Below are 57,671 nucleotides of genomic sequence, written 5' to 3' on the forward strand. Positions count from 1 at the left end.
TGGAGCTCTTAAATTTTTAGATCAAAATCATGGTGAATTTAAATCAATTAGAGTGCATGATAAATTTAGAGGTCAAAATAATGGCGTTAAAGTGATTAACCATTTAATTGAAGAAGCTAAAAAACTGGAAATTAAAAGACTTAGTATTGAAACAGGTGCTGGAAAATTTTTCTTACCAGCAAGGAAATTATTTGATAGATGTGGATTTGAAATTTGTGAACCTTTTGCTCATTACAAAAAAGACATAAATTCAATGTATTATACAAAACTTATTAATAGTTAGGCAAAAAATGATTGGTATTCTTGGTGGAATGGGAACTCAAGCAGGTCTTGATTTCTGCAACAAGTTGGCAATGCAATACAGAGGTAAAATTGACCAAGATTACCCTTTATTCTTTTTATATAACAAATCAAATATTCCAGGAAGACCAGAGTCCATTGGTAAAACTACAGGAATTTTAACAAATAGATTTGAAAATTTATCCTCTAAAAAAAAATACGAAAAAGTTTTAAAAAGTTTAGTTGAAGGATGTAAGAAACTTGAGAAGGCAAAATGTAAATTTATAGTCATACCATGTAATACTGCTCACTATTGGTATCATGATCTTCAAAGAAAAATTAAAATACCAATCATAAATATGCCTGAAGAAGTTTTTAAACATGCCAAAAAAAATTGTAAAAAAAATTCGAAAATAGGTCTTTTAGCGACTGAAGGAACTTTAATAACTAAAGTTTATGATAAAATTTTTAATAAACAATTTAAGTTATTTTTTCCTAATAATAGACTTCAAAAAGATAACGTTAACGTTGCAATAAAAGATGTAAAAATGGGAAATGTAAAAAAAGCAGCTAAAGTAATTCAGCCTGCTATTAAATATCTACTGAAAAATAAATGTAAAAAAATTATACTAGGTTGTACAGAACTTCCTATTGCAATATTTGCATTTAAATCAATAAAGACCGCAAAATCTTCGAAAGTTTATCTTGATCCAAATTTAATTTTAGCAAATTCAGCTGTTAAAAAATATAAAAGATAATTGTGAAAATTTCCAAAGAAAAACCTTATGTTTTACATGTTGCTGAACTAATTTATTTAAAAGTAGTTCAGATAAAAAAAGAAAATCCTGGCATAACTAACATCGATGCTGTTGATAGATTTATTGGCTCTGACTTATATAAAGAAATAAGCAGTGGAGAATTTCATGACAAATGGTTCGAAGAATTAAAAGAAAATAATTTTGTTGATAAAAAAACAAAGAAAAAAATTCCTGAAGAAACAATAAGATTATTAAATGTGCAAAAAGATATGATGGTAAAACAACTCATTCGATTTTCAGGGCTATATTATGCTAAAAGCCATTATCCACTTGAGATATCTCAAAGAGCTTTTGAACATTTGTGGAGAACTTGTGAAAGTTATGAGTTGTGGTGTAAAGAAACAAAGCAAAAAAATTTAATTAAATTAAATATGATTGACTAGTAGTGATAAGGGTTTTTCCATTTATATTTATTTTACTTTGGTCATCTGCTTTTATTACAACAAAACCGCTAACAGATAATAGTGATCCTTTTTCAGCTCTAGCATTTAGATTTTTTTTAGTTTCTATTGGTTTTGCTATTTATTCAATTTTTAGAAATCAAAAGCTCTTAGTAGGTAAAAAAAATTTTTTAGAGTCATTTCTAAGCGGTATTTTATTCCATGGGCTTTATCTTGGTGGAGTTTTTTATTCTGTCTCAAAAGGAATGCCAACGGGAATAGCTGCTTTGATAGTAACACTTCAGCCTATACTCACAAATGCATTGAGCGGTCCCATCTTAAAAGAAACAGTAACTTTAAAACAATGGTTGGGAGTGATTTTAGGATTTGTAGGATCGGCTATGGTGCTTGGATTTGATATTGGTGCTGAAATCCCATTTATTGGTTTGATTGCAACAATTATAGCTCTGATCGCGATTACATCTTCAACAATCTGGCAGAAAAAAATAAGTAATAATTTATCATTAGGAGTTAGTAATTTTTATCAAGCAGTAGGAGGATTTTCTTTTCATTTGGTAATTGTTCTCTTATTTGCGGAGCCCTATATAAACTTTTCTCAAACTTTCATAATAGCAATGTCACATCAAGTCTTCCTAGTATCTTTCGGAGCATTCACTATTTTAATGTATTTAATTAAAAAGAATTCAGCGAGTAAAACGGTATCAATATTTTTTTTAATACCTCCAACATCCGCTTTAATGGCTTGGTTTTTTTTAGGAGAGAAGCTTAGTAATTTAGACTTAATTGGATTTTTAATTGCTACTATAGGAGTTTATGTGGCTACAAGAAAATAATTTTAGACTGATTTATATCCAAACTCCAAACAAGCATCAGTAATAGAGTGATGCAGAGACTCTCCAAAACTTCTTAGGCCTGATACTCTCACTTTTTTTGGACTATCAGAAATAAAATCAATAATCACAGTAATCCCATTATAAACTGAGTTTGCACAATCGCCTTGTTTGTAAGAGTTTATATCTAAAGGACAGCCTTTTTTAAGAACTTCATCTACTAAATCACCTTCAATTTCAATAATTGTTCTTGAATGAGAGATATCAGTAATTGCAAAATTTAGCTCATCAAATTGGTTCATCTCTTTTTTTAATAAATCTAAATTTGATGAAAAAACCAACCAACTGTCTGGACCTGTCCATAAAATTCTTGTTTGTGAATTTGAAGAAGATTTAAGCGCTGAAGGTAAGCTTAAGTTATCTACTTTTATTTTTTTAATATTAAAATCAGAATTTTTATATTTTGCTATTTGAAAAATTAAAAGTTTTGTAACCTCAGATACCTTTAATAATTTTTCCTCATTTTTGCCCTCATAATCTCCAAACTTTCCAGGCTTATGAACAAAATTTAATGGTGAAACAGATGTCATGATCTAACTCTCTTTCCTTCGTGATCTACGTAATGTGAAGAGACAACTTCTACTTCAATTGCAGTATTTTTTAGTGGAGATACTGCAAATAATTTTTTTCCAATCATATTTTTTCCATCTTTAACTATTGCTAGAGAAAATGGATTGTTATTTTCTACACTCCAACAAGATGAAGATACATGACCTAATTTCGGATTTGGTAGTTTAGCGTTTTTATCCACTACTAGATGAGAACCTTCTGGAATACTTGATTTTTTATCTGTAGGTATTAAACCAACAATTTTTTGTCTATCATTTGTGTTGAAAGCTTCTTTCTGTAAAGATCTTTTTCCAATAAAGTCTTTTTTCTTAGACACTAAACCTTCTAAAGAAACATCGTAAGGAATTGTTCTTCCATCTAATTCAGGTCCAGCTACGTGACCCATTTCAATTCTTAAAGTTGACAATGCTTCAGTTCCATATGGTTGAATATTAAATTCTTTTCCAACTTCCATCATCTTTTCCCACATGAAAAGACCGTGATCAGAGGCAACATTTATTTCATAAGCTAATTCACCTGAGAAAGAAATTCTAAATATCTTTGCATTAACACCAAATAAATTTCCTTCCACATATCCCATAAAAGGTAAAGCTTCATTACTTACATCTAAATCTGAAAATAATTTTTCTAATACATCTCTTGATTTTGGACCTGCTAAAGCGGCACCTGCCCATTGTTCTGTTGTAGATATCACATTTACATTTAGTTCTGGCCAAACAACTTGGAGATAATATTCTAAATGAGATAAAACATTGGCTGCTTGAGCAGTTGTTGTTGTCATGTGATAATGATTTTCAGAAATTCTTGTTGTTGTTCCGTCATCCATTACAATGCCATCTTCTCTCAACATTACGCCATATCTAGCTTTTCCAACTGGAAGCTTTAACCACGCGTTAGTGTAAACTCTATTTAAAAATTCTGCAGCATCTGGACCTTTGATATCTATTTTTCCTAAAGTTGTTACATCACAAATACCAACATGGTCTCTTACATTTTTTGCTTCTCTTTTTGATGCCTCAAATAATGTTTCATCGCCTTGCTTATAATATCTCGGTCTTTTCCATGCTCCAGCATCCACAAAAACTGCATTATTCTTTTCATGCCATGTGTGCATTGGAGTTTTTCTAGTTGGCATGTATTCCATATCAACTTCACGCCCAACTATTGTACCTATTGTAATTGGAGTAAATGGTGGTCTAAAAGTTGTATGCCCTACCTGTGGAACAATTTTTTTCTCCACATTTGCAACTAATTGAAGACCATTTAAATTACTTGTTCTACCTTGATCAGTTGCCATTCCCAGCGTAGTGTATCTTTTTACATGCTCTATTGATCTGTATCCTTCACGTAACGCTACTTCTATATCAGAAACTGCAACATCGTTTTGAAAATCTACAAAACGTTTAAAATTTTTCCCTTCTGGCAAAGGTGAACACCAAAATTTATCATGAACATTTTTCTTCGGTTCATTGGAATTTGGCGTCGGAGTTGAATTATTATTGTTTGTAATATTTTTAGATACCTCAAAACCTGTCTTAAACCCTTCATCTAAAGTTTGTTGTAAAGTAAACGTCCCTTTGGATGCACCAATTGATGTTTCATTTTGTTTTGATTTATCTGGAACAAAAGCATCTATTTGATCATTAAACTTTAATTTATTACCAGACTGAGAAGCTAAATGAACTGTAGGTGTCCAAAAACCTGAAACGCAAATACAATCACAATCAATTGTTTCAGATGTTTCAAAACCTGTTTTATCTTTATTTAGTTTTCCAATTTGTGCAGATTTAACTTTTTTATAACCGTTTGCCGCAACAACAGCATGTGAAAATTTAATTTGAATATTCTGGTTCTTGGCAGCATCAATTAACTCTGAGGATTGTTCTTCTCTTGTGTCTAGAATAATTGGTTCAACACCTTGTTTTTTAAACTCTATAGCGGTTTCATAGGCGCTATCATTATTTGTAAAAATTAGAGGTTTCTTTCCTACAAGGACACCATAAACTTTAATGTATTCTTTTGCAGCAGCAGATAAAAAGACACCTGGGGTATCATTGTTTCCAAAAACAATTGGTCTTTCAATTGATCCTGTTGATAATAAAACCTCCTTGGCTCTAATATACCAAAGTCTCTGTCTTGGGGTATATTTAGGTTTTTCTTTTAAATGGTCACCTGTTCGTTCAAACATAACCATCATGTTATGATCATAATAACCAAAAACCTGTGATCTGTTTTTAACAATCACATTAGGCATTTCTTTTAATTCAGTAATAATTTTATCTGTCCAAGCTTTACCGGATAAGTTATCTATTGTTACATCATCTGTTAATAGTGAGCCTCCAAATCGATGTTTGTCTTCTGCAAGAATAACTTTTGCTCCATTTTTAGCGGCAGCATATGCGCTTGATAAGCCTGCTGGGCCTGAACCTGTAACAAGTAAATCACAATACTCATATTTGTGTTCGTATCTTTCTTTATCTTTTTCAACTGAAGCTATTCCAAGTCCCGCTGCTTTTCTTATGAAAGGTTCATATACTTTGTACCAAAAACTTTTCGGCCACATAAAAGTTTTGTAATAAAATCCTGCTGGAAAAAACTTATTTAAAAAATTGTTTATTGCACCAACATCAAATTCAACTGAAGGCCAACAATTTTGACTTGTTGCTTCAATGCCGTCTACTAACTCGATTTCGGTTGCATTAACATTTGGTTCTGAATGACCATTTAATTGGATCTGTAATTTTGCATTTGGTTCGTCTACACCTGCTCCAAAAAATCCTCTTGGTCTATGATATTTAAAACTTCTGCCTACTAAATGAACTCCGTTAGCTAATAACGCAGATGCCAAAGTATCACCTTCATAACCAACATATTTTTTACCATTAAAAGAAAAAGATATTTCTTTATTTCTATTGATTAAACCTTCGTTACTTAATCTGTGTGATTGGCTCATTTTATCTCTTCATTCATTTTTGCAGTTTGAAAAATTTCGTGCGTTACTGTATCTCTATGAACTTTAAACCATTGTCTACATCCAGCAATATGATGCCACAACTCAATGTGTTTGCCACGTGGACTTTTTCGTAAGTAAACAAATTCATTCCATTTCTCGTCTGATATTTCTTTATTTAACTCTGGTCTTTTTACAGTTCCGTCTCCACCATAAGCAAATTCTTTATGGCCTCTCATTCCACAGTATGGACATTTAATATTAAGCATTTATGAAATCCAAGTTTTTGTTCCAAGACCTTTTTCGTCTAGTAAATATCCTTTATCAAATCTATTTAGAGTTAATTCAGAATTTAACTCATGTATTCTGTCTTGAGCAATCGTGTGAGCAAAAGTCCAACCTGACGCTGGGACCGATTTAAAACCACCATAACACCAACCACAATTTAAATATAAACCATCTATATGAGTTTTGTCGATTATTGGTGAGCCATCCATGGACATATCCATGATACCACCCCATGTTCTAAGCATTTTTAATCTACTTAAAAAAGGAAACAAAGCTATTCCACCAGTTAAAACATGTTGTATTGTTGGTAAATTACCTTTCTGAGCATAACTATTATAACCATCTAAATCACCACCCATTACCATTTCACCTTTGTCTGACTGACTAATATAAAAGTGTCCTGCACCAAAAGTTACCACACCATCTAATATTGGTTTTACAGGCTCTGAAACACATGCTTGCAATAAATGAGTTTCAATTGGCAAAGTCATATTAAGTTGTTCTGCTAAAACGTTTGAACTACCTGCAACACATAAACCAATCTTTTTAGTTTTAATGTTTCCTCTGCTTGTTCTAACCCCTTTTATTTTTCCAGCTTCAACATCAAATCCTGTAACTTCACAATTTTGTATAATGTCCACACCCATAGAATCTGCTTGTCTAGCATAACCCCATGCAACAGCATCATGTCTTGCTGTACCAGCACTTGGTTGAGCCAAACCACCAAAAATTGGGTATCTTACGTCATCTGAAAAATCTGCCATAGGAATCATTTTTTTTATTTGTTCTCTATTTAGCAGTTCAGCATCAATTCCATTTAATCTCATTGAATTACCTCTTCTCGCATAGGCATTCATTTGTGCATCAGAATGAGCCAAATTCACAATTCCTCTAGGAGAGAACATCACATTAAAATTCAACTCCTGACTCATATTTCTCCATAAATTCATTCCAAATTCATTAAATCTCGCATTAGCATCGTACATAAAATTTGATCGGATAATTGTAGTGTTACGACCAATGTTTCCTCCGCCGATCCAACCTTTTTCAATTATTGCAACTTTAGTAATGTTGTGTTCTTTTGCTAAATAATAAGCTGTGGCTAATCCATGACCACCACCTCCGATGATGACAACATCATATTCCTCTTTAGGTGAAGGATCTTTCCAGGCTAAATCCCAGTTTTGATGATTAGAAAAAGCATTTTTAACGAGACTAAAAATTGAATATTTTTGCATGATGACATTTTAGCTAAAAATATCTAAACTTTTCTTATTATTTTTTATATATATTTTTTAGAAGTTTAAAACAAAACAAAGTTTTATAAAAGATCGAAAATTATTTATGCCTAAATCAGATATAGAAATAGCTCGTGAAGCAAAAATGCAACCTATCAAGGAGATACTTGATAAAATAAATGTTCCAGATGAACCAGAGGCATTTAGTCCGATGGGAAGACATATTGCAAAAATAAATCTTGAATATCTTGATAAGTTAAAAGCTGATAAAGACGGAAAACTAATTTTAGTAACTGCTATCACTCCTACTCCTGCAGGTGAAGGTAAAACCACAACATCAGTTGGTTTAAATGATGGTTTAAATAAAATTGGTAAAAAATCTATCGTATGTTTAAGAGAACCCAGCTTAGGTCCTTCTTTTGGTATGAAAGGTGGAGCAGCTGGTGGTGGTTATGCTCAAGTTGTTCCTATGGAACAAATTAATTTACATTTTACAGGTGACTTTCACGCAATTACATCAGCTCATAATCTTTTATCTGCTTTAATCGACAATCATATTTATTGGGGCAACAAATTAAATATAGATGTAAGAAGAGTTACTTGGAAAAGAGTAATGGATATGAACGATAGAGCTTTAAGATCTATCAATATTAATCTAGGTGGTGTTGCTAATGGCTTTCCGAGAGAAGATGGTTTTGATATCACAGTTGCTTCAGAAATCATGGCAATCTTCTGTTTAGCAAATGATTTGGAAGATTTAGAAAATAGAATAGGAAATATTACAATTGGTTATACTAGAGAAAAAAAACCAATTTTCGCAAAAGATTTAAACGCTCAAGGTGCGATGACAGTTTTATTAAAAGATGCAATCAGACCTAACGTTACACAAACTTTAGAAAACAACCCAGCAATTATTCATGGTGGACCATTTGCAAATATTGCTCATGGTTGCAATTCTGTTATCGCAACAAAAGCTGGATTAAAGTTAGCTGATTACGTTGTTACAGAAGCTGGATTTGGAGCTGATTTAGGAGCGGAAAAATTCTTAGATATTAAATGTAGAAAATCAGGATTAAAACCAAGTTGTGTAGTAATTGTTGCAACAATTAGAGCTTTAAAGATGCACGGTGGTTTATCAAAAGATGAATTAAAAAATGAGAGCGTGGATGCGCTCAAAAAAGGATTAGTAAACTTAGAAAGACATGTAGAAAATGTCAAAAAATTTGGTTTACCAGTTGCTGTTGCTGTAAATCATTTTATTGCTGATACAGAGAACGAAGTTAATGCACTATTAGACTCGTGTAAAAAAATGGGAGTTGAAGCAAAACTATGTACTCACTGGGCAGATGGTGGTGAAGGAACAAAAGAACTAGCTTCACACGTTGTAGAACTGATTGATAAAAATGAAGCTAATTTTAAATTTCTTTATGAAGATAAAACTCCTTTGTTTAAAAAAGTAGAGACAGTTGCAAAAGAAATTTATAGAGCAAGCGAGGTAACGGCTGATACAAAAATTAGAGATCAACTTAAATCATTTGAAGAACAAGGATATGGTAATCTTCCAATATGTGTTGCGAAGACACAATATAGTTTTTCTACTGATCCAAACTTAAAAGGTGCTCCCTCAGGACATGTTTTGCCAATTAGAGAAGTAAGGTTATCTTCTGGAGCAGAATTTATTGTTGTTATTTGTGGTGCTATCATGACTATGCCTGGTCTACCAAGAGTCCCGGCTGCTGATGCAATCAAATTAAATGACAAAGGTCAAATTGAAGGTTTATTTTAATCTTAATTAATAAAATTTAACCAGTTTCTTAATTCAATCATTGCTTTGTCTTTGTTTGAAACTGATATTTCGTTTTTGATAAATTTAATATGATTATCTATTTCATCTAAAGAATTAAATACTTTTCGCGTCTCAACAAGTTTATCTTTTCTAAATTCAATTAAACTTATCATTTTTTCATAAGTAATTTCAGGATGATATTGCAAACCCCAAATTTTTGTATCGTTTACCTCAAAGTATAAACTTTGAACATTATTTATTTTACTTGATGCTAAACATATTCCATTTTCAGGTATTTTTACTACTTCATCAAAATTAAATGCTGGAGTATTAAAAATTTTATCTTTACCTTTGTATAAAGGATGTGCCAAACCTTTTTCATTAATTGTTATTTCGTTTGCTATCCCAATGTTTGAGTCGTTTGCTTTTTTAACTTGACCTCCAGCAGCAGTAACGGCAACCTGCATACCCCAACAAATAGCTAAAATTTTTTTAACATTTTTCTGACATTCGCGCATGAATTCGATTTGTCTTCTTATCTCTGGTGTATCGTTATAAATATTTAAACTACTCCCTCCCCATATTAAACCATCATAAGTAGAAAGTTTTTCAACAATAGGTTGGATATTTTCATCTGATGATGGGTTAACAACATCAAACTCTAAATCATTCGTATAATACGCTAAACTATCTTTTAAACTCTGTGTATGAGTTTGAATTCCTACTTTAGAAAAGCTCTCATTTTCCTCTCTTAGATTTCCTTCAACTATAAGAATTTTTTTCATTAATTTATGATCCTTGGTCGCACCTTTAGTTTAATAATTTGTTGATAGTATCACTAAACTTTGTGTAAGATAATTATATAAAAAAGAAAAGGGAGAGAAAAATTATGTCTAAAGTCGCATTAATAGGTGCTGGTCCATGTGGATTGTCATTTTTAAGAGCAATAGAACAGGCTGAAAAAAAAGGTGAAAAAGTTCCAGAAGTTGTTTGTTTTGAAAAACAAGAGGACTGGGGTGGACTATGGAATTACAGTTGGAGAACAGGTTCTGACCAATATGGTGATCCAGTTCCAAATAGTATGTACAGATATTTATGGTCTAATGGTCCTAAAGAATGTTTAGAATTTGCTGACTATTCTTTTGATGAGCATTTTGGTCGTCCAATACCATCTTTCCCGCCAAGAGAAGTCCTTTATGACTACATTATTGGAAGGGTCAAAAAAGGTAATTCAAAAAGCAAAATAAAATTTAGCACAAGGGTGGCAAACATTGAAAGTAAAGTTGATAAATTTGAAGTTAGCTATCAAAATAAAGTAAACAATGAAATGTCAAAAGATACTTTTGATTATGTGGTGGTTTCTTCAGGACATTTCTCAGTACCATTTATTCCAGAGTATGAGGGGATGAGTTCTTTTCCAGGAAGGATCATGCACTCTCATGATTTTAGAGATGCAGAAGAATTTAGAGGAAAAGATGTGATTGTTCTTGGAAGTAGTTATTCCGCTGAAGATGTTGCTTTACAATGTAATAAATACGGAGCTAACAGTGTTACTATTGGTTATAGGCATAACCCAATGGGATTCAAATGGCCGAAAGGCATGAAAGAGGTTCATTATTTAGATAAACTAGAAGGTAAAAAAGCTATTTTTAAAGATGGCACAGAACAAAATGCTGATGCAATAATATTGTGTACAGGTTATCTACATCATTTTCCTTTTATAGATGAAAGTTTAAAACTAAAAACTCACAATAGATTATACCCACCAAAATTATACAAAGGTGTTGTTTGGCAAGATAATCACAAGATGATTTATCTTGGAATGCAAGATCAATTTCACACATTCAATATGTTTGATTGCCAAGCGTGGTTTGCAAGAGATGTCATCATGGGTAAAATTAAAATGCCTGATGCAAAAGAGATAGATGCAGACATTAATAAATGGGTTGCTATGGAGGAAAAACTAGAAAACCCTGATCAAATGATTGACTTTCAAACAGAATATACAAAAGAGTTGCACGAAATGTCTGACTATCCAAAAATTGATTTTGAATTAATCAGAACACATTTCAAAGAATGGGAGCATCATAAAGTTGAAGATATTATGACTTACAGAAATAAGTCTTTCTCTTCACCTGTCACAGGATCAGTAGCGCCAGTTCACCATACGCCATGGGAGAAAGCTATGGATGACTCTATGAAAACTTTTTTAGATAATTAAAGCTTATTACCAATTAATTTTAAGCTTTTGATTATTGCAAATAGCATCAATTATATCGAACATAAGCGGAAATTTTTTTCCGCTTAGTTCATTTCTTAATTCATTTCCTAATTCTAATGCAAGTTCAGCTCCCTCTACTGTAATATTTTTCATCTGATCATTAATAATATCTTTATATAAAAAACCTTGTCCCAAATATTTCCCCATTTTACTATTTCTACCACCTAAGGCACTTACATATAAATCTCCTAACCCAGCAAGACCATAAACCGTGTCAGACTTGCCGCCATAATGAGAAACAAAGCTAACCATTTCTGAAATTGATCTATGAACCAAGGATGAGGCTGTATTTAAATAATATTTTGATTTAATTTCCTCTGGAGCGTTAGGCGCACTTAAACCCTCAGAAGCACCTATTAACATTGAATAGATATTTTTAATTGCTCCAGATAACTCTACACCATTTAAATCATCTGAAATTTCTGCTTTGTAATAATCTGTTGAAAAAACTTTTGATAATTCTTCTGCTTCTTCAATTTTAGGATTGGCTATAACAACCCCTGTTCTAATTTTATTTGCGAGTCCAACTGCTAAACAAGGTCCCTTTACAGCAGAGATGTTAATATTTTTAAAATTTTTACGTTCCAATAAAATCTTAATTTTTTCTGAAATGGTAATTAATTTATTTTCAAAAATTGACAAACCTTTAGTTAACAAAACAATTTTTTGGTCATTATGAAAATTTTTAGAAATTTGTTCAATAAACCAATCAATCCCCAAAGAGCTTACTCCTACTACAATAATATCTGGTTTATTATTTAAAACTTCATTCATTTCACTAAATTTTTTAATCTTTAATTCTTTAGGAAGCTTTGTTTGTAATATTGGATGAAAATTATCTTTTTTTTGTAATTCTTCTATAAGTTGGTTTTCTAAATGAGTTCCAATTAATGTAACATCATTTTTATTTTCTAATGATGGCACACAAAAAGCTGATCCCATTGCACCTGCGCCTATAACTAAGATTTTTTTCATAAGTGAATTTTAATATAATTTGAGATTACAATAATTTGTTAATCTATTCCAAGATGTTTTTTTCTTTGATCAACCCATGTTCTTATAAGGTTATCAAAAATTAATCCTATGAAAGCCACACAAATACCAAGAGTTAAACCTTTTCCACCACCTTGTTTGTCAGATAAAGCTTTTAAAATATATTGACCTAAATCTTCTGTTCCAATGAATGCTCCAATAATTACCATAAATAAAGCAAACACAATTGTTTGATTTAAACCCAACATAATGTGAGGGAAAGCTAGTGGGTATTCAATTTTTGTTAAACTTTGGAATTTATTTACACCAGACATCGTTGCTGCATCATGTAAAGCAGGTGAAACGCCTCTTAATCCTTCAATTGTATATCTTGTTGCTGGTATCGTTGCATAAACTATAACTGCAATTAAAACTGATGTGTCAGTTATTCCAAATAACATCATTACTGGAATTAAATAAACAAAAGATGGGAATGTTTGAAAAATATCACAAACTCCTAGCATAAAGTTTGTAGAATGTTTGTTTTGAACACAAATAGTTCCAACAATTAGGCCTATAATCATTGATAAAGCTACACCAAAAGTAGCCATATAAGTTGTGACTAATGCTCTATCCCACCAAGGACTAAAGGCTATAAATAATGTTAAACCACCAACTACCATCGCGGATCTTACTCCACCAATAATGTAACCTGCACCTACAACTAAAACTAAAGTTGCTACAGCTGGCATTCTTAAAAATAATGCCCTCATTGGCTGTAACACTTCTGTTATAAGCCAAGTATTAAAAGCTTTTATATAAACAAAAAAAGTTTCAAAAATCCAATCTACACCTTTGTTCCAAAATGCAGCTGTAGAAATTCCTTTGTTATGAGGAATTTCATATAGATAATTAAAAGTATCTTTGAAAATTAATGTCCCTGAATATGCAAGGATTGAACAAATAATTACAGCTCCCACAAAAAACAAAGAATTTTTATACTTTTGATAGAAAGTTAAGTTGCCAAAATAATCTTCTTGCTTGTTTGCCCATGCTAAAGACATTTTGTCTAAAAGAATTGCAATTAGACTAATACATAAACCTGCTTCTAAAGCTAAACCAATATTCAATTGGTTAAGTGCTAAAAGTAAATTCCATCCTAAACCTTTTGCTCCAATAAAAGCAGCAATTACTGCCATTGAAAAACAAACCATTATTACTTGGTTAACGCCAATTAAAATATCTCGTCTTGCTGTTGGGATTAAAACTTTCGTCATTAATTGAAAATTAGTACAGCCACTCATCTTACCTGCTTCGATAACTTCTGGCGGTACTGCTCTTAATCCTAATAATGTTAGAAGTATCATTGGTGGTATTGCAACTACCATTGTAATTATAACCGCTGCATGGTCACCAATTCCAAATAATACCATTGCGGGAACCAGGACTGCATACTGAGGCATCGTCTGCATTACTAAAAGAATTGGATAAAGTGCTTTTTCAACTCTTTTACTTTTAAAAGCCATTATTCCTAATGTTATCCCAAAAATAAATGACAAAGGCACTGCAACTAGAATAAAAGATAAAGTTTGCATTGACGGTTTCCACTGACCAAAGATTGATATATAGATCATTGTGAAAGCAGCAAAGATTGCAAGACCTTTCCCACTTAATTTGTAGCATAATATTGTTACACCAGCTGCAACGATAGTCCATGGTAAACCTGGTAACTCAGCCCATGGGTTTGCATCAATCCAATCCCAGCTAGTAAAAGAAACAATTGTTTCGACCCCTCCTAATAATAATTCTCTAAATAATTCAATTAAGAAAGTCATAAATGCCGTAATGTTTCTTGTAATTTGAAGAACTAAAGGTCGAGTTTTATATTCTTGCGTATCTTCATTCCAAAACTCCATTGGCATCCATTCTTCAAGAAGAAAAAATAATCCGTCATTTATCCAAATTGGTAACCAGCCAAGCAGTGGAGGTAATCTCCAAAAGTTATCAAACGCGTAGTACCTTACTTCTTTACCTAAGAAAAAATATACGCTCTGGTTAGGGTCTTTAACGAATTCGGCTTGACCTCTAATAAACTTATAAGTTTCTGGTACTTCAATTGCAAAACAAAGGCCGAAAAATACTAATAATAAAAACAACCACTGAAAAGTTTTTGGATGTTTTTTAAATAGTTCCATAAACTCTAAAGGTTATTTTTTTCCTCCAAAAACAGTATCAATTATTTTTGAGGGTTTAATTGAACCAATTATCTTATTATTTTGGTCTGTTACTCCTACAATATCTTCTTGTGTTAAGATTTTTTCTGCAACATCTTCTATAATTTCATCTTTTGAGACCTTAATATCGCCTAAATTATCAGTGTTTTTCTTATCCATAACATCCTCAATTTTTAAAACTTTTTCTCTTGGAACTTCTTCAGTGAATTTTCTTACATATTCGGTTGCAGGATTTAAAACTATGTTAGCTGGTGTATCTAATTGTTCAATTATACCATCTTTCATAATTGCAATACGATCAGCTAATTTTAATGCTTCATCAAAATCATGAGTAATAAACATAATTGTTTTTTGTAATTTTTCTTGAAGTCTTAAAAACTCGTCCTGCATTTCTTTTCTAATCAGTGGATCTAAAGCAGAAAAAGGTTCATCTAAAAACCATATATCAGGCTCTACCGCTAACGATCTTGCTATCCCAACTCTTTGTTGTTGACCTCCAGAAAGTTCTCTTGGAAAATAATTTTCTCTACCTTCTAAGCCTACTAATTTTACCATATCTAAAGCCTTATTAATGCTATCTTGCGTATTAATACCTTTAATTTGAAGTGGAAAAGCTATGTTTTCTATAACTGTTTTGTGGGGCAATAGCGCAAAGCTTTGAAAAACCATTCCCATTTTATTTCTTCTAAGATCAATTAATTCTTTTTCTTTTAAAGACAGTAAATCTTGACCCTCTATAAAAATTTTTCCAGATGTAGCATCTGTTAATCTTGAAATACATCTTAGTAAAGTAGACTTTCCAGATCCTGAAAGACCCATCACAACTAACATCTCTCCTTTTGCTACTTCAAAAGAAGCGTTATTAACTCCTACTATACATCCATTTTCTTGAAAGGTTTTTGCATCAACATTACCATTGGCTTGTTCAAGCATTTGTTTGGCATTATTTCCAAAAATTTTGTAAACGCCTTCACATTTGATGACTGATTCAGACATAATTGTTTAAATAGCTTATACAAAAAATGAAATAAAATAAACTGTATAAACTTTCACTACTCCTCTCTTAAAAATTTTTAATATAATAAACTCTTGTATCAATTCCTGTGCTTAAAAAACTCAATGCTTCTCCACTTACTGTAATTGTTTCAATTGTTCCATCGTCTAAAGGTCCCTCAAGAGTAAAACCTGCAAAACATTTGTTATCTTCCCATTTTACAAATGTTTCTTTGATTAAATTTCCATTATTCGTATATATCTGAAAAGCTTTATGATTTATTAAATTCGCACCCATTACAGCACGTTGTGGAATAAGCTTTGTAATTTTACAAACTGACTCATAAATTTCTTCGGTTAATCTATGTTTATCTGTTCCATCAAATGCAACTAAAACTCCTGATGGAAGTTTTGAGATAACCTCATTTAGTTTTCTCTCTTGAGCAATTCTTTCCTCTTCTGCTTTCATTTTTGCAATTAGCTCATCACCGCCACCAAAAATATTATTTAAAATTGTAAAAAATAAAATTACTGCAACTGTTATTGTAATGAGACCAATAAATTGTTTTATTTGATCGGGGAGAACTTTAAATTTTTCAATCATAGTTTATTTTTGTAATTCTCCATTTTTCCAAACTCCCACTGTCTCTGTGCCATCAGGTAAAGTAAATTTACCTTCTCCGTTCATAAACCCATTTTCCCAATTACCTTCATATTTTGATCCATCAGGAAAAAATAAAGTTCCTTGGCCGCTCCAAACACTATTTTTAAATTCACCTTTATAGATATATCCATTTGGCCAAGTCTCTGTTCCTTGACCGTGTTTTTGTGTTGCTACCCATTCTCCTTCATAAGTAGTTTTATCTGTATATATCCATTTACCAAAACCATTCTCGCAATTACCTTCTTTACAACCTGTGCTTCTAGCGAATGCTGATGTTGAAATTAAAATTGTTAAAAATAAAACTAAGATTGAATTTTTCATTTAAATTTTACCCAAAACTAAATTAAAAAAAAATCTCCCCCAACATTGTTGGGAGAGATTTAAAGTTTTTTACAATTTACCTTTATTTAGTAAACGGTTTCCAAACGCTCTCATTATCAGCTAACCATTTTTTTGCTGCATCCTCGTGAGAAAGTTTGTCGATATCAACTAATGATGCCATTGCACCAATGTGACTTGTTGAGAAAGACATTTTCTTGAATGCTGCAGCTGCTGCTGGATGAGTTTTTGGGAAATCTGCGTTAACAGCTTTCTTCAAATAACCATCTGGAGAACCACATTTTCCATCACCACCATCTTCTGGTCTACAACCAGCTGTGTATGGAGGGAAGTCAATAAATGTAAAACCGGCACCATCAGTAAAGTTAGGTGTCCAGTTGAAAATTATAGTTCCTCTACCTTCTTTTTCTGCTGCTGCTAATTCTGCCCAAAGTGCATCTGCACCACCAGCAAATTTAACAGTCCATAAATCACCTAATCCTAGAGCCTCTACTCTTTGTGGGATTAAGTCACCATGCCAAGATTGAGGTCCTTCTAACATTCTTCCTTTTCCACCAGAGTCAGGTGTTACGAAGTTCTTAGCACAGTCAGGATTTTTTAAAGCAGTCCAATCTGGTAAACCAGGACATAGGCCTTTTTCTGCTACCCAGTTTGGATAACCCATATCTTCTAGTGTTCTTGCTTCATGATCACCCCAGTCAAGGATTCCACCTTTATCTAGAGCAGTTGTGAATGATTTACCAAATGCAGATTCCCATACTTCATGTGAAATTGTTACATCGCCAATTCTAATTGACTCGTAAACAGCTTGTGAGTCTGCTGGTACGTATTTTACGTTGTTACCCATAGACTCAAAAATACCACCGATTACATAAGCCATGACTACTTGTGAAGACCAGTTATGAGTTGGGATAACAATTGGTTTTTTACTGTCAGCTGCACTAGATACTCCAGTAAAACTCACTAAAGCTATCACTGCTGCTGATAGAGTTGATATTAACTTTTTCATTTTTTCCCTTTCCTTATTCCTAATTAGAATATCTAACTATAATTTTAATGCAGGCTCAACATTAATAATTTTTTTTATATATAAAAAATATATACAAGTTATTATTTCTGATAAAATATAAGTATTTTATGAAAACGACTTTAGATATAAATGAACCTGGACTAAATGTCCTACCACCTGGAGTTGAAAGACATATTGTAAATGGTGGGGGGCTTACAGCGTTTCAAATATTCCCCGATGATGAAATTGAGATAGTCAGCGAAGAAGGTAATCAGATTTGTGAAATAATTTGTTTTAATAAAGATGGAAAATCTGAAGTTGGAATTCTTAACTTAAAAGAAAATTCAGACAAGAATTTTATAAGAGATATTTTAAATCGTAAGGATGAAACTATTCTTGCAACAAACTATCAATTAAAAAAAAGAAATTTAAATATTGCTCAATCAAAGTCATCTATAGTTTTTGATAAAGACACTCCTCCAGGAGAAAAAATAAAATTAAAATCAAAAGATAAGTGTTACGCAATCTTTTCTGCACCAGGTGAGGATATGCTGATTACAAATCAAAATCCACCAAGTGATTTAACTATATTTATAAAAAGAGCAAAAATAATAAATGACAAAGAACTCAATATAATTCCAGATCCAATTTTTGAACCTTTGTATGAACAAAATATAGATAAAGAAACTTCAATTGCTTATGAAGTAAAAGAAGGAGACTATATTCAAGTTATAAGTCCAACTGGTAGACAATGTTCTGACTTTGTGGCTTTTGATACAAGAAAATTAAATAAAGGAATAGAAAAAGGTTTAGACTGGCAAACTACAAGAACTTTTATGGGAAATACTTTTCCAGGTCCTGGATTGTTTTCTAAATTCTATGACACAGATCACGAACCATTAGTAGAAGTTATAAGAGATACTGTTGGAAAACATGATACTTTCAATTTAGCTTGTACTTCAAAATATTATGAAGATGCAGGTTATTTTGGACACCCTAATTGTTCAGATAATTTAACAGAGTCTATGTCAAAGTATGGAGTTCAAAAACAAAAAGGTTGGCATGCAATAAATTTATTTTTTAATACATCAGCTGCTGGATTAAATTCTGTTATTTCAGATGAGTCTTATTCAAGGCCTGGCGATTATGTAATGTTTAGAGCTTTAAAAGATTTAACAATTGGTACTACTGCATGTCCAAGTGATATTGATGCATGTAATTCATGGAATCCTACAGATATTTTTGTTAGAACATACGATAAAAAAAAAGAATTTAGCAAATCTTTTGCGTTTAGAATGAAAACAGACTCAGAAAAAAAACTTACAAAAAATTCTGGCTTCTATGAAAGAACATCAAAACTAACAAGAAACTTTGTTGATGCTAGAGGTTTTTGGTTACCTAATGATTATACAAAACATGGTCTTGTTAACGAATATAATGCTTGTAGAGAAAAAGCTGTTTTAATTGATTTATCATCTTTAAGAAAATTTGAAATCATTGGTCCTGATGCTGAAGAATTATGTAACTACACATTAACAAGAAATATTAAAAAATTATCTGTTGGACAAATTGTATATTCTGCAATGTGTTATGAAAATGGAATGATGTTTGACGATGGAACATTATTAAGATTAAGTGAAACTGGTTTTAGATGGATATGTGGAGATGAATACGCTGGTGAATGGCTAAAAGAAGTTGCAAAGAAGAAAAACTTTAAAGTTATAATTAAAAATTCTACAGATCAGATTAGCAACGTATCAGTTCAAGGACCTAAAAGTAGAGAAATTTTAAAAAAAATAATTTTTACACCACCTACTCAACCCTCTATTGATGAGCTAGGTTGGTTTAGGTTTACAATTTGTAGAGTCGAAGAATTACAAGGTATTCCATTAATAGTTTCAAGAACTGGTTATACAGGTGAGCTTGGTTATGAAGTTTGGTGTCATCCAAAGCATGCTCCTGAAGTTTGGGATAAATTGATGGAAGCAGGGAAAGAGCATGGAATTATTCCAGCAGGATTTGCGGCATTAGATAAACTAAGAATAGAAGCGGGATTAATTTTATTTGGAGCAGAGTTTGATGGTCAACAAGATCCTTTTGAAGCAGGTATAGGTTTTGCAGTTCCGCTAAAATCAAAAGAAGATGATTTTATTGGTAAAGAAGAATTAAAGAAAAGAAAAGAAAATCCTCAAAAAAAACTAGTTGGTTTGGAATTAATTGGAAAAGAACCTGCGGGTCATGGTGACTGTGTTCACATTGGTAGATCTCAAGTTGGAATTGTTACTAGTGGATGTCTATCAACAATTTTAAATAAGAATATAGCTTTATGTAGAATTGATGCACAGTATTCAGAAATAGGAACTGAGGTAGAAATAGGAAAGATTGATGGTCATCAAAAAAGAATTTCAGCTAAAGTTGTCAGATTTCCATTCTACGATCCTGACAAAACTAGAGTAAGAGGGTAAAATAAATGCCAAAGACATCAAAAGATCTTCTTGAGTTTTGGGAAGAACAAATGAAACTCTCACATACATCCAGTAATTATTTTTTCAGAAAGTCACCTTCTCACTATCATATGATGTTGATTGTCATGAATTCTTTCAAAAGAAGTGAGAATCTCTCAGTAGAGGAATTGAAAACAAGACTGTTTAAAACTTCCAGACCAAAATCTGCATTGATGATTAAAGAAGCATGTGAAAAAAATTTTTTTAGTTTAGAAAAAAAAGGTAAAGATCATAGAAAGAAATACGTGGTCCCAACTAAGGAATTTATCCAAGAATTTGGCGATTATTTAAGAACTCTAAAAAGTTTAAGCTTTTAAAAAATAAGCAAACAATCAAAAGTTGAAGGTCTAAAACTTCTAAAAATTATATATAAAAAATAATATATTCTTTTGTTTTACAAAAAAATATGGTTCCTATTATGTCTATACCTTCAAAAGCAAAAGTTGTTATCATTGGTGGTGGTATTCATGGTTTGAGTACTGCTTGGAAATTATCAGAAACTTATAAAAACCCTGGCGATATAGTTGTTCTAGAAAAAAAAGATACAGCTGCAGGTGCTAGTGGAATTGCATGTGGAGTTGTTAGAAATAACTATTTCCAACCTGCAATGAGAGAACTAATGGCTCACTCAGTAGAAGTTTGGGAGAGTGATCCTAAAGCATTTAAATACAATGCTGTAGGTTATTTACAAATATCACCAGAAGTAATGCATGCTGATGTTGCAACAATCTATGAGCAACAAAAAGCTATTGGTTATGAGTCTGAATTCATCGAAGGTGAAAAAGACTGTATGAAATACATGAAAGGCATGTTTGATGACTGGCAAGCACAAGGAATTACTTCTGTGCTTCATGAAAAAAAAGGTGGATATGCATTTAATAAAGATTCAATCAAAGCATTAGAAAACAAATCAACTTCTAACGGTGTTCAAGTTATTAAAGGCGTTACAGTAAATGGTTTCAAAAGAGGCAGTAACAGCAAAGCGGTTACAGGAGTAGAAACTGACAAAGGTGTTATTGACTGTGAACAAGTAGTAATTGGAGCTGGTCCTTGGGCAAGAGATTTTTGGAATATGCTAGAACTTCCAAAAACTGCAAACATTAAAGGTAAAGATGGTAAAATGCACACAACTGATATGTGGACATACTGGATGTTGCAAGAAGGTGTTATAGGTGTTGAGCCAGATTTTTTAAAAATGAACAATGGTGAGCAGCCACCAGTAATACACGTTGACAGTACTGCACCTTTATATTCAGACAAAACAAAAAAATTAATAACAGATAAAATTTGGGGAATTTATTACAAACCAGATATTGAAGGTCTTGGAGTGCAGGGTGGAACTTCTCCTTACATAGTTGATAAACATTTTGATAAAGTAAATGTAGACCCTTACGGTATTGAGTCTCCAGAATATCAAACTACTGAAGCATTTAATGACATGTGGTGCTCCGCGTTAGCACATTGTCAAAAAAGATTTGAAGGTAAATCTGATCTTTATAGAAAAGGACCTTCAGGAGGTCTTGGATGTATGACACCTGACTCTTTTCCAATATTTGATAGATTTTTAGAAAACGTGTACTTAATTGCTGATGCTAATCATGGATACAAAATGATAGGTGTTGGTGAGCTAGTTGCAAAAGAAATTTTAGGACAAGAAAGTGAATTGTTAAAACCGTTTAGATTCAACCGGTACGAGAAAGGTGAACTTCACCCTACTTCTAACAGTCCGTTCCCTTGGAGTTAATTTACCAAGTAGACAGACTTTTTAGTTTCAGTTAGCTTTTTGTTCTGAAAATTAAAAAGGGGAAAAAAAGGGGAAAAAATGACTGATCTAGAAAAACATGTAAATCAACCAGGTAGAGATAAACTTGTAAAAAAAGTTAGAGAAAAAATTGATGAACTTGGAATAACTTATATTTATTTTCAATTCATTTCAGTAACAGGAAGAATTGTTGGAAAAGGAATTCCTGCAGATCATTGGGAAAGAACAGCTGAAAAAGGTTTTCAGCTTGTTTATGGTGCAACAGCAAATTTATTTTTAGATCGTCACAACAACTATATTGGATATGGTCCAGAAGCTAAAGAGTTAGTTGGAATACCTGATCCAGAAACTTTTGTTCAATTACCTTGGGATAAAAAAGTTGCAAGAGTTTATTGTACATGTTTTAGAAATAGAGAAGAAAGAGAAAATCCTGGTGGACATTTAACATCTGACTGCAGAGGAAACTTAAGAATTATAGCTGAAGAATTTAAAAAGAAGCATGGCTATCAAATGAGAGTTGGAACAGAGCCAGAGATGATGTGGTTAACTAAAAATGAAGATGGTACACCTACTGGAAAAGGTTTCTCAAAACCTTTCTGTTATCACATAGATCAATTTGAGTCTTTAAGACCAGTGTTCATGAAGGTTATAGAATATGCAAATGCAATGGGTTTAGATATGATTCAAGGTGACCATGAAGATGCGCCAGGACAGTTAGAACTTAATTGGATGTATGATGATGTGCTTAGAAATGCTGACAGACTCTCAACTTACAGACAGATCTGTGCGCAAGTAGCTAGAGAACATGGTTTGATTGCTTGCTTTATGACTAAACCATTTATGGGTGTATCAGCAAGTGGTTGTCATACAAACATGTCTTTATGGAAAGGTGGAAAAGATAAAGTAAATAAACTTGGTCATAAGAGTTTACCAGGAGTTGATGAAGTATTTACTTATGTTGAAGGTGGAGAAAATACTTTCATGCCTGATACAAAAGATATGCAACTTCCAGGAAAAGTTGGATTGCAATCAATTGGAGGGGTAATGAAACACTTACCAGCACTTACTGCTATCGGTTCATCAACTGTTAATTCTTATAGAAGATTATGGGACCAAGGTTTTTGGGCACCTGTATATGCAGATTGGGGTTATCAAAATAGAACTTGTGGACTAAGGGTTTCTGCTCCAGGAAGATTTGAATACAGATCTGTAGACTCAATGCACAATCCATATTTAATGGGTGCTGCATTATTAAAAGCTTTCGATGATGGAATTTCAAATAACATCGATCCAGGTAAGCCAGAGTCTAGAAATATCTATGAAGCTCAAAAAGCTGGTAAAGATGTAAAAAAACTTCCTTTAAGTCTTGGAGAAGCTTTAGATAGATTAGCAGAAGACAAAATTATTCAATCAGCAATGCCAGATGAAATGTACAAGATTTTTCATTGGTATAAAAACGATGAGTGGGAAAGATTCCTTGGAGCAACAACTCAATGGGATCTAGATACTTATTTAGATTGTCTACCATAATAGAAGCAAAGGAAAATAAATTAACAATTTAACATAAAGGAATAAATATGTGTGGAATAGCAGGTCTTATACATAGAGGTAAATCTTCTAATGTTGGAAGTGAACTTCAAGGTATGCTTCAAGCATTAAAACATAGAGGTGAAGACTCAACAGGTTACGCTTTATATGGAGATACTGATGGTAAAAATTTCATCATGAGATTTAAAGTTGGTGAAAACGTTGGTGAAGGAAGTTCATCTGTAATGGAAGATGTATCAGTTTATGATGAAAGAATTAAAATCGTAAATGCAAAGCTAAAGGAATTGGGTGCAAGTATAGTAAAAGAAGAAAGAATACTACCCTACTCTTTAAGATATGAAATTACTTATAATGCAAAAGATTTAAGAGATTTGTCTCAAAAAATCGAGAGCGTTCCTGGAGTTGAGATATTATCTTTAGGAAAATCTTTAGAAGTAATTAAAGATCTTGGTAATGCAAAAGAAGTTTGTGATAGATATAGTCTTGGCAACTTAGTTGGAACACATGCTATAGGACATGCTAGAATGGCAACTGAGTCTGGTGTTGATATTAAGTCTGCTCACCCATTCTGGGGATACCCATTTAGTGATGTGTCTGTAGTTCACAACGGGCAATTAACAAACTATTGGAACAACAGAAGGGTTCTTGAAAACAAAGGCATGAGATTTATGTCTGAATGTGATTCAGAACTTATTGCGGTTTTTCTTGCTGACAAAATGAGAAGTGGAGCGTCTTTAGAGGAAGGTATGAAAGACTCTTTAACTGAACTTGATGGTGTTTTCACATATTTTGTAGCAACTAAAGACTCTTTAGGTATGGCAAAAGATACAATGGCAGCTAAACCATTAGTTTTATATGAATCAGATGACTTAGTGGCAATGGGATCAGAAGAGATTGCAATTAGATCAGTTCTTCCTCAAGAAATTGATACTTATGATCCATTCAACGGAGAGGTTAAAGTATGGCAAATTTAAAGACTGAAAAATCAAAAGCACGTTCTATGGGAATGCACACTGAAGTGCTAACTGGTAGAACGCAACAAAAATTCTTTAACCCAGATGAAGCTGAAAACTTCTTTTATTTTGGAACATATGATGTTGACTTTAATAAAAGAACAGAGCTTGACGTTAAGGATATGACTGCAACTGAAGCTAATAAGGAAATTGACAACCTTATGAGCAAAGGTTATGGAACAATAGTAATTAAAAATCCTCAAGGAAAACATAGTTTAGGCGTAGGTATATTAAATAAACTAAACTTAATATTTGAAGGAAGCTTAGGTTACTTTGGTGTTGGATCATGTGATGGGCCTGTTGTTAGAGTTAATGGACGTGTTGGATGGTCTTGTGCAGAAAATTTGATGGCTGGTAAAGTAGTTATTGAAAAAAATGCTGGCTCTTCATTCGGTGCTGCTATTAGAGGTGGCGATTTAATTTGTAAAGGTAGTGTTGGTTCTAGAACTGGTATCGATATGAAAGGCGGAACTATCATCATTGGTGGTGACGCTGGTGCTTTTACAGGTTTCATGATGCAAAGAGGAAGAATAATTATCCTAGGAGATGTTGGAATTAACTTAGGTGACTCTATGTATGATGGGATTATTTATATTGGTGGAAAAATTGAGTCTTTTGGAAGTGATGCTGTAACAGCTGAACTGACATCAGATGATGTTTCTTGGCTAAAAAGAAAATTAAAAGTTGCAGAGATTGGTGAAAACTTTGACGTTAGCAAGATGACTAAAGTTGTAGCTGGTAAGAAACTTTGGAACTACGATAATTTAGAACCTACAGAGAAAAAAGGAGCAATTTAATGGCAAAAAAGAAAACAAAAGCTAAAAAGAAAAAAACAAATGGGCAAGCTGGAGTTGGTGGAAAAGCTGATGTTCATTTAAATAAAAGTGGAGGAAGAAATAAGAGCTTACTTGGCTTAAATGCAATTTTTACTCCAGATGTAATTGACGATATTCACATCAAAGCTGAATTGGGAAGATACAGAATGCGAGGAATGGCATTGATGAAAAAGATTCCTGATTTTGATGATTTAACATTCTTACCTGGAACACTTACAAGATTTGTAATTGAAGGTTACAGAGAAAAATGTGAAACAAAAACTGTAATTGGTCCAAGATGTGAAAATCCTGTTGAACTTGATATTCCTGTTTATATTACTGGAATGAGTTTTGGTGCTTTATCTTATGAGGCTAAAACAGCTTTAGCAAGAGGTGCTACAATGGCTGGAAGTGCTACGTGTTCAGGAGAAGGTGGAATGATACCTGATGAAAGAAGATATTCTGAGAAATGGTACTACCAATGTATCCAATCAAGATACGGTTTTAACCCACATCATGCACAATTAGCTGATGGTATTGAGGTATTCATTGGTCAAGGTCAAAAAGTTGGTATGGGTGGTCACCTAATGGGTCAAAAAGTTACTGATCAAGTAGCTGAAATGAGATCTTTACCTGCTGGTATAGATCAAAGATCTCCAGCAAGACACCCTGACTGGTTAGGTCCAGATGACTTAGCTCTAAAAGTTCAAGAGTTAAGAGAGTTGACTAAAAATAAAGTGCCGATCCAATTAAAACTTGGTGCAGCAAAAGTATATGACGATGTTCGTATGGCAGCTAAATGTGATCCTGACTCTATCTATATCGATGGTATGGAAGGTTCAACTGGTGCTGGCCCACACATCGCTGCAGCTAATACTGGTATTCCAGGAATAGCAGCAATCAGAGAAGCAAGAAGAGCAATCGATGATGTTGGTAAAAATGGAAAAGTATCTTTAATTTATGCGGGTGGTGTAAGAGATGGTGCCGATCTTGCTAAGTGTTTAGCCTTAGGGGCGGATGCAGTTGCAATTGGTACTGGAGCTATGATAGCACTTAACTGTAACAAAGAAATTCCTGAATCTAATTTTGAAAAAGAAATGGGAGTTAAAGCGGGTGAATGTTATCATTGCCATACAGGAAGATGTCCTGTTGGTGTAGCTACTCAAGACCCTAAGCTTAGATCAAGACTAAATCCTGATGACGCTGCTTTAAGAGTATATAATTATTTACACACAATGACTTTAGAGGCTCAATTATTAGCTAGAGCATGTGGTAAAACTAATATTCACTCTTTAGAGCCTGAAGATTTGGCAGCATTAACTACAGAAGCTTCTGCGCTGGCAAAAGTTCCACTAGCTGGAACTAACTATACTGTTGGTGTTGATAACTTCCATAAAATATAAGGATTAACTATGCCAAAGAAAAAAGTTAAGAAAGCTAAATCAAAAAAAGTTAGTAAAGCTGTTCTTGGAAAATCTAAAGAAACAGCTAGAGAGAAAATGATAGGTCAGCATATCGGTTACAGATATGATGTTAATCTTTTACCTGATTATAAAAAACTTACTCCATTTCTTAAGAAATATGTTGAGGCAATGGGTTGGGATGACTTAAATTGGTTAGAAGATGTTCACATGGGTTATGAAGAAGGAAGACCAGCTGTTTTTTGTAGAAATGCAAACGGTTGGGTAACAATCCCAAAATCTATTAAACTTCCTAACAATCAACAAGACAGAGACATGATAGCAAGAGAGCTGTTAGTTAAATTTCAAATGTCAAAAAAACATCCTCTTGTTGATTTGAAAAAAGCTTATCTAAAATTTTAAATTCACTTATTAGTTGATTATTTATAAAGACCAGCGGCATAATAGCTGGTCTTTATTAGATTGTACCCTCCACCTTAATTTTATAAGCTTTTAGAAATTAACAAGGGAGAGAAAATGGTTGATCAATTAGACGCCCTTACAACTATATTTACAGAATTTTACTACTGGATAACTGTAGTACTGATGTTCTTAATTCACGTCGGTTTCTGTATGTATGAAGTTGGGGCTTCACGATATAAACACCATCAACATACCTTAATGAAAAATACAATGCTGATACCTTTAGTAACAGTAACTTGGTTTTTCTTTGGTTGGTGGATCTATTGGGCATTTCCAACAGGACCAGGAATTGCACCATCAATTATGAATGAAAGTACTGCATTAATTACTGATGATAGTGCTTTTAGTGCATCTTGGTATGTACCTACAAGTGATTTGATGGCTGTTAACTTAGGAGATCACATAAGTGGTGTATTCTGGGCAGCTTTCTTATTATTCTCATGGACTGCAGCATCAATTGTATCTGGTGCAGTGATTGAAAGAATTACTACTTTTGCTTTTGGAATTTTAGCAATAGCAATTGGTTCGGTATTCTGGACAATCGATGCAGCTTGGGGATGGCACTTTGATGGGTGGATGCTTAAGATTTTAGGATATCATGATGCTTATGCTTCAGGTGTAATTCACGCAATTGCAGGTGGATTTGCTTTAGGTGTATTAATGGTATTAGGACCTAGAATTGGTAAATTTTCATCTAGCGGTGAACCTAGAAACATTGGACCAAGAAATCCATGGTTAGTAACTGTTGGATTATTTCTAATCTATACTGGTTTCTGGGGATTCTATGCAGCGTGTAATATACCTATATTTAACCTTGGACCAGAGTATGGCATGGAAGGTGTAACATTCTGGACTGCAACAAATATTTATGTAACACCTACTACACTAAGTGGTATTACTTTTAACTTCTTGATGTCGCTATCAGGTGGTTTATTAGCTGGATATTGGATTGCAAAAGGTGATCCTTTCTGGACTTACTCAAGTGGACTTGCAGGTATAATATGTGCATCAGCAGGAAATGACTTATATCATCCAATACAAGCAATGATTATTGGTATGATTGGTGTTGTTATTGCTTATAAACTTCATTATTGGGTTGAACGTAAATTCAAAATCGATGATGCAGTTGGAGCTGTAGCTGTGCATGGTTATGCTGGATTTGTTGGGCTAGTAATATGTGGTTTTGTTTTAAATGGTTATCCTTCGTCTGGATACAGCGTTGGAGCTATGTGGGATGGAACAACATACGCTACAATTAATCCACTAGGTCAATTCTTAGGAGCAATAATTATGTTTGTTGTTCTTGGATTAATACCAGGTTACGTCATTGCTAAAGTACTAAACGGTATGGGCAAATTAAGAATCCCTCGTGAGGTTGAATTAGCAGGACTAGACTATGAAATAATGGAAGCTGACAGAGATGCAGAAAAAGCAGTTTCCTCAGCAACTAGGTAAAGGAGAAATATGGCTACAGTAACAAACTGGATAGATCATTTAAGTGCAGATGAAGTTGCGGGTGCAGTATATCCTGGAGCTGGTTCTAGCGAAACTTTACTGGTTATTCTTGGTATAGTTTTGTGGATTGGCTGGCATGTTTTGACTGCTAAATCAGAGAGCGAGAAGCTCGAAAAGTTAGCAAGAAAAAGACGTGGTGCTAATGACTATAAAAACAATATTGCCAATTGGTAATTAAATAATTAAATTAAGGGCGCAGTTATTTTAACTGTGCCCTTTTTTTATTAATTATGAGTGAAGAAGAAAAAAATTTACCTCCAACAAAAATGAGAGGGGTTGCATTTCCAAAAGCAAAATATGGAGCAATTGCAGCTGTTATCATTATTGTATTGGTAAACATAATCTATTATAAGGACTATCTTTTATCTTTAATAAGATAACTTTATGTGTGGAATTGTTGGAATATATCTTAAAACAAAAAAATATGAAAAACAGCTTGGTAAATTTTTATCAGGTATGTTAGATGGTATGGCCACAAGAGGCCCAGATAGTGCTGGGTTTGCAATTTATTCAAAAGAAAAAAAAGGTTTTTACAAATACTCAATTTGTCTAAATAATTTGTCTCTAGATCAATTTAAAAAAAGAATTTCTAAACTAGTAAAAAAACCAAAAATCAATATTTTTTCAGATCATATAGTTCTAGAAACAAAGGAAAAACCAAAAAAAATACTAGCTTATTTAAATGATAACCTAAAAGAAGTTTCAATAGTAGGTTATGGCAAAAGTATAAATATTTTTAAACAAACGGGTAATCCAAAAGATGTTGTTAAAAAATTTAAACTATCATCTTTTTCTGGTACGCACGGGATAGGACATACAAGAATGGCGACAGAAAGTGCGATAACAACCCAAGGATCTCACCCCTACTCTACAGCAGAAGATGAGTGCTTAGTTCACAACGGTTCTTTGTCAAATCATAACAATGTAAGAAGAGTTTTAATTAAAGATGGTCAATCATTTAATTCTGAAAATGATACTGAAGTAGCTGCTGGTTATATTTCAAATCAAATTTCAAAAGGTAAAGATTTAGAAAAGACCTTAAAGAAAAGTTTAAAAGATTTAGATGGTTTTTATACTTTTATAGCTGGAACTAAAAATGGATTTGCATTGTTAAGAGATGAGATTGCTTGTAAGCCAGCAGTAGTAGCAGAAACAAAAGATTATGTTGCAGTTGCATCTGAATTTCAAGCTATGGCTCATCTTCCTAACGTCAATGATGCAAAAATATTCGAACCTAAGCCTGGTATTGTTTATCATTGGTAATTTATGAATTTAGATTTAAAAAAGAAAAAACTGAGAGAAGTAAATTCATTCCTCCAGAATATAGATAGAAAAGAAAATCAAAGAAAATTTGAAATCTTAAATCCACAAGGACAACATGCAATTTGTGCTGGCTTAAAAGACGAAATTGAAGTGAATATTAAAGGGCATACAGGTTACTACTGTGCTGGCATGAACCAAAATGCTCATATTAAAATTGATGGTAATGTCGGCACTGGTGTTGCAGAAAATATGATGTCAGGAAAAGTGACTGTAAATGGAAATGCATCACAAGCAGCTGGAGCAACTGGGCACGGAGGAACTTTAATTATTGAGGGTGATGCAAGTTCTAGATGTGGGATATCAATGAAAGGAATTGATATTATTGTTAAAGGTTCAGTTGGACACATGTCAGCTTTTATGGCTCAAAAAGGAAATTTAATTGTTTTTGGTGACGCTGATGCTGATCTAGGAGACTCTATTTATGAAGCTAAAATATTTGTTAAAGGAAAAGTTAAAAGTTTAGGTGCAGATTGTATTGAAAAAAAAATGGATGAAGAAAATATAAAGATTTTAACTGAAATATTTAAGGAAAATAATATCAAAGAAGATCCAAAAAATTTTAAAAGATACGGATCTGCTAGAAATTTATATAACTTTAAAATAGATAACGTAGGATCATATTAATGAAAAAAAATTTAAAAGAATTCAAAACATTTCCAACATCAACAATTCAAGAAATTCAAAGAGCAGCAAATGAAGGAATTTACCAAATTAGAGGATTGGGAGCTAAAAGAAAAGTTCCTGATTTTGATGATCTAGTTTTTTTAGGTGCTTCTATGTCAAGATATCCATTAGAAGGCTATAGAGAAACATGTAATACTTCTGTGATTTTGGGTGATAGGTTTGCAAAAAAGCCTCTTCATCTTGATATTCCAATTACGATAGCTGGTATGAGTTTTGGTGCATTAGGAGCAAATGCTAAAGACGCATTAGGCAAAGGTGCTTCTGCGATGGGTACATCTACGACTACAGGAGATGGTGGTATGACTAAAGAAGAAAGAGGTTCTTCTAAATATTTAGTTTATCAATTACTTCCATCAAGATATGGGATGAACCCAGATGATTTAAGAAAAGCAGATGCCATAGAAGTGGTTGTAGGTCAAGGCGCTAAACCAGGTGGTGGTGGTATGCTTTTAGGACAAAAAATTAATGAACGTGTTGCAGGAATGCGAACTCTTCCTCAAGGAATTGATCAAAGGAGTGCTTGTAGACATCCAGATTGGACTGGACCTGACGATTTAGAAATCAAAATACAAGAATTAAGAGAAATAACAAACTGGGAAAAACCTATATATATAAAAGTAGGTGCTGCAAGATCATATTATGATACTACGCTTGCAGTAAAAGCTGGTGCGGATGTTGTTGTTTTAGACGGTATGCAAGGTGGTACAGCTGCTACACAGGACGTATTTATTGAACACGTTGGTATTCCTACATTAGGAGCATTAAGAGAAGCCGTAGATGCATTAAAAGAATTAAACATGCATAGAAAAGTGCAACTGGTAGTTTCTGGAGGTATTAGAACAGGAGCAGATGTTGCTAAAGCATTGGCTATGGGTGCAGATGCAGTATCTATTGGTTCAGCTGCAATGATGGCTCTTAATTGTAATGCAGATTTATACAGAGAAGATTATGAAAAACTAGGAACGGAACCAGGCTTTTGTCATCACTGTCACACAGGAAGATGTCCTGTAGGAGTAGCAACACAAGATCCTAAATTAGAAGAAAGATTAGATCCAGTTGAAGGAGGCAGAAGATTAAGAAACTATCTAAGCACTTTAACATTAGAATTACAAACTCTCGCAAGAGCCAATGGTAAGTCTGATGTAAGAAATTTAGAACCAGAAGATTTAGTAGCTCTTACAGTTGAAGCAGCTGCAATGGCAAGAGTGCCTTTGGCTGGTACAGATTGGATACCTGGATTAAAAGAAAAAGGTTGATTCATTTATTTTAAATTTATAACCTTTTGATTATGCCAAAAAATTTATCAAAAATTGCCAAACAACAAAAAATAAAATATTTCTTAATTAGTTTTGTAGACTTCTTTGGAGTTCTACGTTCAAAATTAGTACCTGCTCGTGCAATAGATGAAATGCAAGAGAATGGCGCTGGTTTCGCTGGATTTGCAACTTGGTTAGATATGACACCGGCAGATAGCGATATGTTTGCAATTCCAGATCCTGACAGTCTAATTCAATTACCATGGAATAAAGAAATTGGATGGTTGGCCTCTGATTTATATATGGACGGAAAGCCAGTAAAGGCATCTCCACGAGTGATTTTAAAAGAGCAAATAAAAAAACTTTCTAAGAAAAAACTTAATATGAAGTCTGGTGTTGAGTGTGAATATTTTTTAATTAGTGAAGATGGTTCATCAATTGCAGATGCAAGAGATATACAGCCCAAGCCTTGTTATGATCAATCAGCTTTAATGAGAAGATACGAATTAATAAAAGAAATTTGCGACAGTATGATTGAGCTAGGATGGAATCCGTACCAAAATGATCATGAAGACGCAAATGGTCAATTTGAAATGAATTGGGACTATTCTGATTGTTTGGTAACAGCTGATCGTCATGTCTTTTTTAAATTCATGGTTAAAAGTTTAGCAGAGAAACATGGTCTTAGAGCAACATTTATGCCAAAACCTTTTTCAAACCTTACTGGTAACGGATGTCATGCGCACGTTTCATGTTGGGACGGTAAGAAAAATATGTTTTTAGATAAATCTGACGATTTAGGATTGAGTAAAACTGCTTATAACTTTTTAGGCGGATTAATTAGAAATGCTGACTCATTATCTGCATTCTTTAATCCAACAATTAATAGTTATAGAAGAATAAATGCACCACCAACAAAATCAGGGGCTACTTGGTCTCCGAGTAGTATTTCATATACTGGTAATAACAGAACTCACATGGTGAGAATACCTGATCAAGGAAGATTTGAGCTTAGATTGATGGATGGATCAGCAAACCCCTACTTATTACAAGCAGGTGTAATTGCTGCTGGCTTAGATGGTCTCAATAACAAAATTGATCCAGGTGAACCATTACATTGCAACATGTACGAAGATCATGCAAAATATCCTGATCTACCAAAATTACCAAATGATCTTAACGAGTCTCTTGATAGATTAAAAAATAATAAAATGATCAATGAAGCTTTCGGTGAAGATGTGATTAATAGTTATTTAAAACTTAGATCGGCAGAATTGAAGGAATTTAGCAATAATGAGAATTTTGATAAAACAAAACCTGTTACAGAATGGGAAAAAAGAAATACTCTCGATTGTTAATAAATGAACTCGGTACTAGAGAGTAATATTTTTTCAATTTCTAATTTTGTAAGAAATAATAGCTACAATTTCAAAAAAGATCGGATTTTAGAAACTCTTCCTGACGAATATATAGAAGAAGCAGTAAAAACGATATGTTCATGGGAAACCTACAAGCCAACACCACTGGTAGAATTAGATAAGTTAAGCAAACATTTAAATATAGATAAGATTTATTATAAAGATGAGGGTTTTAGATTTCATTTAAAATCCTTTAAAGCATTAGGTGGTGCTTTTGCAGTTGATAAAATAGTTAAGGAAACCAAGACAAACACAGTTGCTACAGCAACTGCTGGGAACCACGGAAGATCTGTTGCATGGGGTGCTCAAAGATTAGGAATAAATTGCAAAATTTTTATCAGCGAATTTGTAAGTGAAGAAAGAGCATCAGCAATGAGGTCATTAGGTGCTGAAGTAATTAGAGTTAAAGGTAATTATGATGCTTCTTTAAAAGAATGTTTAAAAAAATCTCAAGAGAATAATTGGGAGATTGTTCAAGATGTTTCTTGGGAGAATTATATGGATGTTCCAAAATATATTATGGCTGGTTATTCAGTAATGATAAAAGAAATTATAGATGAACTTAATGATCAAAAAATTACCCATGTATTTTTACAAGCTGGTGTGGGTGGTATGGCTGCTGCTGTGATAGCAGGATATGCTAAATTTTCAAAAAACATCCCGAGTTTTATTATTGTTGAACCCAAAGATGCTGAATGTGTTCTTGAAAGTATTAAAAGTTCAAAACCAACTTCTATAGATATAATGAAAGAGTCTATTATGGGAGGCATGTCCTGCGGAGATGTTTCAACAGTTGCCTGGGAGATTTTAAAAAATTCTGCAAATTATTGTTTATCAATTTCAGACAAAGGAATCTCTTCTACAGTAGCGCTATTAGCTAATAAAGATCTTTCAAAAAATAAAATAATTGCGGGTGAATGTGGTGTGCCCGGAATAATTTCCTTAATCAGTCTTATGAAAGATCAAGAAAAAGCAAAAGAAGTTGGAATAAATGAAAATTCAAAAGTTCTTCTCATTGGCTGTGAGGGTTTAACAGACCAGAAAATGTATGATCAACTTTTAAGTAGTGGGTTAGAAAAAATTAAGAATGTCTAGTAAAGCAATTGTTTGGATTAGAGAAGATTTCAGGATTAATTTAAATCCTGCCCTATCTAATGCTTGTCAGAATCATAGCGAAGTAACGGCTTTATATATCTTTAATCCAAAAAATTTTATAAATAAACGTGAAGCTCAATTATGGTGGGTTTCAAAATCTTTAGAAAGTTTTTCGAAAGAATTATCTGATTTTAATATTAATTTAGAAATTCAAAAAGGAGATGAGATTGAAATTTTATCTAAAATTAAGAAAAAAGATAATATAACTCTTTATTGGAATAAAATTTATGAGCCAGGAATTATTAATCTTGGAAAAAAAATCAGAGATCATGTCTTATTAAAAAATGAGATAAATTTTAAATATTTCAAAGGTAATATTTTAAATGAATTTCAAGATGTTACTAAAAAAGACCAAACACCATTCAAAGTTTTTACTCCTTTCTGGAGAGTGGCAGAAGAGATCTTTCTAAATTCAGTGCCATCAAAAATTTCAAAAACACAAAAAGTAAAAAAAAAATTTAATTACTTTAAAAATAATATTGATCCAAAAGATTTATTACCTAAGAAAAATTGGTACAAAAAATTTGAAAAATATTGGAATGTATCTGAAAAAGAATCACAAAAATTATTAGATGATTTGATTAAAAATAAAATAAATAATTATGGAACAGCTAGAGATATACCAGGTGTAAATGGTACATCAAAACTTTCTCCATATATAAAACATGGACAAATTCATGTAGAGAATATCTACAATAAATGTTCAGAAATAAAACCTAAGAATATAAATATAAAGAAATATACAAATGAACTTGGTTGGCGTGAGTTTTCTCATAGCTTAATAAATTATTTTCCTGAAATGCTTAAAGGAAATCTAAGAAAAGAATTCGACAGATTCCCATGGGTAAAAAATGAAAAATTTTTGAATTCTTGGAAAAAAGGTATGACTGGATACCCAATTGTTGATGCTGGTATGAGAGAATTATATGAAACTGGTTGGATGCATAATAGAGTAAGAATGATCGTCGGATCATTTCTCGTAAAACATTTAAGAATAAATTGGCAAGAAGGAGAAAAACACTTCAGAAATTGTCTTTTAGATTTTAATGAAGCAAATAACGTGGCTCAATGGCAATGGGTTGCAGGCTGTGGCGCAGACGCTGCACCTTATTTTAGAATATTTAACCCAATTTTACAGGGTGAAAAATTCGATAAATCAGGAGTTTACGTAAAAAAATGGGTACCCGAACTAGACAAAGTTCCTGAAAAATTTATTCATAAACCATGGGAAATGGATATGAAGTATCAAGAAGCTATAGGAACAGTTATTGGAAAAGAATATCCTAAACCTGTTGTAATTCATGAAGAAGCAAGAGCTTCTGCTTTAAAAGCATTTCAAACGTTAAAAAAAAATTAATCACCTAAAAAATGATGAACTATTTTTCTTTGTTGAGGATCAATACGATGTTCAAAAAGATAAATGCCCTGCCAAGTTCCCAACAGTAATTTGCTGTTTTTGATACTCAGTGATATTTGATTATTTGTAATTGATGATTTGATATGTGCAGGCATATCGTCTTTTCCTTCTGTTGTATGAATATAATCTTCTTCATTCATAGGAACTAATTTATCAAAATAATTTTTTAAATCAGTTTTTACATCAGGATCTGCGTTTTCTTGAATAATAAGCGATGCACTTGTATGCATAATACTTAAATTAATTATGCCATTATTAAATTTATTTTTATTAATCCAATCTAAAGTTTGATCTGTAAATTCATAAAGATTTTGTCCAGATGTATTAATTTTCAACTCAAAAAAATTCTGTTTCATATTTAAAATATAATTGATGTTAATTCATTAAGTCTACTCAATGTTCGCTTAAACGGCTCTTTTAAACTTGTTGATGAATTTATTTCATTTAAACTTTTGTCTGATGTAATTAATAAAGGAATTCTTTTTTCATATAAAATATCAATTAAAGTAATAAATCGATGTTGTTGATTTGAATTATTTTCTGAAAAATCAGGTAAATTTTCAATAAAAATAAATGAACAATTATTAGCAACCTCAATAAAATCCTCTGCGCCTATATTTTGATCACATAATTCTGTAAAATCAAATCTAGCTAAACCTTCAAAAAAATTTTTAATTTCAAAGTTACGTCCTTTAATATTAAGAATTTTATTTTCAGATTTTTTATTTTTTGAAATTTCTCTAAAAAATTTATTAGCTATGAATTTGTTAGTTGAATTAATTGGAAAAACAAATCTTTCTGTTTTTCCTTTTTTTAACCTGTAATCATGATTGATAGACAAATTAATTTCTATACAAAATTTTTTAATTATTTCAAGAAATGGAATGAATTGGTCTCGCTGTAGTCCCTCTTGATATAAATCATTTATTTTTATATTTGATGAAAATAAAACGAAAATTTGTTGTTTAAAAATTTCTTTAAACAATCTTCCTAAAATCATTGCATCTACAATATTTGTAACTTGAAATTCATCAAAATAGATTAATTTTGTTTTTTCTTTTAATTCTTTTACAAAAACTTCAATTATATTTTGTTGATTTGGATTATTAAATTTAAAGTCATGAAATTTGATCATAAATTCGTTAAAATGTAATCTTTGTTTTTTTAATGATAATTGATCAAAAAAAAAATTTAGTAACATAGTTTTTCCCATACCCACATCTCCATGTAAATATATGCCTAAATTTTTTTTATTTTTTTTAAAAAAGAAGTTAAAAAAAGATTGATCTAAATTATCCTTATAGAATTCATGAAATGTTGAAATTACATCTATTTGATCCTGATTAACTTCAAAATTATTTTTTTGACAATAATCAATAAAAAGACTTTTAAAATTAGTCATTTTCAAAATTAAAATTATACTTTGCTCTTGGACCTTTTCTTAATCCAAACGGTCCTGGTATGAAAATTGTTAATGGTTTAGTTCCTTCTTTTAAATCAACTCTATGATAAGCATTTGCTGAACGAAAACCTATATAACCTGGTTTTCGCCAAAACTTACCTTCTTTCGTTGTTTCCCAATATCCACCCCTTAAAATTATAGTAATATATGGACACATATGATTGTGAACACCATCTCCATGATCATCATCCAACATTTCATGTATTAATATATTAAATGGAAACCATTTAGGTCTATTTCGAAAAAGGACATAGTATCTATTCATCCAAGGTTTTGCTAGATCATATCTAGGATGTGAAGGACCTCTATCTAAGACAACTCTTTTTTTTCCAAGTTTTTCTAAAATCTTTAAAAACATTAATTAAATTTATTCACTGCACCATTTTTCAAAATGTAAAGATTATCCTGATAAATTATTGGTTTTGACAGCGAGCTTCTAGCAATTTTTATTAAATTACTAGTATTACCGTTTTTAAGATCAACAACCATTAAGAAGCCATTATTAAATGTAATATATGCTTTTAAATTTCCTACAGTGAATCCAGAAACATTGATTTTTTTTCTTTTTTTCTCTTTAAACGTGCTCAAAAGATAATTAGTTCTAATTATATTCCCATCTTTTTTATTTATTACTACCAAATAGCCATCATTTGTTACTGTGGTGATTAAGTCATTTATTATAATTGGTTTTACATTTGAATTTATATCTGCAACCCAATTGATTATTCCATTTTTTGAATTTACTGAATAAAACTCAGAATTATTATTTGAGAAAAATATATTATCATTATTAAGAACAATAGTAGAATTTTTGAAGTTGTAAGATTTTCCTAAAACTTCACTACTTTGGGTTGGTAATTGCCAGACTGCTTGGCCGTTTTCAATATTTAAAGCTGTGATATCACCAATTGTATTTGAAAAGATAACTAGTGGTTTTTTTAAAACTATTGAAGGTTTTGAAGATGACAAAGTAAAAGAATTTTCTGTTTCAAAATTCCAACATTCTTTACCATCAATTAGCGAAAAGCATCTAATTATGTTTTTATAATCAATTGCAAAAAATTTATTTTCTATAATTTTTGTTTCAGAATTAAACGGATATATGCTTTTATTTTTCCAAATTAATTCTCCATTGTCTTGATTTAAAAAATAATAGTTTGCTAAATCATCAGTTACCAAAACACCTTTGTCCGTTAAAGATAAAGTTAAATTTGGAGATAATTTTTTCTCTTTTTTAGTATAAATATTATTTTTCCAAATAATTTTTTGACTATTGTCATATTTTATAACATTTCCTTTTTTGTCATAAAAATATAAGTGCTCATTTTTGAAAATTGGTGATTGTTCAGATATATCTTGTGACTTTAATTTTGAAAATTTATAGACACCTACTTTATTTAGATTGCCATTATATGGTTGAGAACCAGTGTTGTTGCCTTTATTTTGAGTTAAACTAACTTTTCCAAAATCAATTGATAGGTTTGAGTTTAATTCAAATAATTCTTTATTATCTTCAATTAATATCTCTTTAACATTTTCTTTTTCAGAAAGTTTTATTTCTTCTTTCCAAATCTTGGAATTTTCATTAAATGAGCAATTTGATAAAAATAAAAAAATTATTATTAAAAATTTAATCACTTAAATCTCTATTAATTCTCTTTAATGCTTGATTTTTGATATCTGGATTTGAATTTTCTAGTTCTGTAATCTGTTGAAAAAATTCTTTTGATTTTTCTTTTTGGTCTTTGCTAAAAAAATATTCAGCTATCAAGTATAATGCATGAGATTTCCAGACACTTTCAGAATTTGTAATTGGTTTTAAAATATTTAACAAATCAATTTCACTAATAGTATCTGCGTTATAAAGTGCTTTTTTATAAATTATCAAATTTAATATTTCCTTGTCTAAAGATGTATCATTTATCAAAACATCAAAATACGTATTGATTTTTTCTTTATCTAGAGTGAGTTTTCTATCTATTATAAAATATAATGCTAATGGTGAGTATGTGCTGTCTTTTTCAAGCACTAATTCCTCTAATCCATCTAAAGTAGTTTGTTGATTTTGTTCGTCATATTGAATTGTTAGTGAATTATATCTATCAGAAATTTTTATTTTGTTATTTTCTTTAAATTCACCGTAACCAAAGAACAAAAGTAATAAAAAAACAATTAATCCTAAAAATATCAGAATTCTATTCTTATTGCGTATAAGAAAATTTTTTATTCTCTCATTTCTAGCATTTGAGTCTATTATTGCTGTTTCTTCATCCATCTTGATTAGATCATATTTCTTAGAACGTATTGTAAAATTCCACCATTCTTATAATACTCTAATTCATTCTTAGTATCTATTCTACATAACGTATCGATAGTTTTGCTTTCACCAGAGGCAAATTTAATTTCAATTTTTACTTTGTCAGATGGATTAATTCCTTTTTCTAACTCTACAACACTAATTAGCTCTGAGCCTATTAATTTTAGAGTATTCCTATTCATGCCTTCTGTAAATTGTAATGGTAATATGCCCATACCTATTAAATTTGACCTATGTATTCTTTCAAAACTCTCTGCAATAACTGCTTTTACACCCAAAAGTTTGGTGCCTTTTGCAGCCCAATCTCTAGATGAGCCTGTGCCGTATTCTTTTCCACCAATAACCACAAGATCTGTACCTCTTTTTTTGTATTCGACCACAGCATCGTAAACTGGCATAACTTTTTCCTCTGGATACAATTTCGTAAATCCACCTTCTGTGCCAGGTGCCATTTCATTTCTAATCCTAATATTTGCAAAAGTTCCTCTCATCATAACTTCATGATTTCCACGTCTAGAACCATAAGAATTAAAATCTTTTTGTTGAATTTGGTGTTTCATAAAATACTCACCAGTAGGACTATCTTTTTGAATGTTTCCAGCTGGAGATATATGGTCAGTTGTTACCATATCACCTAAAATTAATAATGGTCTTGCATCTTTTATTGCTTTAAAGCCTTCTGGATCATCGGATAAATTTTCAAAGAATGGGGGTTTTTTCACATAGGTTGAACCCTCATCCCAATTATAAATATCACTTTTTTCAGTGTTTATTTGTTGCCACTGCTTTGGACCTTCTGAAACATTAGAATATCTTTTAACAAACATTTCAGCGTTTAGAGATGATTTTAAGGTATCTTCAATTTCTTTATTTGAAGGCCAGATATCTTTTAAATAGACATCATTACCATCTTTGTCTTTACCAAATGAATCTTTATAAAGATCAAAATCCATATCTCCAGCTAATGCATATGCTACAACAAGTGGAGGTGAGGCAAGATAATTTGCTTTAATATGTGGAGAAATTCTTCCTTCAAAATTTCTATTCCCTGACAAAACTGAAACTGCATATAAATTTTCTTTTTGAATTGCGCTCACAATATTATCAGCCAAAGGTCCAGAGTTTCCAATACAAGTTGTACAGCCATATCCAACCAAGTTAAATCCTAATTGATCTAAATATGAATTTAGACCTGCTTTTTCTAGATAATCCGTTACAACTTGTGAACCAGGCGCTAAAGATGTTTTTACCCAAGGTTTAACATTTAATCCTTTTTCAACAGCTTTTTTTGCTAAAAGACCAGCTCCAATTAATACATTTGGATTTGAAGTATTTGTACAAGAAGTAATAGCTGCAATTAAGATAGATCCATCTTTTATTTCATAGTCAGCATTATCAACTTTCACAATTTTTTTCTCATTACTATTTGTTGCTTCTTCATAAACTTTTTTAAAACTTGTTGAAGCTTCTGTTAATAAAACTTTATCTTGTGGTCTCTTTGGACCTGAAATTGTTGGAACAATTGTTGACATATCTAAAGATATTTTGTCAGTAAATTCTAATTGATCACTAGCCCATAAACCTTGTTCTTTAGCGTACGCTTCTACAATTTTAACAGTCTCTTTGTCTCTTCCTGAGAACTCTAAATACTTTAATGTTTCATCATCAACAGGGAAAAAACCACATGTTGCACCATATTCAGGAGCCATATTTGCAATAGTCGCTCTATCTGCTAACGTTAAATTTTTTAATCCTTCTCCATAAAATTCAACAAACTTACCAACTACACCTTTGTCTCTTAACATCTTAACAACTGTTAAAACTAAATCTGTTGCAGTTGTGCCCTCTGGCATTTTATTAGTAACCTCAAATCCAATAACTTCTGGAATTAACATTGAAATTGGTTGGCCTAACATGCCTGCTTCGGCTTCAATTCCTCCAACACCCCAGCCCAAAACTGATAAACCATTTACCATTGTGGTATGACTGTCAGTTCCAACTAAAGTATCAGGAAATAAATAATTATCTCCTTTGAAATCTTCTGACCAAACTACTTTTGATAAATATTCTAAATTTACTTGGTGACATATGCCAGTTCCTGGAGGAACAATTCTAAAGTTATTAAATGCACTTTGTCCCCATTTTAAAAATGAATATCTTTCCCCATTTCTTTGAAATTCAATATCTACATTTTTCTCAAATGAGTCAGCTTTTGCTGATTGGTCAACTTGAACTGAGTGGTCAATAACTAAATCAACAGCTGATAATGGATTTATTGTGCTAGGGTCTTTATCTTTTTCCTTAACTGCCTCTCTCATTGCAGCTAAATCAGCAACTGCTGGTATACCAGTATAATCTTGTAGTAAAACTCTTGCAGGTCTATAAGCTATTTCTGTTTTAGATTTTTTATCTTTTAACCAAGATTTGATAGCTTCTATTTGAGCTTTTGTAACTGACAAATCATCTTCATACCTTAGCAAATTTTCTAATAGAACTTTTATTGATTTTGGAAGTTTTGAGATGCCGTCTAATCCATTCTCCTCAGCTTTTTTTAGAGAGTAATACTTGTAGTTTTTTCCGTTAACATTTAAGTCTGATAGTGAGTTGTATGAGTTTTTATTTCCTGGTTTCATAATTATATATAAAAAGTTATTACGCTTAATAAAAGAAGACCTGACATAACATAATTAAAGTATTTAATAAATTTCTCATTTGTCGCGAATTTCCTTAGATATTTGCCTACGAATGCCCAAAAAGTAATGCTGGATAAAGACACAAAGAAAGCAAACAAAACAACCTGAGTCGCATAACTTATATAATTTTGACCGTACTCAACATAAGTCGAAACAATGATTATTCCTATTAATACACCTTTAGGATTTAAAAATTGGAAAATAAAGGTATCAAAAAAAGAAACTGGATTTTGATTTTTTTTTTCTTTAATGGCACCTGAAAAGCAAATTTTGTAAGCAAGATAAACTAAAAAAATTGTACCTAGATATTTCAAAATTTCTTGAATTATTGGAAATAGTTTAAAAATATTTACTAATCCAATTATCAAAGAAAAAACTAAAGTAGTAAAACCAAATGTTACACCAAAGATATGTGGTAAAGTTTTTTTAATTCCAAAATTAAAGCCTGAATATGATGCAATTACATTGTTTGGACCAGGTGTATATGCTGCAACAATCCAAAACAATGCCATGGATAAAAACTCTGGGTGCATTTTATGCTATTGGAAGTCCATTTTCAGCTTTTTGTGACGGATGAACCAATGTTACTTTACCCTCATCATCTATCGAGCCTAAAAGTAAAAATTGAGATTTGATACCTGCAATATTTTTTTCTGGAAAATTACAAACACCAATTACTTGTTTTCCAACTAAATTGTCAGAATTATAATAATGCGTTATTTGTGCGGAAGAAGTTCTTACTCCAATTTCTTTACCAAAATCTACTTCTACAACCAAAGACGGTTTTCTTGCTTTTTCATTTTTTTTTACTGAAAGAACTGTTCCTAGTCTAATATCTAGTTTTTCATATGTATCGTACGTAGTTTGAGGTTTCATAATAATAATGTATAATTAACTTTGCTATGGCTATAGATAACAAAATATATGAAAAATCAATAGAGATATTAACTGATCTCATCGGTTTTCAGACTGTTTCTGGTACAGATAATAGCGAACTAATTAATTATTGTGAAAAAATTTTAAATAATTTGAATATAGATACTTTTAAAGTTTTTGATGGTGAACAAAAGAGAGTCAATTTATTTGGAACTTTAAAAGCAAAAAAAACAAATGGAAAAAAACCAATTATTTTATCTGGTCATACTGATGTAGTTCCTGTTTCAAAAGGTTGGTCTTCTGATCCATTCAAAGCCACAATTAAAAATGAAAAATTATATGGCAGAGGTTCTTGTGATATGAAGGGATTTATTGCTTGTACGTTGGCGTTCGCTCCAATTTTTGCAGAACATGAATTAGATCGAGATATACATTTTTGTTACACGTTTGATGAGGAAACAGCTTGTATTGGAGCTCCCTTATTAATTAAAGAACTTAAAAAAAGAGACATAAAAAATGGAATTTGTGTGATTGGGGAACCAACCAATATGAAGATAATTGATGGTCATAAAGGTATGAATGAATACACAGTTCATTTTGGTGGCTTAGCTGGTCATAGTTCAAAACCTCATATGGGTGTAAATGCTATCGAGTATGCATCTAGATATATAAATAAACTTTTAGAAATTAGAAAAAAATTAATTGAGAGAGCTCCTAAAGATTGTATCTTTGACCCACCACACTCAACACTGTCTATCGGTGGAATATCAGGAGGAATAGCTCATAATGTAATAGCTGATAAATGCAAAGTTGAATGGGAAACAAGACCAGTTAATAAATCTGATGGAGATTTTGTAACTAAAGAAATAGAAAAATTTGTAAGTGAAGAACTTTTGCCTGATATGAAAAAAGTATTTCCAGAATCTTATATTAAGAAAGAAATAATAGGAGAAGTTATAGGATTTGAGAAATTAGATGAGTCAGAGGCTTGTGAATTTGTTTCTTCTATTACCGGAGATAATTCAAGAGAGGTAGTTTCTTTTGGAACAGAGGCTGGTTTATTTCAGGAAATCGGAATAAGCACAGTTGTTTGTGGCCCAGGTTCAATTGAACAAGCACATAAAATAGATGAATTTATTGAACTAAATGAACTAAAGAAATGTCTGAATTTTTTAGATGGAATAAAGAAAAAGTCTATTAATTAATTCCAACCACCTACAGCTTTAACTTCTAAAAACTCTTCCAAACCAAGTTCTCCAGCTTCTCTACCAATACCAGAATGTTTATAACCACCGAAAGGTGCATCAACTGCTATTCCTGCGCCATTTACATCAACCATTCCTGAACGAAGTTTTCTTGCAACTCTTTTAACTTTTTCAGGATCTTGTGTTTGAATATAATTTGTGAGTCCATAAGGAGTATCATTTGCGATTTTAATTGCCTCTTCTTCATTTTCAAAAGGCATAACTGATAACACGGGTCCAAAAATTTCAGTTCTTGCTACTTCCATATTATTATTTACATCAGCAAAAACTGTTGGTTTAACAAAATATCCCTTTTCCAAACCATCAGGTTTTCCAATTCCACCTGCAACTAATTTTGCTCCGTCATCAATCCCTTTTTGAATAAGAGTTTGAATTTTGTTGTATTGTGTTTCTGAAATAACAGGTCCTATATGCTCACCTTCTTTTTTGGGATCACCCACTTCAAAATTTTCAGCATACTTCTTAAGTCTTTCTACAGCTTCGCTATACATTGATTTTTCTACAAGCATTCTTGTTGGAGCATTACATGATTGACCTGAGTTTCTAAAACATCTTAAAGCTCCTCTTTCAATTGCTTCTGGATCTGCATCTTTAAAAATAATATTTGCACCTTTGCCACCTAATTCTAAGCTAACTCTTTTAAAATCTTTTGCAGCATTTTGAGATATTAAAGCTCCAGCTCTAGTTGATCCCGTAAATGAGATCATATTAACGTCAGGGTGAGCGGTTAATGCGTTTCCTGTCGTAGCGCCATCTCCATTAACTAAATTAAATACCCCTGCTGGAAATTTAACTTCATCAATAAGTTCGGCAAGGATCATTGATGATAGAGGTGCTAATTCTGATGGTTTTAAAATCATTGTGCAACCAGATGCTAATGCAGGCACAACTTTTAAACAAACTTGGTTCATTGGCCAATTCCATGGGGTAATCAAAGTACAAACACCTTTAGGTTCATAAAGAATTCTTTGATTAGGCGCATGTTCTCCTAATGGTTTTTCAAATTCAAAATTTTTTAAATATTTAATAAATGATTTGATGTGAGCTGCGCCTGTTCCAGCTTGTAATTTTGTTGAAAAATCTTTTGGCGCTCCCATTTCCATGGTAATTGCTTCAGCAATATCAGCCCATCTTTTTTTATAAAGTTCATATAGTTTTTCTAATAAACTTATTCTCTCTTCTTTTGAACTAAAAGCCCAAGTCTCAAAAGCTTTTTTTGCAGCACTCACTGCAGCATCTACGTCTTTTTGATTTCCTAATGATATCACAGCACAGTTTTCTTCTGTTGCAGGATCTATTACTTTAATTTCTTCAGAACTACTAGGTTTTACCCACTGTCCATTGATATAAAAATTTTTTTTATCTAACATGATTTAAAACTATCCTTTCATTATGTTTTTGCAAATAAATTTGTTAATTCATAAACTATTGTTGCAGCTGCAAGAGAAGTAACTTCTGCATGGTCATAAGCTGGTGAAACTTCTACAACGTCAGCTGAAACTAAATTTAATCCTGATAATCCTCTTAGAACATTTACCATTTCTCTAGTTGTCATTCCTGCTATCTCAGGTGTACCAGTTCCTGGAGCAAAAGCTGGATCTAAAACATCAATATCAATTGATAAGTAAAGAGGGTTATCGCCTACTCTCTTTCTTATTCTTTCAGCAATTTTATCTGTACCTTCTGTTTGAAATTCATCACAATGGATTATTTTAAATCCAAAACTTTCATCATTTTTAATATCATCTCTACTATAAAGAGGTCCTCTTATTCCAACGTGCATTGAAGCATCATCTAAAAATAAACCTTCTTCTCTTGCTCTTCTAAACGGGGTTCCATGAGTATAAGGTGCTCCAAAATAAGTATCCCAAGTATCTAAATGAGCATCAAAATGAACTAAAGATACTGGTCCATTCATTTTCTTATTTATTGCTCTTAATAATGGAACTGCGATCGTGTGATCACCACCTAAACTAATAATTCCCCCAACTTTATTCAATAAATCTGTAGCTCCCACTTCTATTTGTTTTATAGCTTCATCAATACTGAATGGATTGCAGGCAATATCTCCAGCATCAGCTACTTGTTGTATTTTAAATGGTTCAACATCATAGCTTGGGTGATAATTGGTTCTCAAATGTCTTGAAGCTTGACGAATACTCTGTGGTCCAAATCTAGCACCTGGTCGGTAGCTGGTTCCAGCGTCAAAAGGAACACCTACAATTGCAACATCACAACTTTCAACATCTCTTAACTCTGGCAATCTTGCGAATGTTGATGGACCTGCAAATCTTGGAACTTTAGTTCCACTAACTGGTTGAATAGGATTTTTATTTTTCTCTTTTTTCATTAATTAAACCTACCACATTCTTTTAAATTGGAATATCTTCAATTATCAAAATTATGAGGTTAATTAAATCCTTTTTTATATCGATACTTTTATGTTTTTCTGCTCAAGCCAACACAATTTATGAGCTCATCAAGATACCAAATCTTGAAATTTACAATTTAAAAAATGAAAATAAATTAAGATATTTGTATGCTAAGCAACCTTTTACAATTGGAGTTGATAACAATATAAATTGTTTCAATTCTTCTCAACAAGAGTTAGATGAAAAATATTCAGTAATTAAGAAAAACTTAGATAGATATTCAAAGCAATTTTTAAAGAAAATAAATTTAAAATATATTGTTCTTTGTAAAGACTTGTCTATTTCGGGAATAAATACTGCTGGAATTCCAGATAATGTAATGAAAACTTTAATAATAGATATTAAGTTTAATCAAAAATACTTTGAAAGAGTTATTCATCATGAAGTTTTTCATATAATTAACGACAGCTACAAAGATCTATTTAATTATGATGATTGGTCAAAATTCAATAACAATGACTTTAATTATGCTGAATGTTCTACATGTACTGAAAAACTTGGGTTAGATACTTATCTAAAAACAAATGGATTTATTACAGAATACTCTCAATCAACGGCATCAGAAGATATGGCTGAAGTTTTTTCTCATTTAATGATGGGATTAATAACAAGTAATGATGATCCAATATTAAATAAAAAAATTGATTTTTTAAAATCTAAACTTTTAGAATTAGATGAAAATTTTAAGTTATGATTAATAAGATAAAACCGTCTAAATCAGAAAAGATTATTTTCATATTCATCTTAACTCTAGCAACTTTCACTTTAACTTCTTTTTTTTTATTAAAAAATAAATGCTTATTTATTGATGATTATGATCCAAAAAAATTAGTATTTGATAACCCGGAAAATATAGCAGTACTTAATATAGATTGTGGAAATGTGATTATAGAACTTTATCCTGATCTCTCACCTAATTCTGTTAAAAGATTTAAAACCTTAATCAATTCTAAAACATATGATGATGTTGCTTTTCATAGGGTAATTAAAGATAAATTAGTTCAAACAGGTGATGTTGAATTTGGAAAACGAAATAACATCGATTATGGTAAAATTGGTACAGGTAAATCTGGTTTGGGAACTATAAATTCTGAAGTAGATAAAGATTTTGATTATGATGCTGGAAGTGTAGCACTAGCAAGAAGTCAAAGATATAATACTGAAGACAGTCAATTTTTTATAACTCTTCAAGATGAACCATTATACGAAGGTGAATACACACCTATTGGAAAAGTTTTATATGGATTAGAAACATTGAGGACAATTAAATACCTAGATAAATCTGTCTATGTCCTAAGACCAGATTTCATTAATTCATTAAGAATGTTAGTTGACTAAAGGCTTTCCTGTAGCGAGGGTGTGCTTAATTCTTTCTTGAGTTTTCTTAGTTTCTATAAGTCTCATAAAAGCATCTAACTCTAGTTTAAATAAATCATCTTCTGATAAAGTTTTTTCAACTGTTGTATCTCCACCACTCAACACAAATGCTAATTCTTTTGCAACTTCAACACCATGGTCTAATATAACTTTATCGTTATAAAGTTTTTCTAAAATCTTATTCATTTCACCTCTAACACTTTCTCCAGGTAAGTTAAATTTCAACTCTTCAGTTGGAGTGAAATTTTTATTTTCATCTATTATTTTTTTAGAAACTTCAAGTAAGCTATTTCTATTCATTATAGTTTTGTCTTCAGGCTTTAAATACTTCATAGGAACTGCCTCAACAGGTGATGTGGCTGTTTTTCCATAACCAATAATATCAAAGACTTTTAAAGGTGCATAATTTGGATCTTTCTTCGCTTCATCTGTCTCAGACCATCTTGCTAACATTTCCTTGCAACCACCTCCAGCAGGTATCAAGCCTACGATAGTTTCAACTAAACCAGTTACAATATTAGTATGAGAAGCTACAAAATTACTTTGAACTAACACCTCAAATCCGCCACCAAGAGTTAGTCCTGAGGGAGCAGAAATCACTGGATATTTTGAATATTTCAAATGCTTACAGGTATCTTGAAAATATTTAATAAACTTTTCTATAGATTTAAAATCACCTTTGTCAGCAAAATTCATTGTGTAAGTTAAATTTACTCCTGCTGAAAATTGCATACTTTCATTAATAATAATTAAAGGTTTGTCAGTAGCTTTTTTTAAAGCGTCCATTGAATCATAATCCAATGCATTAGCTTTGGTAGTAAACTCAACAATATTATAATCTTTGAATCTGTATATTTGTGCTGAGCTATTTCCATCGACACTTTGAGCCTTTCTTTTTACTTTTCCAATAGTTTCTATATTTGTGTATTTTTGTCTTTCTCCATAAAATTTCTCATCTTTTGTTTTTGACAATTCCTCTAAAAATTTATTTCCCTCAAATTCATCTATTTTACTAAAGAAGTTTTCAACACCAATTTCTTCCAACATCTCAAAAGGACCTTTGGCCCAGTTAAATCCTAGCCTCATTGCCTCATCAATGTCATTAAATTCTTTAGTAATTTCTGGAACTAGAGATGAAGCATATTGAATTATTTTTGACAAAACAGACCATGCATACTCTCCATATTTGTCACCTCTATTTATTAAAGCGTTAAGATCAACCTTGTCTGATTTAACATCAATTTTTTTACTTGGTGAATATTCTCCAGTTTCTAAATTCAAAGCTTCTAAAACTTTTGATCCACCTTCTTTATTTATTCTATAAAAACCACCCTTACCTTTTCTTCCAGTGTACCCAGTATCAATAAGTTTTTTAACTAATGGAATTTCTTGAGCTACGATATGAAATTTGTCTGTTTGTGGAAGTTCCTTAATAAAGCTTTTCAAAACATCCGCCATTAAATCTATACCGATTAAATCATATAAACCAAAAACCCCAGTTTTTGGTATTCCCATTGGTCTTCCAAAAATTGCATCTGCTTCTTCAACAGAAAGTTTCATCTTAAAGGCTTCTGTCATTGCAATTTGCATTGCATAAACACCTACTCTATTTCCTAAAAACCCTGGAGTATCATTACAAACGATTGCACCTTTTCCTAATTCAACTTCACAAAACTCTTTTAGACTATTGATCTTATTTAAATCATTATTTTCATTTTTAACGATTTCTAACAAACCCATATATCTAACTGGGTTAAAAAAATGTGTAATACAAAAATCTTTTTTTTGTTGATCAGTTAAATTTTCAGATAAAACTTTAATTGGTATAGACGATGTGTTTGATGAAACAATCGCTCCATCTTTTCTTGCATTAAATATTTTTTCATAAATTTGATGTTTGATATCTATTCTTTCAACAACTGCTTCAACAATCCAATCAGCATCTTTAACCACATCAAAATTGTCATTAATATTTCCAACCTCAATATTATTTATTTTAGTTTTATCAATTAGCAATGGTGGTCTGGATTTATGAATTCTTTCCCTGGCATTTGTAGATATTTCTGTGGTTAAATCCAATAAGGTAACAGGAACATCGGCATTACATAAATGAGCTGCAATCCCGCTCCCCATTGTGCCCGAACCTATGACAACGACATTTTTAATTTTCATAAATTGAAAAATTAATTAATGATTAATTCCTCTGAGTCTCTCAGATCTTCTTCTTAATAACTCAGCTGTAACCAAAATTAAAGTAGATAAAATTATTAAACAGGTTGCAACCGCTAAAATAGTTGGACTCAACTGTTCTCTTAAACCTGTCCACATTTGAATTGGTATAGTTGTATTTTCTAAACCAGCCAAAAATAATACGACCACAACCTCGTCAAAAGATGTAACAAATGCAAATAAACCTCCTGAAATTACTCCTGGTAATATCAATGGCAATGTAATCTTCATGAAAGTGTGCACAGGATTACTACCTAAACTTGCTGCTGCCCGGGTAACACTATGGTCAAAACCAGTTAATGTTGCTGTAACTGTAATTACCACAAAAGGCGTTCCTAGAATTATATGAGCTAAAATTATACCTGTATGTGTTGCAGCTAAACCTACCTTTGCCATAAAGAAGAAAATAGCTACACCTGAAATAATTAAAGGTACAATCATAGGTGAAATTAAAGTTGCCATAATAATTCCTTTGTACGGCATATGTCTGCTACTCAAACCTAAGGCAGCAACTGTACCTAAGATTACTGCACCAATTGTTGAGAAAATTGCAATTATAAAACTATTTTTAGCAGCCAAACCCCATGGGTTTTTTGTTCCGTAAATCATATCCTTGTACCATCTTAGAGAAAAAGCATCTGGATCTAATCTTTTCATTCCATCTGAAAAACTTAAGAATTCTTCAGCGTTGAATGATAGTGGAAAAATTACAAATAAAGGTGCAATTAAAAAAAAGAATACTGCTCCACAAATTGTAAGATAAATATAGTGCCAAACTCTATAATGTGGTTCAGTATATTTTGGTAAAGCCATAATTATCCTAGTTTAATGTTATCTATTCCAACTAATTTGTTATACAGCCAGTAAATCGCTAAAACTCCTGCTAATAACATTAATCCCATTGCAGATGCAAAGCTCCAATCTAAAGTACTCTTCATATGAAATGCTATTTGATTACTGATTAAAGTTCCAGAGGCTCCACCAACTAATGCTGGAGTAATGTAATAACCAATGGCTAAAATAAATACCAATAAACAACCCGCACCTATTCCAGGAATTGTTAATGGGAAATAAACTTTCCAAAACGCAACAAATGGTGTTCCACCTAATGATTTACCTGCTCTCATCAAACTTGGAGAGATTGTTTTCATAACACTATAAAGTGGGAGCACCATAAATGGCAATAATATTTGTGTCATTGCAACATAAGTACCAGTTTTATTATACATCATTTCAGGTCTTGCATCATCCGCTACCAAACCAATCCAAACAAAGAAATCATTTACAATACCTTGTTGTTGAAGCAATATCATCCAACTTGCGGTACGCACCAACAATGATGTCCAAAAAGGAAGTAAGACGCATATCATTAATAAGTTACTATATTTCATTGGTATAGTTGCCAGTAAATGTGCAATTGGATAAGCCATTAAGAAACAAAAAACTGTTACAAAGAAAGCAACTTCTAAAGTTCTAAGCCATAATATTCTATGGATTCTTCGGTCTTCTTCAACGCTTACAATTTTTCCGTCTTCATTTTTATACATATCCATCCCTTTTAAATATTTTTGGGATGTATACGCAGGCGCTCTTCTTTGAATTGCTCTCCAATACTCAACATCTCCCCATCTTTTGTGGACCGAAATTATTTGTTCTTTGTAATTACCTTCTTCAAATTTTTTGGAAGCTCTTCGTAATTTTTTTAAAATACTTTTGAAACCATTTTTAGTAAAATTTAATTGAGTTGATAATTTTCCTTCACGTTTTTCTTCAACTAATTTTTTGAAATCTGAGTGAAAAGCTGCAAACACTTCTTCCTCTGGTAATTCTTTTCCATCCCAGCTTTCCATAGCTTTATATGTTTTTGGAAGCATTTCAGTAACCATCTTGTCATCAACACTTCGTAAGAGCATGTCTCCAATAGGAAAAACATATGTTATGAAAATAAAAAATAAAAGAGGAGCTACTAAGAGAAAAGCTTTAATTTTATTTTTTCTCTCAGCTTTTTTAAGACTTACCTCTAAAGGTGTGCCATCTGAAGTTAAAATTTGTTTTGCTTCTGAGCTCATAAATAAAAAGGGCGGTTAGAAACCGCCCTTTAATTATATTATAAATTTAAGTTCTATAAAACCTAAATTACAGACCAGCTTTCATTGCTTCCCATTTTTCACCAAGCTCTGTGCCGTTGTCAGCCCAGTAAATTGGATCAACTAAGAAGTAATTTTTAGTGTTCTGAGGTGCAGTAGGCATTTGTGGTACCATGTTTGTCTTACCATCTTTGTACCATGGCTCTCCTGCTTCCATAATTGCTATAGATGATTTTCTCCAAGGAGCATATGCAATATATTTTGCACTACCAGCTAACATCTCTGTGCTAGTCATCATAGCTAAAGCTTTCTTAGCCATACCGTTTGCATCGTTAGGTCCGCCTTTAACTTGTACGAAATACTCGTAGTCAAGACCTTGAGCGTCCCAAACTTGTTTGATTGGTGCACCTTCTCCAACTTCAGCGTTAAAGAATCTACCATTCCAACCAGTTGCCATTACCACTTCACCAGAAACTAGTAATTCAGGTGGTTGAGCACCAGCAGACCAGAATACACATCCACCTTTAGGGTCTGTGCAAAGTTCTTTGATCTTGTTCATTGCTCTCTCAACACCAGCATCTGTACTTAATTCTTCGTAGATGTTAGCGCCACCTTTTCCTGGTTTAACACCATCTGCTGCTAAAGCGATCTCTAAGTTTGTTAAAGCGCCTTTGTAGATAGCTCTTTTTCCAGGAAATTTTTTAGTATTGAAGAAATCTCCGATAGTCTTTGGAGTACCTTTAACATTCTCTGTGTTATAAGCGTAGTTCCAAGAATACAAGATGTTTCCTACAGCACATTTACTTGGCATTGCAGTAAAGAAATCTTTACTTGCAGGAGTTCCATCTGGAGCTGCTGGGAAGTCTTTGTCAAAATCGAATTCAACAAATAAACCTTCGTCACATCCATTGATAGTATCCATTGCAAATACGTCGATGATATCCCACGTAATTTTGCCAGCTTCTTTTTGTGCTTTGATTTCTGATAATCCACCTGAATAATCAACCCAAGCAATGTTAATGCCAAGTTTTTTAGCAGTTGGGTCACCGTAACCTAACTTTTGAGACTCAGTATAAGCTCCACCCCAAGATACAGCTGTTACAGTTGTAGCGAAAGCTGAAGTAGTTACAGAAAGTACAAAAGAAAGTGCTAGTAATATCTTACTAAGTTTTTTCATTTTTCCTCCGTTTAAACGTTTAAAAACAAAATTAAAACAATTTCAAAGAGAAGTGTCAACAGCCCTTTTTAGCCACATGTTAACAATATATGGTATGTCTATTTAGGATCTAACGCTCTAGCGTCTTCACTATTCCAACCTATCTTAATCTCATTACCAAGCTTAATATCAAGGTTCGATGATGAATTTGGAACTTTAAGAATAAATTCTGAGTTACCTAAAAGATTAATTCTAACTCTTGTGTGATCTCCATGGTAAATAACTTCTTCAATTTTACCATTATGAACATTATCCATCTTGTTTGATGGGTTAATTAATGCTCTTTCAGGTCTTAACGAAACAGTAGTTTTGTCTCCTTTTGCTTTAACTGAAATTGGATTAGCTAGAATTTCTGCATTAGCTAGCTTCACTTTACATTTATCTTTGGAAATATCAGATACTTCTCCTGCAAAAGTGTTATTTTCTCCAATAAATTCTGCTACAAAAGAATTTACAGGTTTCTCATATAACTCGTCTGGACTTGATAGTTGTTGAACCTTGCCATCATTAAATACAGCAATCCTATTTGACATGGTTAACGCTTCGCTTTGATCATGTGTTACGTAAACAACTGTTACTCCAATACTTTCATGAATATGCTTAATTTCATATTGCATGCTCTCTCTTAAGTTTTTATCTAATGCTCCAAGAGGTTCATCCATAAGTACAAGCTGAGGATCAAAAACTAATGACCTTGCAACAGCTACCCTCTGTTGTTGTCCACCTGATAATTGACCTGGCATTCTAGATGCAAAGCCTTGAAGAGATACCATTGATAAAGCCTTATCAATTTTTTTATCTGCTTCATCCTTTGGAATTTTTCTTACCCTTAAAGGGAATGCTAAATTTTCATAAACAGTCATGTGAGGAAACAATGCATAATTTTGAAACACCATTCCAATTCCTCTTTTGTGTGGCGGTATGCTTGAGATACCTTTTCCATCTAAATAAATTTCTCCATTAGTTGGAGTTTCAAACCCAGCCAACATCATCAAGCAAGTTGTTTTACCAGAACCAGATGGCCCAAGCATTGTTATAAACTCACCTTCAGCAATATCTAAATTAAGACCTTTTACTACTAAGACTTTACCGTCATAGCTTTTGTCTACATTTTCAAATTTGACGAATTCTTTGTTACTACCCATAAACCAGCATATTTAAATCATTTGTGAAAATAAATATCAAGCCCTAACTTTAACTCTTTATTCTAAGTTCTTTTGGAAAATCATAGAATAATTCTGAGCCATTTTCAGTCACTCTAATTGATTCAGATGCTTCTACTCCCCAATTTCCAAATTGCATTACCGCAATCATATGAAAAGTAACATTGGGTTTTAACTCTGTCATATCTCCTTTAGATATATTTAATGTATGCTCTCCCCAATCTGGTGGATACCCAATACCTATTGAATAACCAGTTCTAGAAGTTTTCTCTATTCCATACTTATCTAATATTTTCCAAAACGCTTGTGCTACATCATTTGCAGTATTTCCTGCTTTAGTAGCGTCAATTCCAGCCTGTAGCGCTTCAATTGTTTTATTCATTGTATCAATTTTTAACTGATCTGACTTTCCTAACAAAACAGTCCTGGCCATTGGGCAGTGATATTTTTTGTGGGTTCCCGCTATTTCAATAATTGTTGCCTCTCCTTCTACAAATTTGTCTTCTGTCCATGTCAAATGAGAAGCTGAAGTTCCTTTACCCGTTGGTAACATTGGAACAATAGATGCATAATCTCCACCAAATTCTGGAGTTCCTTTTATGAGAGTTGAATATATTTGAGAAACAGCATCACATTGTCGAACACCTGGATTAATTGCCTCCATAGCTTTTTCCATTCCTAGTTTTGTTATTTCTGCTGCAGATTTCATCAATTTTATCTCAGCATCAGATTTGACTACTCTCACCCAGTTAACCAATCTTTCACAGTCTTTTATTTTTGCATTTGATAAACCATTCTTGATTTTTTCATAACAATAAGCTGTAAAATAATGACTATCCATTTCTAACCCAATAGAAAGCTTATCCCATTTCTTTTCTTTAATTAGATCAACCAATGCATCGTATGGATGTAATGGCCAAGTATGAATATATTTTTCATTATATTTAACAATATTTTCATCATTTAAATATGTTTTAATATAAGCACCTCCAGCATCTTGATCTCTAACAAAACAAATTGGCTCATCACAGTTAACATGAACAATCACGCATTGTGCGTAATAAAATGACCAAGCATCATAACCTGTTAAATAATTCATATTGGATGGATCTTGAGAAATTAAAAGTTCAATACCTTTTTCTTGCATTAAAGCTTGAACTTTTTTTAGTCTAATTTTGTATTCTTCTTTTGTAAAATTCATATTCAACTCTTAAATAATCTGCCATATCCTTCAACAACATAATTTGAATTAATTTGATTTAAACTATCCCAAATCAATGCTTGATTGCTAGATATCACAGGTTTGTCTAATTCTTTTTCTAAATCATCTATTAATGAAAGCACAGGTAATGCTGTACAAGAAATAAAAAGTGCATCACTTTTTGATAAATCAATTTTTTTTAAAACTTCAAATAAGTGATTGGGATCTACTTTGCCAATATCTAAATCTGATGCAATATCAAAGTAAGATAGATCATTTACTTTAAAGTTTTCTTTTTCAAAATAACCACAAACAGAGTCGTTTATCTCAGATGTATAAGGAGTAAAAATTGATATTTGTTTTATGCCCATTTTATTCATTCCTTTGATCGCTGCAGTAATTGGTGTTGATACTTTTGTGTTTGGCTTGGCCTTATTTACTTTTTCAAATATTGACTCATATCCAGCTGCAATTGTGCCTGAAGTGCACCCATAAGCTACACAATCTAGTTTCTGATCAGGTAAAATTTCTTTAGTGACATCAGTGATATCATCAGCCATTTTCTTTAGCGTCTCATTGGTAAGAGGATTATAACAATGAATACGATTACAAAATAAATCTATATCTTTATCATAAATCACATTATTAAAATCTTTTTCAATTCTAAAATCACTAGCTAATGTAATTAAACCAATTCTTGGATTTAGTTTTGAATTAAATTTTGGATCTATTTTATTAAGTTCCATATATGAATAGTATTATCATTGATTAGAAATTCAAATTAAATTAAATAAACATCGATGAATTATAATGACTTTAAATTTTTAAGTTTTGATTGTTATGGAACTTTAATTGATTGGGAATCTGGTATTTGGAACGCCTTTCAACCAGTAATACTTTTTAATAATAGAAAAGATTTAACAAGAGAAAAGGTTTTAAGGAATTTTGCTTTGTTAGAGTCAGAACACCAAAAACAAACCCCTTCGATGTTATATTCTGAAATATTATTTAATGTTCATAAAAAATTTACCAAAGAAAATAAACTTAAATCAACTGATGAACTTGATAAGAATTTTGGAAGCTCAGTTCCTTTTTGGCCAGCTTTTGCTGATAGTGCGGATGCTTTAAGAATTCTCAAATCAAAATTTAAATTAGTTATTCTATCTAATGTAAATGTTGCGGGGTTCACATCTTCTAACAGATGGTTGGGAGTTGAATTTGATGAGATTTATACCGCAGAGCATGTTGGGTCTTACAAACCAAATCCTGGTAATTTTGAATATATGTTTGATAATTTAAAAAAAGCTCATGATGCTGAAAAGAAAGACATTCTTCATGTTGCACAAAG

The 57,671-nt window shown here is 32.0% G+C and carries 55 protein-coding genes (2 of these 55 only partly in view); 27 read left to right on the forward strand and 28 right to left on the reverse strand.

What is annotated here, in order from left to right:
* The 4 genes in view from ACTT9P_RS06135 to ACTT9P_RS06150 are tightly spaced (at most 7 nt apart) and all read left to right on the forward strand, a layout consistent with a single transcriptional unit that may run on beyond the window.
* A protein-coding gene (locus ACTT9P_RS06135) for a GNAT family N-acetyltransferase (RefSeq protein ID WP_440909808.1) crosses the window boundary here: on the forward strand, positions 1 to 283 show its 3' portion. 182 nt of this gene lie to the left of the window's left edge; only the last 283 of its 465 coding nucleotides appear in the window; the start codon falls outside the window, past its left edge; it ends in the stop codon at positions 281 to 283.
* Between the two features lie 7 nt (positions 284 to 290).
* Complete coding sequence (locus ACTT9P_RS06140) at positions 291 to 1,037, forward strand: aspartate/glutamate racemase family protein (protein WP_440909809.1); 747 nt, start codon at positions 291 to 293, stop codon at positions 1,035 to 1,037.
* Positions 1,038 to 1,039: 2 nt separating this feature from the next.
* Positions 1,040 to 1,480 carry a hypothetical protein gene (locus tag ACTT9P_RS06145; protein WP_440909810.1) on the forward strand — a complete coding sequence of 147 codons (441 nt, stop codon included), beginning with the start codon at positions 1,040 to 1,042 and terminating at the stop codon, positions 1,478 to 1,480.
* 2 nt (positions 1,481 to 1,482) lie between these two features.
* Positions 1,483 to 2,331 (forward strand): DMT family transporter, encoded by an 849-nt coding sequence (locus tag ACTT9P_RS06150; RefSeq protein ID WP_440909811.1) that lies wholly within the window; start codon positions 1,483 to 1,485, stop codon positions 2,329 to 2,331.
* Positions 2,332 to 2,333: 2 nt separating this feature from the next.
* Here the strand turns inward: ACTT9P_RS06150 and ACTT9P_RS06155 are convergent, their stop codons facing one another.
* The 4 genes from ACTT9P_RS06155 to ACTT9P_RS06170 are packed head-to-tail and all read right to left on the reverse strand — an operon-like array spanning position 2,334 to position 7,434.
* A complete protein-coding gene (locus tag ACTT9P_RS06155; protein ID WP_440909812.1) occupies positions 2,334 to 2,918 on the reverse strand; it encodes a sarcosine oxidase subunit gamma in 585 nt (194 codons plus the stop codon).
* Positions 2,915 to 5,911, reverse strand: a complete 2,997-nt coding sequence (locus ACTT9P_RS06160) for a sarcosine oxidase subunit alpha family protein (protein WP_440909813.1) — start codon at positions 5,909 to 5,911, stop codon at positions 2,915 to 2,917. Before ACTT9P_RS06160 ends, ACTT9P_RS06155 begins: the two co-directional genes overlap by 4 nt.
* Entirely contained in the window at positions 5,908 to 6,177 is a 270-nt protein-coding gene (locus tag ACTT9P_RS06165) for a sarcosine oxidase subunit delta (RefSeq protein WP_440909814.1), read from the reverse strand. Before ACTT9P_RS06165 ends, ACTT9P_RS06160 begins: the two co-directional genes overlap by 4 nt.
* Complete coding sequence (locus ACTT9P_RS06170; protein WP_440909815.1) at positions 6,178 to 7,434, reverse strand: sarcosine oxidase subunit beta family protein; 1,257 nt, start codon at positions 7,432 to 7,434, stop codon at positions 6,178 to 6,180.
* 106 nt (positions 7,435 to 7,540) lie between these two features.
* Between ACTT9P_RS06170 and ACTT9P_RS06175 the strand changes: the two genes are divergently transcribed.
* Positions 7,541 to 9,220 (forward strand): formate--tetrahydrofolate ligase, encoded by a 1,680-nt coding sequence (locus ACTT9P_RS06175; RefSeq protein WP_440909816.1) that lies wholly within the window; start codon positions 7,541 to 7,543, stop codon positions 9,218 to 9,220.
* A gap of 2 nt (positions 9,221 to 9,222) precedes the next feature.
* Here the strand turns inward: ACTT9P_RS06175 and ACTT9P_RS06180 are convergent, their stop codons facing one another.
* Positions 9,223 to 10,005, reverse strand: a complete 783-nt coding sequence (locus ACTT9P_RS06180) for a type 1 glutamine amidotransferase (RefSeq protein ID WP_440909817.1) — start codon at positions 10,003 to 10,005, stop codon at positions 9,223 to 9,225.
* A gap of 104 nt (positions 10,006 to 10,109) precedes the next feature.
* Between ACTT9P_RS06180 and ACTT9P_RS06185 the strand changes: the two genes are divergently transcribed.
* On the forward strand, positions 10,110 to 11,441 hold the full coding sequence (locus tag ACTT9P_RS06185) for an NAD(P)-binding domain-containing protein (RefSeq protein WP_440909818.1): 1,332 nt from the start codon (positions 10,110 to 10,112) through the stop codon (positions 11,439 to 11,441).
* Between the two features lie 6 nt (positions 11,442 to 11,447).
* Here ACTT9P_RS06185 and ACTT9P_RS06190 read toward each other — a convergent pair whose 3' ends face one another.
* From ACTT9P_RS06190 to ACTT9P_RS06215, 6 genes are all read right to left on the reverse strand, one after another.
* Positions 11,448 to 12,476, reverse strand: a complete 1,029-nt coding sequence (locus ACTT9P_RS06190; RefSeq protein WP_440909819.1) for a 2-dehydropantoate 2-reductase N-terminal domain-containing protein — start codon at positions 12,474 to 12,476, stop codon at positions 11,448 to 11,450.
* Positions 12,477 to 12,514: 38 nt separating this feature from the next.
* Positions 12,515 to 14,668: an ABC transporter permease gene (locus ACTT9P_RS06195; RefSeq protein WP_440909820.1), complete on the reverse strand. Its 2,154-nt coding sequence runs from the start codon at positions 14,666 to 14,668 to the stop codon at positions 12,515 to 12,517.
* A 12-nt stretch (positions 14,669 to 14,680) separates the two neighbouring features.
* Positions 14,681 to 15,703 (reverse strand): quaternary amine ABC transporter ATP-binding protein, encoded by a 1,023-nt coding sequence (locus ACTT9P_RS06200; RefSeq protein ID WP_440909821.1) that lies wholly within the window; start codon positions 15,701 to 15,703, stop codon positions 14,681 to 14,683.
* 67 nt (positions 15,704 to 15,770) lie between these two features.
* A complete protein-coding gene (locus tag ACTT9P_RS06205; protein WP_440909822.1) occupies positions 15,771 to 16,304 on the reverse strand; it encodes a hypothetical protein in 534 nt (177 codons plus the stop codon).
* Between the two features lie 3 nt (positions 16,305 to 16,307).
* Positions 16,308 to 16,685 (reverse strand): MORN repeat-containing protein, encoded by a 378-nt coding sequence (locus tag ACTT9P_RS06210; RefSeq protein WP_440909823.1) that lies wholly within the window; start codon positions 16,683 to 16,685, stop codon positions 16,308 to 16,310.
* A gap of 82 nt (positions 16,686 to 16,767) precedes the next feature.
* Positions 16,768 to 17,712: an ABC transporter substrate-binding protein gene (locus tag ACTT9P_RS06215; RefSeq protein ID WP_440909824.1), complete on the reverse strand. Its 945-nt coding sequence runs from the start codon at positions 17,710 to 17,712 to the stop codon at positions 16,768 to 16,770.
* 128 nt (positions 17,713 to 17,840) lie between these two features.
* Between ACTT9P_RS06215 and ACTT9P_RS06220 the strand changes: the two genes are divergently transcribed.
* The 17 genes from ACTT9P_RS06220 (at position 17,841) to ACTT9P_RS06300 (ending at position 35,945) form a co-directional block, all read left to right on the forward strand.
* Entirely contained in the window at positions 17,841 to 20,177 is a 2,337-nt protein-coding gene (locus tag ACTT9P_RS06220) for a DUF1989 domain-containing protein (protein WP_440909825.1), read from the forward strand.
* Positions 20,178 to 20,182: 5 nt separating this feature from the next.
* Positions 20,183 to 20,533: a hypothetical protein gene (locus tag ACTT9P_RS06225; protein ID WP_440909826.1), complete on the forward strand. Its 351-nt coding sequence runs from the start codon at positions 20,183 to 20,185 to the stop codon at positions 20,531 to 20,533.
* 101 nt (positions 20,534 to 20,634) lie between these two features.
* Complete coding sequence (locus ACTT9P_RS06230; protein ID WP_440909827.1) at positions 20,635 to 21,960, forward strand: NAD(P)/FAD-dependent oxidoreductase; 1,326 nt, start codon at positions 20,635 to 20,637, stop codon at positions 21,958 to 21,960.
* A 78-nt stretch (positions 21,961 to 22,038) separates the two neighbouring features.
* Entirely contained in the window at positions 22,039 to 23,508 is a 1,470-nt protein-coding gene (locus ACTT9P_RS06235) for a glutamine synthetase family protein (protein WP_440909828.1), read from the forward strand.
* A 47-nt stretch (positions 23,509 to 23,555) separates the two neighbouring features.
* Positions 23,556 to 24,500, forward strand: coding sequence for a glutamine amidotransferase (locus tag ACTT9P_RS06240; RefSeq protein ID WP_440909829.1), 945 nt, complete (start codon positions 23,556 to 23,558; stop codon positions 24,498 to 24,500).
* The gene (locus tag ACTT9P_RS06245) at positions 24,488 to 25,336 is read left to right on the forward strand and encodes a GXGXG motif-containing protein (RefSeq protein ID WP_440909830.1); all 849 of its coding nucleotides are present in this window, start codon (positions 24,488 to 24,490) and stop codon (positions 25,334 to 25,336) included. Before ACTT9P_RS06240 ends, ACTT9P_RS06245 begins: the two co-directional genes overlap by 13 nt.
* Positions 25,336 to 26,757 carry an FMN-binding glutamate synthase family protein gene (locus ACTT9P_RS06250; RefSeq protein ID WP_440909831.1) on the forward strand — a complete coding sequence of 474 codons (1,422 nt, stop codon included), beginning with the start codon at positions 25,336 to 25,338 and terminating at the stop codon, positions 26,755 to 26,757. The genes ACTT9P_RS06245 and ACTT9P_RS06250 overlap by 1 nt, the downstream gene beginning before the upstream one ends.
* A gap of 9 nt (positions 26,758 to 26,766) precedes the next feature.
* The gene (locus tag ACTT9P_RS06255) at positions 26,767 to 27,177 is read left to right on the forward strand and encodes a hypothetical protein (protein WP_440909832.1); all 411 of its coding nucleotides are present in this window, start codon (positions 26,767 to 26,769) and stop codon (positions 27,175 to 27,177) included.
* Between the two features lie 114 nt (positions 27,178 to 27,291).
* A complete protein-coding gene (locus ACTT9P_RS06260; protein WP_440909833.1) occupies positions 27,292 to 28,692 on the forward strand; it encodes an ammonium transporter in 1,401 nt (466 codons plus the stop codon).
* Between the two features lie 9 nt (positions 28,693 to 28,701).
* A complete protein-coding gene (locus tag ACTT9P_RS06265) occupies positions 28,702 to 28,926 on the forward strand; it encodes a hypothetical protein (RefSeq protein WP_440909834.1) in 225 nt (74 codons plus the stop codon).
* 56 nt (positions 28,927 to 28,982) lie between these two features.
* A complete protein-coding gene (locus ACTT9P_RS06270) occupies positions 28,983 to 29,132 on the forward strand; it encodes a hypothetical protein (protein ID WP_440909835.1) in 150 nt (49 codons plus the stop codon).
* A 4-nt stretch (positions 29,133 to 29,136) separates the two neighbouring features.
* A complete protein-coding gene (locus ACTT9P_RS06275; RefSeq protein ID WP_440909836.1) occupies positions 29,137 to 30,015 on the forward strand; it encodes a class II glutamine amidotransferase in 879 nt (292 codons plus the stop codon).
* A 3-nt stretch (positions 30,016 to 30,018) separates the two neighbouring features.
* A complete protein-coding gene (locus ACTT9P_RS06280) occupies positions 30,019 to 30,699 on the forward strand; it encodes a protein glxC (protein WP_440909837.1) in 681 nt (226 codons plus the stop codon).
* Positions 30,699 to 32,015: an FMN-binding glutamate synthase family protein gene (locus tag ACTT9P_RS06285; protein WP_440909838.1), complete on the forward strand. Its 1,317-nt coding sequence runs from the start codon at positions 30,699 to 30,701 to the stop codon at positions 32,013 to 32,015. The genes ACTT9P_RS06280 and ACTT9P_RS06285 overlap by 1 nt, the downstream gene beginning before the upstream one ends.
* A 32-nt stretch (positions 32,016 to 32,047) precedes the next feature.
* Complete coding sequence (gene glnT / locus ACTT9P_RS06290; protein ID WP_440909839.1) at positions 32,048 to 33,373, forward strand: type III glutamate--ammonia ligase; 1,326 nt, start codon at positions 32,048 to 32,050, stop codon at positions 33,371 to 33,373.
* A 3-nt stretch (positions 33,374 to 33,376) separates the two neighbouring features.
* Positions 33,377 to 34,528 carry a diaminopropionate ammonia-lyase gene (locus ACTT9P_RS06295; protein WP_440909840.1) on the forward strand — a complete coding sequence of 384 codons (1,152 nt, stop codon included), beginning with the start codon at positions 33,377 to 33,379 and terminating at the stop codon, positions 34,526 to 34,528.
* Positions 34,521 to 35,945, forward strand: coding sequence for a cryptochrome/photolyase family protein (locus ACTT9P_RS06300; RefSeq protein ID WP_440909841.1), 1,425 nt, complete (start codon positions 34,521 to 34,523; stop codon positions 35,943 to 35,945). Before ACTT9P_RS06295 ends, ACTT9P_RS06300 begins: the two co-directional genes overlap by 8 nt.
* Here the strand turns inward: ACTT9P_RS06300 and ACTT9P_RS06305 are convergent.
* Genes ACTT9P_RS06305 through ACTT9P_RS06340 form a run of 8 tightly spaced genes read right to left on the reverse strand, consistent with a single transcriptional unit; the run spans position 35,942 to position 43,353 of the window.
* Positions 35,942 to 36,361 (reverse strand): secondary thiamine-phosphate synthase enzyme YjbQ, encoded by a 420-nt coding sequence (locus ACTT9P_RS06305; RefSeq protein ID WP_440909842.1) that lies wholly within the window; start codon positions 36,359 to 36,361, stop codon positions 35,942 to 35,944. The genes ACTT9P_RS06300 and ACTT9P_RS06305 overlap by 4 nt on opposite strands.
* A 2-nt stretch (positions 36,362 to 36,363) precedes the next feature.
* Entirely contained in the window at positions 36,364 to 37,407 is a 1,044-nt protein-coding gene (gene zapE, locus ACTT9P_RS06310) for a cell division protein ZapE (RefSeq protein WP_440909843.1), read from the reverse strand.
* Entirely contained in the window at positions 37,400 to 37,825 is a 426-nt protein-coding gene (locus ACTT9P_RS06315; protein WP_440909844.1) for a hypothetical protein, read from the reverse strand. Before ACTT9P_RS06315 ends, zapE begins: the two co-directional genes overlap by 8 nt.
* A complete protein-coding gene (locus tag ACTT9P_RS06320; protein ID WP_440909845.1) occupies positions 37,825 to 39,105 on the reverse strand; it encodes an outer membrane protein assembly factor BamB family protein in 1,281 nt (426 codons plus the stop codon). Before ACTT9P_RS06320 ends, ACTT9P_RS06315 begins: the two co-directional genes overlap by 1 nt.
* Positions 39,098 to 39,742 (reverse strand): hypothetical protein, encoded by a 645-nt coding sequence (locus tag ACTT9P_RS06325; RefSeq protein ID WP_440909846.1) that lies wholly within the window; start codon positions 39,740 to 39,742, stop codon positions 39,098 to 39,100. The genes ACTT9P_RS06320 and ACTT9P_RS06325 overlap by 8 nt, the downstream gene beginning before the upstream one ends.
* 5 nt (positions 39,743 to 39,747) lie before the next feature.
* The gene (acnA, locus tag ACTT9P_RS06330) at positions 39,748 to 42,417 is read right to left on the reverse strand and encodes an aconitate hydratase AcnA (protein ID WP_440909847.1); all 2,670 of its coding nucleotides are present in this window, start codon (positions 42,415 to 42,417) and stop codon (positions 39,748 to 39,750) included.
* Between the two features lie 2 nt (positions 42,418 to 42,419).
* Positions 42,420 to 43,010: a LysE family translocator gene (locus tag ACTT9P_RS06335; RefSeq protein ID WP_440909848.1), complete on the reverse strand. Its 591-nt coding sequence runs from the start codon at positions 43,008 to 43,010 to the stop codon at positions 42,420 to 42,422.
* A 1-nt stretch (position 43,011) separates the two neighbouring features.
* Positions 43,012 to 43,353 (reverse strand): tRNA-binding protein, encoded by a 342-nt coding sequence (locus ACTT9P_RS06340; protein WP_440909849.1) that lies wholly within the window; start codon positions 43,351 to 43,353, stop codon positions 43,012 to 43,014.
* Between the two features lie 26 nt (positions 43,354 to 43,379).
* Here ACTT9P_RS06340 and argE point away from each other — a divergent pair, with 26 nt between their 5' ends.
* The gene (gene argE / locus ACTT9P_RS06345) at positions 43,380 to 44,558 is read left to right on the forward strand and encodes an acetylornithine deacetylase (RefSeq protein ID WP_440909850.1); all 1,179 of its coding nucleotides are present in this window, start codon (positions 43,380 to 43,382) and stop codon (positions 44,556 to 44,558) included.
* On the opposite strand, the gene ACTT9P_RS06350 is transcribed toward argE, so the two are convergent.
* Positions 44,555 to 45,988, reverse strand: coding sequence for an aldehyde dehydrogenase family protein (locus tag ACTT9P_RS06350; RefSeq protein WP_440909851.1), 1,434 nt, complete (start codon positions 45,986 to 45,988; stop codon positions 44,555 to 44,557). The two genes, argE and ACTT9P_RS06350, sit on opposite strands and share 4 nt — an antisense overlap.
* Positions 45,989 to 46,008: 20 nt before the next feature.
* On the reverse strand, positions 46,009 to 46,968 hold the full coding sequence (gene speB / locus ACTT9P_RS06355; RefSeq protein ID WP_440909852.1) for an agmatinase: 960 nt from the start codon (positions 46,966 to 46,968) through the stop codon (positions 46,009 to 46,011).
* A gap of 53 nt (positions 46,969 to 47,021) precedes the next feature.
* Here speB and ACTT9P_RS06360 point away from each other — a divergent pair, with 53 nt between their 5' ends.
* Positions 47,022 to 47,744 (forward strand): putative zinc-binding metallopeptidase, encoded by a 723-nt coding sequence (locus ACTT9P_RS06360; RefSeq protein WP_440909853.1) that lies wholly within the window; start codon positions 47,022 to 47,024, stop codon positions 47,742 to 47,744.
* Positions 47,741 to 48,388 carry a peptidylprolyl isomerase gene (locus ACTT9P_RS06365; protein WP_440909854.1) on the forward strand — a complete coding sequence of 216 codons (648 nt, stop codon included), beginning with the start codon at positions 47,741 to 47,743 and terminating at the stop codon, positions 48,386 to 48,388. Before ACTT9P_RS06360 ends, ACTT9P_RS06365 begins: the two co-directional genes overlap by 4 nt.
* Here the strand turns inward: ACTT9P_RS06365 and ACTT9P_RS06370 are convergent.
* The 7 genes from ACTT9P_RS06370 to ACTT9P_RS06400 all read right to left on the reverse strand — a co-directional run bounded on the left by ACTT9P_RS06370 (position 48,377) and on the right by ACTT9P_RS06400 (position 57,069).
* A complete protein-coding gene (locus ACTT9P_RS06370) occupies positions 48,377 to 50,599 on the reverse strand; it encodes a 3-hydroxyacyl-CoA dehydrogenase NAD-binding domain-containing protein (protein ID WP_440909855.1) in 2,223 nt (740 codons plus the stop codon). The genes ACTT9P_RS06365 and ACTT9P_RS06370 overlap by 12 nt on opposite strands.
* Positions 50,600 to 50,614: 15 nt before the next feature.
* A complete protein-coding gene (locus ACTT9P_RS06375) occupies positions 50,615 to 51,469 on the reverse strand; it encodes an ABC transporter permease (protein ID WP_440909856.1) in 855 nt (284 codons plus the stop codon).
* 2 nt (positions 51,470 to 51,471) lie between these two features.
* The gene (locus ACTT9P_RS06380) at positions 51,472 to 52,725 is read right to left on the reverse strand and encodes an ABC transporter permease (RefSeq protein ID WP_440909857.1); all 1,254 of its coding nucleotides are present in this window, start codon (positions 52,723 to 52,725) and stop codon (positions 51,472 to 51,474) included.
* Between the two features lie 67 nt (positions 52,726 to 52,792).
* Complete coding sequence (locus ACTT9P_RS06385; RefSeq protein ID WP_440909858.1) at positions 52,793 to 53,920, reverse strand: extracellular solute-binding protein; 1,128 nt, start codon at positions 53,918 to 53,920, stop codon at positions 52,793 to 52,795.
* Between the two features lie 98 nt (positions 53,921 to 54,018).
* Positions 54,019 to 55,104 (reverse strand): ABC transporter ATP-binding protein, encoded by a 1,086-nt coding sequence (locus ACTT9P_RS06390; protein ID WP_440909859.1) that lies wholly within the window; start codon positions 55,102 to 55,104, stop codon positions 54,019 to 54,021.
* Positions 55,105 to 55,153: 49 nt separating this feature from the next.
* Positions 55,154 to 56,323 carry a M24 family metallopeptidase gene (locus ACTT9P_RS06395; RefSeq protein ID WP_440909860.1) on the reverse strand — a complete coding sequence of 390 codons (1,170 nt, stop codon included), beginning with the start codon at positions 56,321 to 56,323 and terminating at the stop codon, positions 55,154 to 55,156.
* Between the two features lie 2 nt (positions 56,324 to 56,325).
* Positions 56,326 to 57,069 carry a maleate cis-trans isomerase family protein gene (locus tag ACTT9P_RS06400; RefSeq protein ID WP_440909861.1) on the reverse strand — a complete coding sequence of 248 codons (744 nt, stop codon included), beginning with the start codon at positions 57,067 to 57,069 and terminating at the stop codon, positions 56,326 to 56,328.
* Positions 57,070 to 57,123: 54 nt separating this feature from the next.
* Between ACTT9P_RS06400 and ACTT9P_RS06405 the strand changes: the two genes are divergently transcribed.
* Positions 57,124 to 57,671, forward strand: the 5' portion of a protein-coding gene (locus ACTT9P_RS06405) for a haloacid dehalogenase type II (RefSeq protein WP_440909862.1). The gene runs 175 nt beyond the window's last position; the window shows 548 of its 723 coding nt (coding positions 1-548); its start codon is at positions 57,124 to 57,126; its stop codon lies beyond the right edge, outside the window.

Origin of the sequence: Candidatus Pelagibacter sp., from assembly GCF_052048095.1 — a bacterium.
Lineage (GTDB): Bacteria > Pseudomonadota > Alphaproteobacteria > Pelagibacterales > Pelagibacteraceae > Pelagibacter.

Excerpts from the sequence above, each read along its gene's own strand:
- ACTT9P_RS06230 (WP_440909827.1), top strand. The coding sequence starts at position 20,635 with ATGTCTATACCTTCAAAAGCAAAAGTTGTTATCATTGGTGGTGGTATT.
- ACTT9P_RS06300 (WP_440909841.1), top strand. The coding sequence starts at position 34,521 with ATGTCTAGTAAAGCAATTGTTTGGATTAGAGAAGATTTCAGGATTAAT.
- ACTT9P_RS06380 (WP_440909857.1), bottom strand. The coding sequence starts at position 52,725 with ATGAGCTCAGAAGCAAAACAAATTTTAACTTCAGATGGCACACCTTTA.
- ACTT9P_RS06210 (WP_440909823.1), bottom strand. The coding sequence starts at position 16,685 with ATGAAAAATTCAATCTTAGTTTTATTTTTAACAATTTTAATTTCAACA.
- ACTT9P_RS06160 (WP_440909813.1), bottom strand. The coding sequence starts at position 5,911 with ATGAGCCAATCACACAGATTAAGTAACGAAGGTTTAATCAATAGAAAT.
- ACTT9P_RS06205 (WP_440909822.1), bottom strand. The coding sequence starts at position 16,304 with ATGATTGAAAAATTTAAAGTTCTCCCCGATCAAATAAAACAATTTATT.
- ACTT9P_RS06140 (WP_440909809.1), top strand. The coding sequence starts at position 291 with ATGATTGGTATTCTTGGTGGAATGGGAACTCAAGCAGGTCTTGATTTC.
- ACTT9P_RS06185 (WP_440909818.1), top strand. The coding sequence starts at position 10,110 with ATGTCTAAAGTCGCATTAATAGGTGCTGGTCCATGTGGATTGTCATTT.
- ACTT9P_RS06190 (WP_440909819.1), bottom strand. The coding sequence starts at position 12,476 with ATGAAAAAAATCTTAGTTATAGGCGCAGGTGCAATGGGATCAGCTTTT.
- ACTT9P_RS06285 (WP_440909838.1), top strand. The coding sequence starts at position 30,699 with ATGAAAAAAAATTTAAAAGAATTCAAAACATTTCCAACATCAACAATT.
- glnT (WP_440909839.1), top strand. The coding sequence starts at position 32,048 with ATGCCAAAAAATTTATCAAAAATTGCCAAACAACAAAAAATAAAATAT.
- ACTT9P_RS06340 (WP_440909849.1), bottom strand. The coding sequence starts at position 43,353 with ATGAAACCTCAAACTACGTACGATACATATGAAAAACTAGATATTAGA.
- ACTT9P_RS06315 (WP_440909844.1), bottom strand. The coding sequence starts at position 37,825 with ATGTTTTTAAAGATTTTAGAAAAACTTGGAAAAAAAAGAGTTGTCTTA.
- ACTT9P_RS06215 (WP_440909824.1), bottom strand. The coding sequence starts at position 17,712 with ATGAAAAAGTTAATATCAACTCTATCAGCAGCAGTGATAGCTTTAGTG.
- ACTT9P_RS06170 (WP_440909815.1), bottom strand. The coding sequence starts at position 7,434 with ATGCAAAAATATTCAATTTTTAGTCTCGTTAAAAATGCTTTTTCTAAT.
- argE (WP_440909850.1), top strand. The coding sequence starts at position 43,380 with ATGGCTATAGATAACAAAATATATGAAAAATCAATAGAGATATTAACT.
- ACTT9P_RS06335 (WP_440909848.1), bottom strand. The coding sequence starts at position 43,010 with ATGCACCCAGAGTTTTTATCCATGGCATTGTTTTGGATTGTTGCAGCA.
- ACTT9P_RS06365 (WP_440909854.1), top strand. The coding sequence starts at position 47,741 with ATGATTAATAAGATAAAACCGTCTAAATCAGAAAAGATTATTTTCATA.
- ACTT9P_RS06280 (WP_440909837.1), top strand. The coding sequence starts at position 30,019 with ATGAATTTAGATTTAAAAAAGAAAAAACTGAGAGAAGTAAATTCATTC.
- ACTT9P_RS06180 (WP_440909817.1), bottom strand. The coding sequence starts at position 10,005 with ATGAAAAAAATTCTTATAGTTGAAGGAAATCTAAGAGAGGAAAATGAG.
- ACTT9P_RS06360 (WP_440909853.1), top strand. The coding sequence starts at position 47,022 with ATGAGGTTAATTAAATCCTTTTTTATATCGATACTTTTATGTTTTTCT.
- speB (WP_440909852.1), bottom strand. The coding sequence starts at position 46,968 with ATGAAAAAAGAGAAAAATAAAAATCCTATTCAACCAGTTAGTGGAACT.
- ACTT9P_RS06225 (WP_440909826.1), top strand. The coding sequence starts at position 20,183 with ATGCCAAAGACATCAAAAGATCTTCTTGAGTTTTGGGAAGAACAAATG.
- acnA (WP_440909847.1), bottom strand. The coding sequence starts at position 42,417 with ATGAAACCAGGAAATAAAAACTCATACAACTCACTATCAGACTTAAAT.
- ACTT9P_RS06240 (WP_440909829.1), top strand. The coding sequence starts at position 23,556 with ATGTGTGGAATAGCAGGTCTTATACATAGAGGTAAATCTTCTAATGTT.
- ACTT9P_RS06250 (WP_440909831.1), top strand. The coding sequence starts at position 25,336 with ATGGCAAAAAAGAAAACAAAAGCTAAAAAGAAAAAAACAAATGGGCAA.
- ACTT9P_RS06195 (WP_440909820.1), bottom strand. The coding sequence starts at position 14,668 with ATGGAACTATTTAAAAAACATCCAAAAACTTTTCAGTGGTTGTTTTTA.
- ACTT9P_RS06275 (WP_440909836.1), top strand. The coding sequence starts at position 29,137 with ATGTGTGGAATTGTTGGAATATATCTTAAAACAAAAAAATATGAAAAA.
- ACTT9P_RS06385 (WP_440909858.1), bottom strand. The coding sequence starts at position 53,920 with ATGAAAAAACTTAGTAAGATATTACTAGCACTTTCTTTTGTACTTTCT.
- ACTT9P_RS06265 (WP_440909834.1), top strand. The coding sequence starts at position 28,702 with ATGGCTACAGTAACAAACTGGATAGATCATTTAAGTGCAGATGAAGTT.
- ACTT9P_RS06270 (WP_440909835.1), top strand. The coding sequence starts at position 28,983 with ATGAGTGAAGAAGAAAAAAATTTACCTCCAACAAAAATGAGAGGGGTT.
- ACTT9P_RS06400 (WP_440909861.1), bottom strand. The coding sequence starts at position 57,069 with ATGGAACTTAATAAAATAGATCCAAAATTTAATTCAAAACTAAATCCA.
- ACTT9P_RS06395 (WP_440909860.1), bottom strand. The coding sequence starts at position 56,323 with ATGAATTTTACAAAAGAAGAATACAAAATTAGACTAAAAAAAGTTCAA.
- ACTT9P_RS06235 (WP_440909828.1), top strand. The coding sequence starts at position 22,039 with ATGACTGATCTAGAAAAACATGTAAATCAACCAGGTAGAGATAAACTT.
- ACTT9P_RS06350 (WP_440909851.1), bottom strand. The coding sequence starts at position 45,988 with ATGTTAGATAAAAAAAATTTTTATATCAATGGACAGTGGGTAAAACCT.
- ACTT9P_RS06260 (WP_440909833.1), top strand. The coding sequence starts at position 27,292 with ATGGTTGATCAATTAGACGCCCTTACAACTATATTTACAGAATTTTAC.
- ACTT9P_RS06305 (WP_440909842.1), bottom strand. The coding sequence starts at position 36,361 with ATGAAACAGAATTTTTTTGAGTTGAAAATTAATACATCTGGACAAAAT.
- ACTT9P_RS06325 (WP_440909846.1), bottom strand. The coding sequence starts at position 39,742 with ATGGATGAAGAAACAGCAATAATAGACTCAAATGCTAGAAATGAGAGA.
- ACTT9P_RS06175 (WP_440909816.1), top strand. The coding sequence starts at position 7,541 with ATGCCTAAATCAGATATAGAAATAGCTCGTGAAGCAAAAATGCAACCT.
- ACTT9P_RS06370 (WP_440909855.1), bottom strand. The coding sequence starts at position 50,599 with ATGAAAATTAAAAATGTCGTTGTCATAGGTTCGGGCACAATGGGGAGC.
- ACTT9P_RS06220 (WP_440909825.1), top strand. The coding sequence starts at position 17,841 with ATGAAAACGACTTTAGATATAAATGAACCTGGACTAAATGTCCTACCA.
- ACTT9P_RS06245 (WP_440909830.1), top strand. The coding sequence starts at position 24,488 with ATGGCAAATTTAAAGACTGAAAAATCAAAAGCACGTTCTATGGGAATG.
- ACTT9P_RS06390 (WP_440909859.1), bottom strand. The coding sequence starts at position 55,104 with ATGGGTAGTAACAAAGAATTCGTCAAATTTGAAAATGTAGACAAAAGC.
- ACTT9P_RS06255 (WP_440909832.1), top strand. The coding sequence starts at position 26,767 with ATGCCAAAGAAAAAAGTTAAGAAAGCTAAATCAAAAAAAGTTAGTAAA.
- ACTT9P_RS06375 (WP_440909856.1), bottom strand. The coding sequence starts at position 51,469 with ATGGCTTTACCAAAATATACTGAACCACATTATAGAGTTTGGCACTAT.
- zapE (WP_440909843.1), bottom strand. The coding sequence starts at position 37,407 with ATGACTAATTTTAAAAGTCTTTTTATTGATTATTGTCAAAAAAATAAT.
- ACTT9P_RS06200 (WP_440909821.1), bottom strand. The coding sequence starts at position 15,703 with ATGTCTGAATCAGTCATCAAATGTGAAGGCGTTTACAAAATTTTTGGA.
- ACTT9P_RS06155 (WP_440909812.1), bottom strand. The coding sequence starts at position 2,918 with ATGACATCTGTTTCACCATTAAATTTTGTTCATAAGCCTGGAAAGTTT.
- ACTT9P_RS06165 (WP_440909814.1), bottom strand. The coding sequence starts at position 6,177 with ATGCTTAATATTAAATGTCCATACTGTGGAATGAGAGGCCATAAAGAA.
- ACTT9P_RS06295 (WP_440909840.1), top strand. The coding sequence starts at position 33,377 with ATGAACTCGGTACTAGAGAGTAATATTTTTTCAATTTCTAATTTTGTA.